This is a genomic window from Bradyrhizobium sp. Ghvi (assembly GCF_900115265.1).
Taxonomy (GTDB): Bacteria; Pseudomonadota; Alphaproteobacteria; order Rhizobiales; family Xanthobacteraceae; genus Bradyrhizobium.
The window spans coordinates 1-57,193 of record NZ_FOVU01000005.1; the positions used below are offsets into that span (position 1 = coordinate 1).

Sequence of the window (57,193 nt, forward strand, 5' to 3'; positions counted from 1 at the left end):
CGGCGATCGCTATCACTGCCCCGTTCCCGGGTGCCGCTATTGAACCGGTCTCGTCGCTGCACTCGGACCCGCGTGCCCCTTCGGGTCGCTATGCTCACGCTCTCCGGGTGCCATTTTCCGTTGAGGCGATGCGCCCTTGGCGCACGCCTGATCGGGCCTGCGGCCCCAGGTAGATGGCTAGAGGTTGAGAGTAAGAGTGCAGGCTGGGTTTTTCCGTGACGGGTTACAAGCTGCGAGAGAGGCTCGTGGCGCCCGTCGCGGAGACCCGCGATGTCAAACCCTACTGCTTGCGCGCGCGCCGGGCTGGACCGGGCGAACCTCTATACCGAAATCACCGACAGGATCATTGCCGAGCTCGAGGCCGGCCGCGTCCCCTGGGTCCAGCCTTGGGGTACGGCCGCGGCGAAAGCGCCATTGGCCATGCCGAAAAACGCTTCGACCGATCGCTCGTACAGCGGGATCAACATCCTTCTGCTCTGGGGAAGCACGATCGAGCATGGTTACAGCGGTCAAAGCTGGCTCACGTTCCGGCAAGCGCTGTCGCTTGGAGGGCATGTGCGTAAGGGGGAGCGTGGTACCGCGGTGGTCTATGCCGACCGTTTCGTCCCGCGTGATGAGAAGCGGCGTGCCGCCGAGACTGGCGACGAAGCGCAGGCCATTCCATTTCTCAAGCGATTTACCGTCTTCAACACGGACCAATGCGCCGGACTCCCCAATCAGATCGCTACCGCGGCTCCGCTACCGCCGCCAGGGCTGATCGAGCCGACGGTGGCTTTGATCAAGGCCACCGGGGTCACCTTTCGGATTGGTGGCGATCGCGCATTCTACGCACCGGCCCAAGACTTCGTGCAGGTCCCGCCGCCGCAGGCCTATTTCGAACCCATCAACTGGCACCGTACGGCCTTGCATGAACTCGGCCATGCGACCGGGCATCCCTCGCGTCTCAATCGCGACCAGAGCGGATCCTACGGCACCAAGAAATATGCCTTCGAAGAACTGGTCGCAGAGTTGAGTTCCGCGTTCAGCTGCGCATCGCTCGGGATCGTCCCGACCGTGCGTCATGCCGACTATATCGGCTCCTGGCTCGAAGTCCTGCGCGAAGACGTCAGGGCCATCGTGCGTGCTGCCTCGCAGGCGAGCAAGGCCACGGACTATTTGCTGGGCTTCGTTCCCGGGTCCGTTGAGCCCGCATCGCTGGATTTGGCTGTCGCCAATCACGAGGCGGCGTGATGCTTGGCCCCTTGGCCACGCGAGAGTGAGAGGAGGGGAGGCTGTTCGCGACGGGTTGGAAGCCGAGAGAGAGTCTCACGGCCACCCGTCGTGGAGAGCCAAAATGACGAAAGCCATACAAAAGATCACGCTGTCGTCTTCCCGGGACATTCCCTTCAACAAGCTCGTGCTCAGCCAGTCGAACGTTCGCCGCGTCAAGGCCGGTGTCTCGATCGAGCAGCTGGCCGAGAGCATCGCGCAGCGGACGCTTCTGCAAAGCCTGAGTGTCCGGGCCGTTGTTGATGCAGATGGCAACGAGACCGGCATGTTCGAGGTGCCAGCGGGCGGCAGGCGCTATCGCGCTCTCGAGCTCCTGGTGAAACAGAAGCGCATGTCGAAGACGCAGGCGGTGCCGTGCGTCGTTCGCGAACGGGGTATCGCCGAAGACGATTCGGTGGCGGAGAACGATGAGCGGGTCGGCCTGCATCCACTTGATCAGTTTCGGGCCTTCCAGACACTCCGCGATCTCGGCCTGAGCGAGGAAGACATCGCCGCGCGGCACTTCGTGAACCCTGCGATCGTCAAGCAGCGGCTGCGCCTGGCGTCGGTCTCGCCGAAGTTGCACGAGCTCTATGCCGAAGACGGCATGACGCTCGAGCAGCTCATGGCGTTCTCAGTCACTGCCGATCACGCCCGCCAGGAGCAAGTCTGGGAGAACGTCAGCCGTTCCGGCTATGACGAGCCATACCAGATCCGCCGCACGCTGACCGAGAACACCCTGCGGGGTTCCGATCGTCGGGCCCAATTCGTGGGCCTCGATGCCTATCAGCGCGCGGGTGGCGGCGTTCTGCGGGATCTGTTCGAACACGACGACGGCGGCTGGCTTCAGGACGTTGTACTGCTCGACCGCCTCGTGACCGAAAAGCTCAAAGCCGAAGCTGAGGCGATTGCTGCCGAAGGTTGGAAGTGGATCTCAGTCGCCGTGGATTTTCCCTACGGTCACGTTGACGGCCTGCGAGAGATCGAGGGCAAACCTGTCGATCTCTCGCCTGAGGAGCAGGCCACCATTGATGCTCTGAACGCCGAGCAAGCCAAGCTGGAAACCGAATATCAGGATGCCGACGAGCTGCCCGACGAGATCGATCAGCGTCTCGGCGAAATCGAGGCGGCGCTGGCGGCGTTCGAAGACCGGCCAATGCTTTACGATCCGACGGAGATCGTCCGCGCAGGTGTCTTCATCAGCATCGATTCCGAAGGGCGCCTCGCCGTGGACCGGGGGTACGTCCGGCCAGAGGACGAGGTGCAGGCAAGTGATCCTGATGTCGGGCAGGACGCCGACGTGTCGTCGAGCGAAGGTCAAGAGGAGGGCCCTTCCGTCCAGCGCACGGTCGTCGCGGTCGCAGGTAGTGCTCCCGATGCCGAGGATGATGATGAAGACGCGGCCAAGCCTCTGCCGGATCGGCTGATCACCGAGCTGACGGCGCATCGGACGCTGGCATTGCGCGATGCGCTAGCAGAAAATCCCGCGGTCGCGTTCCAGGCGGTGCTGCATAACTTCGTCCTGACGGCCTTTTACCGGTTCGCATCGTCCGGGAGCTGTCTTGAGATCGGCCTTCGCACGCCGAACTTTCCCGCCCAAGCTCCGGGGCTTAGGGAAAGTGTCTCTGCCAAAGCTGTCGAGGCGCGGCACGAGGCCTGGAAGGCGCGGTTGCCGAAGAGCGAGAACGATCTTTGGGATGCGCTGACGGCTCTCGATGGTGGTGCACAGGCATCGCTATTCGCCCACTGTGCGTCATTTGCGGTCAATGCCGTCTATGAGCCGGCTAATCGCTACAATCAAGCTCGCGTCTCAGCACACGGCGTTCGCACGCGTCTCGACCAGGCTGATGTACTGGCGCGCGCGGTCGGGCTCGACATGGTGCAGGCTGGCTGGCGACCGACCGTCGATAACTATCTCGGCCGGGTCACCAAGCCGCGCATTCTGGAAGCGGTGCGGGAAGCCAAGGGCGAGTCGTCAGCACAACTGATCGACCATCTGAAGAAGGCCGACATGGCCAAGGAGGCAGAGCGCCTTCTCGATGGCTCGGGCTGGTTGCCGGAGCCGCTCCGTCTCGCCGATCCCGATACGGCGCCAGTGGAGCAGGAGGGCGAAGCGGGCTCGCTGCCCGAATTCCTCGCCGACGAGGAGGATCAGGAGACCGTCGGCGACGAAGATCCGCAACAGCTCGACGCGGCTGAATGATCATCACAGAGCGGGACGGCTTTGGCCGTCCCGCGGTTGCTTGGGGACCGGTGCGCAGCGCTGGTCCCCATTCTTATTGGGAACGACCGAGAGTGAGAGTCGGGCTGGGAAGGGTTTGAGCCGTCCGGGTCAAAGGAGAGCGCCTGACGGTTCGACCCGTTCCTGCTCTCTTGAGAAATCCTGTCATGACCGAATCTCTCGCAGGCGGCGCTGCCGCCGCGTCGCTCTCGATGCGTGCAGCTGCAAGTTTCACCTCCGCCGCTGTCAGGGCCGCGCGACAGCTCCTAACCGAGCTCGAACGCGGCCGGCGCATCGATGCCGCTGTTCTGCGTAGCGCCATGGAGGCTGCCTTCGGCGCCTCGGACACGGCCGGCGTCTGGAACTGGAAGACCGCCTATGACGTCTGCGAAGCGACAACCGTTCTGTTCCTGCGCAAGTTCGGTCCGGCCATCCGGACCAAGGCCGGTTCGACGGCCGCCATGTTGCCGATGCTCGCGAAGGTCGCGAGCTGTCTGCCGACCCACACGCGGCGTTCCGAGCACAGCCAGGCGCTTCAGCAGTTCTCGACACCGATCCCGCTGGGGCTGGCCGCATGCACCGCAGCCGGTATTACACAGGCCGATCGCGTTCTGGAGCCCTCCGCGGGGACTGGTTTGCTTGCCGTCTTTGCCGAGCTTGACGGCGGCGCCTTGGTGTTGAACGAGTTGGCCGAGACTCGGGCGGGGCTCCTCGATCATCTATTCGCGGGCGTTAAGGTCACGCGGCTCGATGCCGCGCAGATCGATGATCACCTCGATGCGAGTGTCACACCTAGCGTCGTCCTGATGAACCCGCCGTTCTCGGCGCTTGCGAATGTGGATCGACGCATGGCAGATGCGGCTCTCCGCCACATCGCTTCGGCCCTGACGCGTCTCTGCGATGGTGGACGCCTCGTCGCCATCGCTGGTGCAAGCTTCGCGCCGGATAACCCTACATGGCGAGATGCCTTTGTTCGCCTCCAGGAACACGGGCGCGTGGTGTTTTCTGCGGCGATCAGCGGCGCTGTTTACGCGAAGCACGGAACACAAATCGACACACGGCTGCTTGTGATCGACAAGCTGCCCGCTTCCGATCCCTCGGCTTTTCCGGCTTCTCCAGGCATGGCGGCCGACGTCGCTACCTTGCTTGACTGGGTGAGCCGGCATGTGCCTCCAAGGCTGCCCGTCGCGATGCCACCGGAGATCGTCGCTATCGAGCGGCCCGAGATGTCGCGACCGACCAGCGCCGTTGCACCGAGTTCGTCGTCATCTTCGATCTGCGCAGCGCCAGAAGGCGTCGAACTTACGTACGAAACGGTCGAATGGTCGCCGCCGGAAGGCGCGCGGCTCACCGATGCGCTTTACGAGGAGTACGGATTGCAGTCGATCCGTATTCCCGGATCGTGCGCACACCCGACCAAACTGGTGCAATCCACGGCGATGGCTTCCGTTGCGCCACCGAAGCCATTCTATCGTCCGCACCTGCCGGCCAATGTGATGGCCGACGAAGTTCTGTCGGATGCTCAGCTCGAGAGCGTCATCTATGCCGGCGAGGCGCATTCCGAATTCCTGGCAGGCTCCTGGACGGTCGACACGACCTTTGATGTTGTGGCCGCCGCGCGGGACGACGCAGAGAATGCCGTCCGCTTTCGCCGCGGCTGGTTCTTGGGCGATGGCACCGGCGCTGGCAAGGGGCGGCAGGTCGCAGGGATACTGCTCGACAACTGGCTCAAGGGCCGTCGCCGTGCGGTCTGGCTCAGCAAGTCCGACAAGCTGATCGAGGATGCGCAGCGCGACTGGTCCGCGCTGGGCATGGAGCGGCTGCTTGTTACGCCACTCTCGCGCTTCCGCCAGGGCACGCCGATCCGGCTCGCGGAAGGTATCCTATTTACCACCTACGCCACGCTACGGACCGACGAGCGCGGCGAGAAGCTTTCGCGTGTCAGGCAGATCGTCGAATGGTTGGGCTCCGACTTCGACGGAGTGATCGTCTTCGACGAGAGCCACGCCATGCAGAATGCGGTCGGGGGCAAGGGCGAGCGGGGTGACCAGGCGGCCTCTCAGCAGGGGCGCGCTGGCCTGAGGCTCCAGCACGCCTTGCCAAATGCTCGTGTGGTGTATGTGTCGGCGACGGGCGCCACCACGGTCCACAACCTCGCTTATGCCCAACGCCTCGGTCTTTGGGGCGGCTCCGACTTCCCGTTCGCCACCCGCGCCGAGTTCGTCGAAGCGATCGAGGAGGGTGGAGTCGCGGCCATGGAGGTGCTGGCGCGCGACCTCAAGGCGCTCGGACTCTACGCGGCCCGCTCGCTCTCTTACGAGGGCGTCGAGTACGACCTCGTTGAGCACCAGCTGACGCCGGAGCAGGTTCGCATCTACGATGCCTACGCCGGTGCGTTCAGCGTCATCCATAACAACCTCGATGCGGCGATGCGAGCCGTCAACATCACCGGCACAACGGGAACGCTGAACGGGCAAGCCAAGTCTGCGGCACGCTCCGCTTTCGAAAGCGCGAAGCAGCGCTTCTTCGGTCACCTGCTGACCTCGATGAAGACGCCGTCGCTCATCCGATCGATCGAGAACGATCTTGAGGCTGGACACGCCGCGGTCATCCAGATCGTGTCGACGGGCGAAGCGCTGATGGAGCGCCGGCTCGCTGAGATCCCGACTGAAGAGTGGGGCGACGTCCAGGTCGACATCACGCCGCGCGAGTATGTCCTCGACTATCTCGCCCACTCCTTTCCAGTCCAGCTCTACGAGCCCTTCACCGACTCTGAAGGTAACCTCTGCTCCCGGCCTGTCTATCGCGAGGGCCAGCCGGTCGAGAGCCGCGAAGCGGTCGCACGCCGCGACCGCCTTATCGACAAGCTTGCATCACTACCGCCGGTGCCTGGGGCACTGGATCAGGTCATCCAGCGCTTCGGCACCGAACTGGTCGCCGAGGTGACGGGCCGCTCGCGCCGCATCGTTGGCAAGGGCGACCGGCTGGTCGTCGAAAACCGAGCCGGATCGGCCAACCTCGCCGAGACCTCGGCTTTCATGGACGACGTCAAGCGTATCCTCGTGTTCTCCGACGCGGGCGGCACCGGGAGGAGCTACCATGCCGAACTGTCAACTCGGAATCGCCGCCTGCGGGTCCATTACCTGCTCGAGCCCGGCTGGAAGGCCGACGCCGCGATCCAGGGGCTAGGCCGGACCAACCGGACCAACCAGGCACAGCCGCCCGTGTTTCGTCCGATTGCGACCGACGTGAAGGCCGAAAAACGCTTTCTCAGCACCATTGCCCGCCGGCTCGACACGCTGGGAGCCATTACGCGCGGCCAGCGCCAGACGGGAGGGCAGGGCCTGTTCCGGCCCGAGGACAATCTCGAAAGCCAGTATGGGCGCGATGCATTGCGCCAACTCTACATCTTGCTCACGCGAGGCAAGGTCGAGGGATGCTCGCTTGGGAGGTTCGAGGAATCGACCGGCCTGAAGCTCATGGATGCCAATGGGCTCAGGGACGACCTGCCGCCGATCACGACCTTTCTGAACAGGTTATTGGCGCTCACCATCGACCTGCAGAATGTCCTATTCACGGCCTTCGAGCAGCTCTTGACCGCTCGGATCGAGGGCGCGGTCGCGTCGGGTACCTACGACGTCGGCCTGGAAACGCTCCGGGCCGAAAGCTTTGTCGTCGCCGACCGGCGGACGATCTATGTTCATCCCGGTACCGGTGCTGAGACCCGACTGCTCACGATCACTCAGCGTCAGCGCAATCGTCCTGTGAGTCTGGATGACGCGCTTGCTCATCTCTCCGATCGTCATGCCGTCCTGTTGGTCAATGAGCGTTCGGGCCGAGCCGCCGTGCAGGTCCCGACGGCGAGCGTTATGCTCGACGACGGTGAAATTGAGCGGCGCGTCAGCCTGATCCGGCCGTTGGAGCAGCACAAAGTCCCCCTGACCATCATGGCGGAAAGTCATTGGGTCGAGGCGGACCGTGAACGTTTTGCTACGGCCTGGCTGGCGGAGCTTGCCGAGATCCCCGAGTTAATGGAAAGCGCGATCCACGTCGTAGCGGGCTTGCTGCTCCCCATCTGGAAGCGGCTGCCGAACGAATCGACCCGCGTCTATCGGCTCCAGACAGATACGGGCGAACGCATCATCGGCCGCAAGGTTTCGGCCGCGTGGGTCGCAAGCGTCCTTGCGACGGACGCGCCTTCACTGACGCCGGGCGCTGCCTTTGCCGCGCTGATGGAGGGACGGACCGTCCTCGAACTTGCGGAGGGGCTCCAGCTTCGCCGCGTCCGGGTGATGGGTGCATATCGCATCGAGCTGTCGGAATTCAACGACACAATGCGCGATCGCCTCCGTGCTTACGGCCTCTTTGGGGAGATCATCTCCTGGAAGCTGCGGATGTTCGTGCCTACGGACGCGAGCGGCGTCGAGGTCCTGTCGAAAGTGCTCGACACGTATCCGGTAGCGCGCATCAGTGAGCGGGAGGCTGCGTGATGTCGCGCGACGCCTCCGAACTGGCACGCCGCCTCGCGCGCGAGGCTGAGGCGGTGTGCAGGCACTATCTCTCCCGCGGCAAACGGGCGGGGCGGTACTGGGTAGTCGGCGACGTCCACAACACGCCGGGCCGCTCGTTGTTCGTGCGGCTGCACGAATCGCCCAAGGGACCCGCTGGGAAATGGACCGACGCCGCGACAGGAGAACATGGCGATCTCCTCGACATCATCCGCGAAAGTCTGGCCTTGCGAAACTTTCGCGAGGTCGCCGAGGAGGCGCGGCGGTTTCTGAAGCTACCTCTTTCTGAGCAGCAGTCGGCGCCGAAATCCGTTCGTTCGCCGGCGCCGCTCGGATCACAAGAGGCGGCTCGTCGGCTCGTTGCGATATCCAGCCCGATTGAAGGGACACTAGCCGAGGCGTACTTGCAGCGTCGCAGAATTACTTGCATCAACCATGGTGGCAGCTTGCGCTTCCATCCTCGTTGCTACTATCGACCAGACGAGCATTCGTCGACCGAAACCTGGCCCGCGATGATAGCTTCCGTCACCGACCTCGATGGACGGATCACCGGCGTGCACCGCACCTGGCTAGATCCACACGGCTTTGATCGCGTGCGGCTCGGCAAGGCCCCGATCGACACGCCACGACGGGCCATGGGCGACCTGCTTGGTAACGCCGTTCGCTTCGGCGTGGTGGACGACGTGCTCGCTGCGGGCGAGGGGATCGAGACCATGCTGTCGCTGCGTTATGTACTGCCGGCGCTGCCCATGGCCGCAGCCCTTTCGGCTAATCACCTCGCAGCCATGTTGCTGCCGTCTGGCCTACGCCGACTCTATATCGCCCGCGATGAAGATGCTGCCGGAGATGCCGCACAGGCTATTCTCACCCAGCGCGCGGAAGCCGCCGGCATTGAAGCGATCGCATTGTCGCCCCGGCTGGGCGATTTCAACGAAGATCTGCACATCTTCGGCCTCGCGGCCCTCCGAGGAGCGTTGCTACTTCAACTCGTACCGGAGGACGTCGTCCGTTTCCTGCATTCGTCGATGGCAACCGCGGAATAGCCCCGGAAATTCGATAGCCGTCGACAGGTCGGTCGCGGTGCGGCCACTGCCGGAAGAGGACGCGACCACGGCCTTCTAGAGGGCGATCGGGCGGCAAGCGGCTCGGGCCGGCAATGGCTGCGTCCGCTATTTTCCGCCGCGCGGCGGCGACGAGAAGACACATGAGCCATCTGGCGAGCGCGCTTTGCATCGCGAAGCAAAATAGCCGGCCTCCGCCATCCTCCGCTGCGCTTCGGCCCTCCGCTCCGCTCCGGGTTCTGGCCCATTCCGCCCGCCGCCTAGGTGATCGCCACGAAGGCCGCGATGGGCGCGGCCGATCCAGCAAAGGGCTTCTTCCATGACCGACAACGACGACATCGAACCGCCGCAGGCCACGTCTCCGACCGACCATGCTCTCACCGAATTGCAGCTCTTCGGGTACCGCCCCTTCGAGGACCAGCCTGACCCACGGCCGCTACCCGAGGGTAAGATGATCGCCGGCGCCACGGCCGATATCTTCGATGCCCTGGTCGCGACGTTGAGCGACACGCGGCTCGAGCCGGACCTCGACGATCTGCTCTGGTCGACCGTCAACCTGTTCCACCGAGCCGTCGATCGCATCGGTCGCCAACTCGACGACAAGGAGCAGGCGCAGCAGAAGAGCCAGCGCGAGCAGAACGGCTCCGAAGTTCGATCGGTCGAGCTCGAGCGCCTGACGACCGAAGGCATCACGTTGATCGAGCGCCGCAACTGCCTGGAGCTCTTCCGTGACCAGGCCATCGAGCGCTTCGAGACACACACCGGCTCACTCTGGCGCCCCCGATCGGGGTCACTGGTGAACCATCGCACGTTGACCGCGGCGATGATCGACTCCCGCGACTTCATCGCCGCCAGGCGTCGCGCCGAGACCGAGGTCATGTTGCCATCAGGACCGAAGATCGCACTTACCGGCGGGCTCGATTTTAACGATCATCACCTCATCTGGGATCGTCTCGACAAGGTTCACGCCAAGCATCCCGACATGGTCCTGCTGCACGGCGGCTCACCGAAGGGGGCCGAATTGATCGCCTCCAAATGGGCGACGACTCGCAAGGTGCCCCAGATCGCTTTCAAGCCCGACTGGACGAAACATGCCAAGGCGGCACCGTTCAAGCGCAACGACGCCATGCTCGAACTCCTGCCGATCGGCGTCATGCACTTCCCAGGCACGGGAATCCAGGACAACCTCGCCGACAAGGCGAAGCGGCTCGGCATCCCGGTCTGGATGTTCGGCGGCGCGTGAGCGCCGTCTTCTCGACTCCAAGCCATCGAGGCGAAATTGCTCACGCCGCAACTCCGCCTCGTTTCGGTTTCATATCCAGAGTTGCGCCGTGGTGGTGGTGGAAGGCGCGACTGGTACATCTATGCACATGGAGCCACCATCATGCTCGCCCTTGGGCTTGTTCTCAACACACTCGGCATTGGCTTGTTTTGCTGGGCGATCTTTGCGCTCGCTGTTTATGCTCTACCGTTTTTTGTCGCGCTGAGTCTCGGGATGACGGCGTTTCATAGCGGCGCCAGTCTCGTTGGCGCGCTTCTTATCGGAATGGCCGGCGGTGCGCTCACCCTTCTTGTCGGTCAGACCGCCGTCGCAGTTACTCGGTCCTTGGCCGCGCGCATCGCGATCGCGACGGCATTCGCTGTTCCCGCTGCCGTCGCCGGCTATCATGTGATGTTCGCCGTGTCCCAGATCGGGGTGCCTTGGCTGGCTTGGCGTGAGGTCTTCGCTTGCCTAGGCGCGGTTTGCATTGGCGTCACGTCATGGACGCGCTTGACCGTTTTGGCAGAGACCCGCCCGTGCGAGCCGGGTGGGGTGGTAGAGCATCCGTCCTAACCAGTTCTTACAGCCGCAAGGCCGGACGGATGACCGTTTACCGCTGTCACCGTCGAACAAGTACGCGTAGATCGGCGCGCTGAACAGGCGATGATCGAGACCTGAGCGCGGGAGAGGCAGTCCTCCTCGGAGTATCAAGCCGCCGGCATTTCGGTCTGGCCCACGCATTGCGGCAGAGCGGTGTTACCTCGATCCGTTCTTGCGAGACGATACCGCCCTTTGCAGCAGATTGTTTCTCTTCTTTCGCTGAATCGTTCCGACCTCTTGTTCAGCAAACCCGAGATAAGCCACGTCTTCTCCGAGATTGCAGTTCAGCACGCGGACGCACGTGGCCTCGTTGGTGGCTTGATCTGGCCGAAGACCGGCTTCGCCTCGATCGTCTGAGCCGCAACGCCGTTGATGCGACTTTCTTCCCCTGGGCTTCGCCCATTCCTCGCGAGACAAGAAACTCGCCACAACGACGTCCTCCGCTGCGCTCCGGCCCGCGTGGGGGTGCGTCGCCGATCGTCCTCGGCCCTAGATCGCCATCGAGGCCGCGGTGGTCGCGGGCTCGAAACACAACAGGAGAAGTGACATGGCTAACATCGGTTCTTTCAAGAAGGTGGGTAACGAATTCCAGGGCGAGATCGTGACCCTGAGCCTGAAGGCCAAGGGCGTCCGCATCGTCGCCGAGACCAACCGATCCAACGACAATGCTCCCAGCCACCGCATCTATGTGGGGCGCGCGGAAATCGGCGCGGCCTGGTCGAAGCGCTCCGAAGAGGGCCGCGACTACCTCTCGCTCAAACTCGATGACCCCTCGTTCAACGCGCCGATCTACGCGAACCTGTTCGACGACGAAGGCGGTGAAGGCTACACCCTGCTCTGGTCGCGGCCGCGCAAGACCGGCGAGTAAGAGCGCTCACAAAGCCCCGTCCGGTCCGCCGGGCGGGGCGCTTCGCGGTCGGCCTGAGGCGGCTCAAGATTTGCTAAGCCGCGCAGCCTTTTTGAGCAGGTCCCCCGGCTCAATCCCCAATGCTTCAGCAATTTGCCCGAGCACAGTGACGCTTGCTGATACATCGCCGCGCTCGATGGCGCCGACGTAACGGGCGCTTAAACCCGCGCGCTCGGCCAGCTCCTCCTGCGTCATTTGTAGATCGTGGCGTTTCCGACGCAGGTTCACAGCCATGATCTCTTTGAGATCCATGGCCGGTATGGGAACTGAGCCGGAACGATCGTTCTAGGAACGATCGTTCCTATTCGTGTCCAAACATGCTATCGACTGTGGCGGCGCTTCGCGACCGAGCTCGGCTGCCGATCTACCGAACGAATATCCAGGATTCCAACGGGCAACGGAGGTCTGGATTGCGACCAAACCATGGCGTAGCTTATAGGCGTTCTAAAAGCGGGTATGATGCAGAAGCCATCCCTAGATCCAGACGTAGCTGACAATGCGCCGAACGAACCGACGTTGACGGCCTACGACGAACAGCATGTTGTCACATACGTTCGCCTTCTGCAGGCCGAAGGTGAGGGTGCTGACTGGCGCGAAGTGGCTCGAGTGGTCTTGCACATGGACCCAGAGCGAGAGCCGGACCGTGCGCGGCGCGCATATCAGAGTCATCTTGCGCGCGCCAAATGGTTGACGGAGCAAGGGCGACTCTTACGTGGTACCGGCTCGAAGTAGAAGAAATTCGCCGGTTGGCGAGTTGCAGGCAGAACTATTTTCTTTTGCTGCCCGGTGGTCATTCTGGTGCACCACGTGGTGCCAAACTAGGGGCTTCCTACAACCGTCTCGTTCATACCTATTGCGGCGCAATCGTTGTTAGCTGTGTGCATGGGGCGGAAGCAATGCCTGAGTTCGACTGGCGGTCGCCGGATTCCTACAAGAGCCTACAAGACGCCGAAATCACCGACATCGCCTGGGAATGTCTCCGCCGCAACGCGGACTATCGGCGTGAGTACGAAGTTATGATTGCCAACAGTCCGAACGAAGTGACTGACGAATTCAGGAGGAGGTGGGGCCTCTGCTTTCGCCCATGACCCGCAGAGGTCTTTCGACGAGCAGACGATCTTTTGGGCGCCTGAGGTTCTAGCGGCGGTCGTTCCGGTCAAGGTTGCCGGGGCTGCCGATCGCAGTTCAGCGTCTCAACCGCTGCTTGACCTTGCAGCTGGCGAGGTGCGGCGCGCTGCCGACGGCTGGCATGCCGTGCTGCGCATCGGTGCGGTTGATCACCGTGTCTGGTCCAAAGAGCGGCCGGTGCTCGGCGCATCATACGCAGCCGAATTGCCGTTTGATGACGATTTCGGCGCGCGTGCGTACGCAGCCCGACGGCTGTGGCGCGCGATGAATGGACGCGCGCCAGGTCCTGCATTTCATCGATTATCTAAGCAGCGGCGCGAACGTCTGAGCGCCGCGATCCGCGCGCTCGATGCGCATAGCGCCGGCGGCAGTTATCGCGTTATCGCCGAAGCGCTGTTCGGCAAAAAGCGCATCCCCGATCGCGCCTGGAAGACGCATGATCTGCGCAATCGAACAGTGCGCTTGGTGCAAGGCGGCCTCGGGTTGATGCGCGGTGGCTACCGCAAACTGCTACGGCCCGGGCGCAGGGACGAGTAGCGCAGCCTCGAGGGGTGCCGAAAATCGCTCGCTCCATATTCGGCATCCCCCTCCGAGATCCTGCTCCTCCATGATGACCGCACACACGCCGGCCTAGCCAAGCGTAGTGCGATGTCCTCCTGGAGTCCTCAAATGCCCGATCCGATGGCCGGTCTACCCCCGCGCTTCCTGCGTACACCTGAGGCCGCGCGTTATCTTGGCCTGTCCGGTCGCACGCTGGAGAAGCACCGCACATACGGTACTGGGCCGACGTATCGGAAGATCGGCGGACGTGTTGTCTACGCCGTCGATGATCTGAAAGCATGGGCCGACCGCGGCGCCAAGACGTCGACCTCCGACCCCGGGAAGGGAACGGTGCTGCCGGCCAAGAAGCATCCGGTGCTGCGCCCGTATGCAGGCCAGGAACGTCGCTGATTGCCGAGTGAGAGCAGTGATCATGCGGCGCAAGCACCGTTCCGAGCGTGATGAGCTCGAGCTCTTCCGGGCGTTGCCCGGCGATCTCGCGCCGCGCGACGCGCAGGATCTGATGGCCTATCCCTTCTTTTCACTCGCCAAGACGAAACGTGTGGTGCCGATCGATTTTCGTGCCGGCGCGATCGCTATTCGTGTCGAAGCCGTGCCGGAACACGGCATGGCGACCATCTGGGATGCAGACGTTCTGATCTGGGCCGCGTCCCAAATCGTCGAAGCCCGTGACGCAGGCTTGAAGACATCGCGCCTGATGGCTGCAACGCCCTACGAGATTCTGACGTTCGTCGGCCGCGGCACCAGCGCACGCGACTACGACCGCCTGAAGGCGGGTCTCGACAGACTTCAGTCGACGACCGTGCTGACGTCGATCCGCCAGCCGGCAGAACGTCGCCGGCATCGTTTCTCCTGGATCAACGAGTGGAAGGAGACGGCCGATGCGAACGGTCGGCCATTTGGAATCGAGCTGATCCTGCCGGATTGGTTCTACGCTGGCGTCATCGATGACGCGCTCGTGCTGACGATCGATCGCGCCTATTTCGAGCTCACGGGCGGGCTTGAGCGGTGGCTCTACCGGCTCGTGCGCAAGCACGGTGGACGCCAGGATGGCGGCTGGAGCTTTGATCTTGTGCACCTCCATGCCAAATCCGGCATCATCTCGCCGCTCAAGCATTTTGCTTACGACGTACGTCAGATCGTCCAGCGCCAGACATTGCCCGGCTATCAGCTCGTGCTCACGCGCGACCCGAACGGTGCCGAGCGGCTGAACTTCGCGCCTACGCCTGCTGATCCCCTAACGGCCCGCTTGCGCCGACGCGGTCTCATTCCAAATTCGGAGGACAACCTGTGAATCAGCTCGTGCTATCGGGGACCGCAACCCTCGTGCTATCGGGGACCCGATCCTCGTGCTATCGGGGACCGGAATCGCTCTTAAGAGCTTGTTTCTCCGAGCTTTCCCGCCGCTCTAACTTTACTAACCGGAAATCCTTCGGATTTCTTCTAACGGAGCAGGCCGAAAACCCCGTTGATGGAGCGCGACAACGGCAGTCCGATAGGCCAGCCTGCCTTTGCAGGCCATACACACTCTCGACTGAGCCCCAAGCTCACGGCCGCCAGCTCCGGCGTCAGGGAGCGGCATCATGAGCGACTTCACCGAAGTGGAAGTGTTGTGGCTCGAGAAGCGCATCGAAAACCGCATTCGGTTCGGTCGTATCGTCAACGAACGCAAGCTTGATCGTCACAGGCGCGTCCTGTCATTCGCGCCCGGCAGTATCTTTGCGTTCGTCCGGTGGACCTCCAACGACTTCGGCACGATCATTTCGCGGATCGACATCTTGCGTGCGGTCGCTCCGGGACAGCGCTGCTCGACCGTCCCTTATGTGACACCCGGCGGAGAGATTTTGCTGCGTCTGTCCGGCTGGCCGAAGGTCGAGCGAGTGCTGCAGATGGTCGATGCCATTGAGGCCCTCGGCATTGATCCGGCCGATGTTGCGCCCGATCATTGGCACCACGTTCATAACCGTCTGTCCGTCAACGAAAACCCGCGCTCTTACACGAAAGCCCGCCACCAGGGCTGGCTTCACCGGCAGAGGGTCATGCGATGACGGGCCGCCCAATGATGCTGGCCTTGATGACTGGGGTCGCTGCCGCGCTCATCGCGACGATCGTCCTGGAGCCGCTTCCGCTTTACATCTGGAACGCATCCGCGAGCGTGCCGATTGGTCTCTACCGCCTCCAACCGGCGTACCAATTCCAAGTCACTGAATTGCTCGCCGTGCAGCCGCCGGAGCCGCTCGCGACCTTCCTCGACCTTAACGGCTACTTGCCCATTGGCGTCCCCATGCTCAAGCGGGTCCTGGCGCTGCCGGGGCAGAGGGTCTGCAGAAGCGGGCTCACGGTTTCGGTCGACGACGTCGCGGTGGGCGAGGCAAAGGATCGCGACGGACGCGGCCGGCCGCTGCCGAAGTGGCAGGGCTGCCGCGTCGTCGGAGACGGGGAGTTCTTTCTTATGAACTGGCAGTCTGACGACTCTCTTGATGGCCGATATTTTGGATTCTTGCCGGCGTCGGCGATGATCGGCCGTGCGCTGCCCGTGTGGACGTGGGAGGAGTGATCGTGCGTGTTCCACGCTCTTACTTCGCCATTCCTCTGTTCGATCGATCGCGGGACCATTCCTCCGTCCCGACCAACGCTTGCAGGGCCGACGCGCGCCGCGGCAGTCCAGGGCGGCCGCATGGCCGGCGCGAAGCGGCTTTACCCTGGACGGGCGCGAGCACGACGGCATGCTTGGCTCGGTCGGGCGTGCGTGTTTGGGCTGTCGTGTCGCTGCTGTTTGTTTTCGCTGCGTCGAACAGTGCTGCTCCAGCCCAGAGTGGTTCAGTGTTAGCTCAAGCGGTTGCTCAGGCAGGCAAGCCGTTTGCAGCTTTCGTCGACGAAGCCTCGAAGCGTTTTGCAATTCCGATAAACTGGATCCGTTCGGTCATTAACATCGAAAGCGCTGGAGACGTGCACGCCAGATCGCCCAAAGGCGCAATGGGCCTGATGCAAATCATGCCGGCGAGTTGGGCGGAACTTCGTGCGCGCTACAATCTCGGGAACGACCCCTACGACCCACACGACAACATTCTGGCCGGCACGGCTTACTTGCACGAACTGCTCGACCGATATGGCTCGCCTGGCGTGTTTGCGGCGTACAATGCGGGACCTGCTCGCTACGAAGAGCATCTCGCGGGCGCCTCTCTGCCAGACGAGACGCGAGCATACGTCGCAAAGCTTGCAAATCTGCTTGCCATCGAACTGCCGCCGAGATGGACGTCCAGCGGACAGTCATCAGCAGCTCCGACGCTATTTGTCTCACGATCCGATCTCATGAAAACGCGCGATCGGTCGCTGGCACTCATGCCTTCGAGCGGTGTCACGACCGCGATCTCGGCGCCCGATGTTTCGCCCATGGTCCCCCGGCCTATTGGCGTGTTCGTCCCTCGATCGGATGCGGGAGCCTCGCAATGACCAGGTGTGGGGGTTCGCGAGCTTTGGTGTGCCTCACCAAGCAGGTGGTACGTGCTGATGGCGTATGGGCGATGCCTTCGGCCCGCGCTCTACTCGTCGCTTCGCTCCTCACCGAGCCACCCTTCGGGTGTCTCGGCCCTTCGGGTAACGATCGCTATCGCAAGCGCTCGGAAGCAGCGGGGGCTTCGCAAACCAGCTGCCAAGTCGCGACGGCTCTTTCGGGAACCGGCGACCGGGAGACCACGACGGCAGGACGGCGAGATAAAAGGGGCTCGCCGGTCGAACCGCAAGCCATTGGCATGGCTTGGGTTCTGGCGTGCCGGTCGGTCGGCGCGCGTGCCGCGCGTTGCATTTTAGCAAATGCAATCAAAGCCGTTTTCGGCACCGTGCGTGCTTTTGATCCCTGGGAGGCCCTTCCGTGAGCATGCGCGACAGCGATCTGCGTATTCGGCCCGGGCGCATCCGCAGTACACGCGCGCCGAAGCAGAAGAGCTTCATCAACCAAGTGCTGCGGGCAGCGAAGAAGGCAGGACACACCTCGGGACAGACCTTGTCCGGCAGGCGTTCGGCGGCCTACGGGCGCTCGACGTTTGGTCGCGGGCGCCTCGCCTTTAGCCGCGCCAGATTGTTCAGCCCAACGCGGCGCGTCGTGGTGAAGGCGCGCGTGGTTCGTCACAAAGGGCGGGCGTTCCGCTCAGCGCCATTGACGGCTCATCTCTCGTATCTGAAGCGCGACGGCGTGACGCGGAGCGGCGAGCGGGCAGAGATGTTTGATGCCGACAACGATCGCGCTGATAGCGCGGCTTTTGCGGAACGGTGCAAGGACGACCGGCATCACTTCAGGTTCATCGTCTCGCCTGAGGACGCCGGCGACATGACCGACCTGAAGGCCTTCACCCGCGACCTTGCCAAGCAGATGGAGACCGATCTAGGCACGCGGCTCGATTGGGTGGCCGTCGATCATTGGAATACCGACAATCCTCACGTCCATCTTCTCGTTCGGGGAGTAGATGGGCAGGGGGCGGATCTCGTGATCTCCCGCGACTACATTAGCCAGGGCCTGCGCTCACGCGCAGAGGAACTGATCGCGATCGAACTGGGTCCAAAGCCGGAGCATGAGATCCGCAATTCGCTTGAGAGGGAAATCACGGCGGAGCGATGGACGCGGCTCGATCGGGAGATCCGGCTGGCGGCAGACGAGACTGGCTATGTCGATCTTCGCCCAGAGAATCCCGGCAAGTCCGATCCTGAGATCCGGCGCCTGATGGTCGGTCGCCTTCAACATCTGGAGAAGATGGGCCTTGCCGCATCCGCCGCGCCTGGGGAATGGATGGTAGGGCTCGAGGCCGAGCGTAGTCTGCGCGATCTCGGCATGCGCGGCGACATCGTCAAGACCATGCACCGCGCCTTTACCGAGCGTGGGGAAGCGCGCGGCGTTGCCGACTACGTTATCGAAGGTGGACAGCCGACGTCCGAGATTATCGGACGGCTGGTCGACCGGGGATTGCATGACGAACTGACTGGCGAGGCCTACGCCCTGATCGACGGAACGGACGGACGTGCTCACCATGTGCGCTTCCGAGGGCTCGAGGCCTTCGAACAGGCGCCACCGGTCGGCGGCATCGTCGAAGTCCGACGCTTCGGTCAAGCCAGCGATCCGCGGCCGACCATGGTGCTCGCAACCCGTTCCGATCTCGATCTTGGTAGCCAGATCACGGCACGAGGGGCAACTTGGCTCGACCATCGGCTGGTTGAACGTGACCCCATGCCGCTTGCCACGGGTGGATTCGGCCGCGAGACCCGCGACGCCATGGAAGCCCGGACCGAGCGTCTGATCCAGGAGGGCTTGGCGCGGCGACAGGGCCAACGCATCATCTTGCAGCGCGACCTCCTGAACACGTTGCGCCGGCGTGAATTGGACGAGGTGGCAGCAAAGGTCTCGGCCGACACTGGCCTACCTCTCGTGAATGCCGCGTCCGGGGAGCATGTGGCGGGAACGTATCGCCAGCGGCTGACGCTCACCTCAGGACGCTTCGCCATGATCGATAATGGTCTCGGCTTCCAGCTCGTGCCCTGGTCGCGCGAACTCGAAAAGAGGCTCGGCCAACACGTCACTGGCGTCGTGAAGGACGGCGGTGGCATCGAATGGGGTTTTGGTCGGAAGCGCGACCTCGGCCTCTAGCAAACTCTTCAATTCAGTTGCGGAAGGACGTCGGGATGTCCGGAACCAAAATCCTCTGGGGTCAGGTGATTGTCGTCGGCCTGATCGTGCTGCTGGCCATCTGGGGGGCAACCGAGTGGACGGCTTGGCGGCTCGCCTGGCAACCAGAGCTTGGCCGCCCCTGGTTCGAACTGTCGGGCTTCAAGGTCTATTACCCGCCAATCTTCTTCTGGTGGTGGTTCGTCTACGACGCCTATGCGCCTCAGGTCTTTGTCGAGGGCGCCTTCATCGCGGCGTCGGGGACCTTCATTTCGATCGCAGTGGCGATCGGCATGTCGGTGTGGCGCGCACGTGAAGCCAAGAATGTCGAGACCTATGGTTCGGCGCGCTGGGCTGATACCGAGGAGGTTCGAGCGGCCGGGCTCCTCGGTCCGGATGGCGTGGTGCTCGGCAAACTCGACCGCGACTACCTCCGGCATGACGGACCAGAGCACGTACTGTGCTTTGCGCCGACCCGGTCCGGCAAAGGTGTCGGCCTCGTCGTTCCTTCGTTGCTGGCTTGGCCCGGCTCGGCCATCGTCCACGACATCAAGGGTGAGAACTGGCAACTGACCGCCGGCTTCCGCGCGCGGCATGGCCGCGTCCTGCTCTTCGACCCCACCAATCCAAAGTCCTCAGCCTACAATCCGCTCCTCGAAGTCCGGCGTGGGGAATGGGAGGTTCGCGACGTCCAGAACGTCGCCGACGTCCTGGTCGACCCCGAAGGCTCCCTCGACAAGCGGAACCATTGGGAGAAGACCAGTCATTCGCTCCTGGTCGGTGCCATCCTCCATGTCCTCTATGCCGAGGCAGACAAGACCTTGGCTGGCGTCGCCGCTTTCCTGTCCGACCCGAAGCGGCCGATCGAGGCGACGCTAAAGGCGATGATGACCACGCCGCACCTTAGCGAACAGGGTGCCCATCCCGTGGTCGCCTCGACCGCGCGCGAACTCCTCAACAAATCCGAGAATGAACGGTCCGGCGTCCTGTCCACCGCGATGTCGTTCCTCGGGCTCTACCGCGATCCCGTGGTGGCCCAGGTGACCTGTCGCTGCGACTGGCGGATTGCCGATCTGATCGCAGATAGCCGCCCGACGACGCTTTACCTCGTGGTGCCACCGTCGGATATTTCTCGGACCAAGCCGCTGATCCGTCTGGTGCTGAATCAGATTGGTCGGCGTCTGACCGAGGACTTGCATGCCCGCGACCGCCGGCATCGAGTCCTGATGATGCTCGACGAGTTCCCAGCACTTGGGCGGCTTGATTTCTTTGAATCCGCGCTCGCCTTCATGGCCGGGTACGGCATCAAAAGTTTCTTGATCGCGCAGTCTCTCAATCAGATCGAGAAGGCCTACGGGCCGAACAACGCCATTCTCGACAACTGTCACGTTCGCGTCAGCTTCGCGACCAACGACGAGCGGACCGCCAAGCGGGTGTCCGACGCGCTGGGCACGGCGACCGAGATGCGGGCGATGAAGAACTATGCCGGCCACAGGTTGAATCCTTGGCTGGGTCACCTCATGGTCTCGCGGCAGGAGACGGCCAGACCGCTCTTGACCCCGGGCGAGATCATGCAGCTTCCGCCGATGGACGAGATCGTCATGGTGGCGGGCACGCCGCCGATCCGGGCGAAGAAAGTTCGCTACTACGAGGATCGGCGGTTCACCGAGCGGGTTCTGCCGCCGCCCGATCCGGCGAGCGCCGGCCGATCATTGCGAGCGGACGGATGGTCAGCGATCGGACCGCTAAAGCCGACGGCAGGTCCAACCGAAAAAGCTGCGGAGGCCGAGGAAGACACGGCGAACAGCGGACTCCGTCGTGAGCCCGAACTCCCCGATCACGTCGCGATCGCCAAGGAGACGACCGAACCGACACCGGCAGAGGAATTTGCCGCCGTTCTTGACGATGACGAGGATGCGGTCCGTCAGTCTCGACTGATGCGTCAACAGATGCGTGGCGTTGCGCGCCAGGTCACCATGGACCCGAATGACGGTATGGAGCTCTGAGGCAACATGCGCGACCGGATGAACGTCTACTTCTCGCCAGAGCTTCTGAAACAGATCTCGGAATTCGCCGATCGCAAGAAGCTCTCTCGGTCCGCGATCGTGGAAGCGGCGGTTGCTTCGTTTCTGTCACCGGATGGAGCGGACAGGCGGGAGGCGGCGTTTACCCGTCGGCTGGATCGACTGTCGCGTCAGATGCAGAGACTGGAGCGCGATGTTGGTTTGACAGCCGAGACCATGGCCCTCTTCATTCGTTTCTGGCTGACGATCACGCCGCCGCTACCCAACGACGCGCAGGCGGCCGCGCAGGCAAAGGGTCGGGAGCGCTTTGAAGGATTTGTCGAGGCGCTCGGGCGCCGTTTGCAGAAGGGGCAAAGCTTTCTGCGCGAGATTCCAGAAGATATCCGCCATCAGGAACCGGCGGAAGAAACCTGACTGAACTATGTAGAAAGACCATTTCGCCGGACCTTCTTTTTCTACGCCGGTCTACGACCGCAGCGATTTAACCGAACTGACAAAAAGCTGGACGCGCTATCGGCTCGAGCGAGCTGAGAGCAAAGGGGGGCAGCATGCAAATCTCAACAGGATGCCGTCGAATCGCGCGCGTCTTTCTCCCTTTTGCAGCTGGGTACTATCTCTCTTATCTGTTTCGAACGATCAACGCTCTGATCGCCAGCCATCTCAGCTCAGATACAGGGGTTGGGGCTGCCGATCTCGGGTTGCTTACGTCAGTCTACTTTCTTGTTTTCGCAGCGGCTCAGATCCCCGTTGGTATTCTATTGGACCGCTTTGGTCCGCGTCGCGTCCAGAGCGTTCTGCTGTTGCTCGCAGCATTCGGCGCCGGACTGTTCTCGGTGTCGACCGGCTTCCTATCCCTTTTGATTGCGCGAGCAATGATCGGGCTTGGGGTGGCGGCGGCGCTGACAGCAGGACTGAAGTCCATTATCCTTTGGTTCCCCAGAGAACGAGTTGCCTTACTGAACGGCTACATGATCATGCTGGGATCGCTAGGAGCGGTGACCGCTACGTCTCCTGTTGAGCACCTGCTCGCCTGGATGGGCTGGCGGCAGCTCTTTGAGATCCTGGCGGCTGCGACCGGAGCGACGGCTCTTCTCATCTACGTCGTGGTGCCTCAACGACGCGATGTCCTGTCAACAGCGCGCGCCACCCTCAGCTCCGTTTTCGGCGATCGGCGCTTTTGGCGCATGGCCCCGTTGTCGGCGACTTGCGTTGGATCGTCCTGGTCCTTGCAGGGATTGTGGGCATCGCCGTGGCTGACAGACGTCGAGGAGCTTGATCGCGCAAGTCTCGTTAGACAGCTGTTCATCATGTCGATCGTCCTGAGCTGCGGTGCCTGGTTGTTTGGTATGACCGTGCATTACGTCAAACGGAGAGGAGCCGGCGCGGAGACAATATTGGCGATGGTTGCGGTGCTGTTTATCGCAGCCGAGATAGCCGTAGTCCTGCGAGCGCCTCTGCCGTCCATCTTGCTGTGGTCCGTTGTCGCAATTGTCGGAACGGCAACCGTGGTTAGCTTCGCGGTAATAGCGGATTACTTTCCGCCGGAGCTTGCCGGTCGTGCCAATGGTGCCTTGAACGTTTTGCACTTCGGTTGGGCATTTCTGGCGCAATACGTGACAGGTCTTATCCTGGAGCAATGGTCCGCAACTGATGGACATAGGCCCGTCCAAGCCTATCAAGCTGCGTTTGGTCTAAACGTGGCACTGCAAATCGCGACGTTGGTCTGGTTCGCGCTGCCCTGGTGCCGATCCATCGCTTCGTGGATGAGTTCAATCCTCGTCTTCAGGCCTGCTGATGTTCCCAATGCTCTTGAGTCAGTTGGCTTGTATGAGAGTTCGGTCATCCTCCTGCCCGCGGATGACGATCTGGAGTGGTGAGCAGCAACTTGCAGCGAACCGATACGATTAAGTTGCCGTCAAACATCAGTTCTCAATCTTTCTTTTTCTACGCCAGCCTACGATCTCCGAAAGCGCTTGTTGCGCCAAGCCCATCAGTGCCTCTTCTAATCATCCCCATCTGAGGGCGCTCTTTCGATGTCCTCATTCGGTGGGGACGAACCGTGGCAATCCATTCCATTGAATCGGAAGCGAGCTCGCGTGGAGCGCGAATGCTGCGCAGCGCGCTCGGCTCTGCGATCGCCGGCTACCTCGAAGACGAAGCGATCATCGAGGTGATGCTCAACCCGGATGGGCGGCTGTGGATCGACCGGTTGTCGAATGGTCTGATGGACACAGGTGAAACCCTGTCCGCAGCCGATGGCGAGCGCATTGTTCGCCTGGTTGCGCATCACGTAGGCGCCGAGGTGCATGCCGGCGCGCCGCGGGTATCGGCAGAGCTGCCTGGAACTGGTGAGCGCTTCGAAGGCCTTTTGCCTCCGGTCGTTGCCGCCCCGGCGTTTGCTATCCGCAAGCCCGCAGTCGCCGTGTTTACGCTCGACGACTACGTCGGCAGGGGGATCATGACCTCCGAGCAGGCCAAGATCTTAAAGAGCGCGGTCGCCGCACGGAAGAACATCCTCGTCGCCGGCGGGACATCGACCGGCAAGACGACATTGACGAATGCACTCCTGGCCGAGGTGGCAAAGACCGCTGATCGGGTCGTTCTGATCGAAGATACCCGCGAACTTCAGTGCAAAGCGCCCAATCTTGTAGCTTTGCGGACCAAGGATGGCGTGGCCACGCTGTCGGACCTGGTTCGCTCCTCGCTGCGACTGCGTCCTGACCGCATTCCGGTCGGTGAGGTTCGCGGTGCCGAAGCGCTCGACCTGCTTAAGGCTTGGGGCACCGGGCATCCCGGTGGCATCGGGACCATTCATGCGGGCACCGCGTTGGGCGCGCTGCGGCGGCTCGAGCAACTCATCCAGGAAGCCGTCATTACGGTTCCGCGCGCCCTGATCGCGGAGACGATCAACCTCGTTGCTGTGCTTGCGGGGCGCGGCGCTGACCGTCGCCTCACTGAACTCGCTATCGTCAAGGGGCTCGGTGCCGTCGGTGACTACAACGTTTCATCAACAGGAGACTGACATGCGTCAGCAATTTCGTTTTCTTCGAGGTGCATCGTTGGCTGCCTTCGGCACGGTGCTTTTGGCAGTTCAGCCGGCATGGGCGGCTGGCTCGAACATGCCGTGGGAGCAACCACTCAATCAGATCTTGCAGTCGGTTGAAGGTCCGGTCGCCAAGATCATCGCCGTTATCATCATCGTCGTGACCGGGCTCACGCTCGCGTTCGGGGATTCGTCCGGTGGTTTCCGCAGGCTGATCCAAATCGTGTTCGGTCTGTCGATCGCGTTTGCGGCTTCGAGCTTCTTCCTGTCGTTCTTCTCCTTCGGCGGCGGCGTGGTGGTTTGATGGATGAACCGGTCACAGGCTTTGTCGTGCCCGTTCACCGCGCGCTCACTGAGCCGATCCTGATGGGCGGCGCGCCGCGGTCGGTCGCGATCGTCAATGGCACGCTTGCGGCAGCCCTTGGGCTCGGATTGCGGCTCTGGATCGCGGGTCTTGTCCTCTGGTTCATCGGCCACATGGCCGCCGTCTGGGCCGCCAAACGCGATCCCGCCTTCGTCGATGTGGTGCGCCGACATCTGCGCATTCCAGGCCATCTCAACACCTGAGTTCTCGGTCATGATGAACCTTGCCGAATATCGTCATTCCAACGCGCGTCTCGCCGACTTCCTGCCCTGGGCAGCCCTCGTCGACGAGGGAATCATCCTGAACAAGGATGGCTCGTTCCAACGGACAGCAAAGTTCCGGGGGCCTGACCTCGATAGCGCGGTACCGGCCGAACTTGTCGGCGTCGCCGGTCGCCTGAATAACGCCCTGCGCCGTCTGGGATCTGGTTGGGCCGTATTTGTTGAGGCGCAACGTCATTTTGCTGGGGCCTATCCTCCGAGTACATTTCCGGATGTCGCGTCCGCGCTGGTCGATGCCGAACGCAGGGCCCAGTTCGAAGAGGCCGGCGCTCACTATGAGTCCAGCTATTTCCTAACCTTCCTCTGTCTGCCGCCGGAGGAGGGAGCCTCCAGGGCGGAGCGCCTGCTCTATGAGGGCCGCGATCGGACTGTTGGCGCAGACGCGCGCGAGGTGCTGCGCGGGTTTATCGATCAAACCAACCGCGTGCTGCAACTCGTCGAAGGGTTCATGCCGGAATGCGGCTGGCTCGATGATCAGGACACGCTGACCTACCTGCACTCGACGGTCTCAACCAAGCGTCACCGCGTTCGAGTACCCGAGATTCCGATGTATATCGATGCGCTCTTGTCCGACCAGCCGTTGACCGGCGGGCTAGAGCCGATGCTGGGTTCAGCGAACGTGCGGGTCTTGACGATTGTCGGCTTTCCGGGCGCGACGACCCCGGGGATCCTGGACGACCTGAATCGCCTGGCATTCTCGTATCGTTGGTCGACGCGCGCAATCATGCTCGACAAGACCGACGCCACCAAGCTGCTGACCAAGATTCGGCGGCAGTGGTTCGCCAAGCGAAAGTCCATCGGCGCCATTCTCAAGGAGGTCATGACGAACGAGGCGTCGACGCTGCTCGATACCGACGCACACAACAAGGCGCTCGATGCCGACGCGGCGTTGCAGGAACTGGGGTCGGATCAGATCGGACAAGCCTTTGTTACGGCGACCATTACCGTCTGGAACGGCGATCCCGGTGCTGCCGATGAAAAGCTGAGGCTGGTCGAGAAGGTCATCCAGGGCCGCGATTTCACCTGCATGATCGAGACGGTGAACGCCGTCGAAGCCTGGCTTGGCAGCCTGCCGGGGCATGTCTATGCGAACGTGCGGCAGCCACCGGTATCGACCCTAAACCTCGCCCATATGATTCCAATGTCGGCCGTGTGGGCCGGCGAGGCGAGGGATCTGCACTTCAAGGGTCCGCCGCTTCTGTTCGGCAAGACCGAGGGATCAACGCCATTTCGATTCTCGCTCCACGTCGGCGACGTCGGTCATACCCTTGTGGTGGGACCGACGGGTGCTGGAAAATCAGTCCTGCTAGCGCTGATGGCGCTACAGTTCAGGCGTTACCCGAACTCTCAGGTCTTTGCGTTCGATTTTGGCGGTTCAATTCGTGCGACCGCGCTCGCCATGGGTGGCGACTGGCATGATCTCGGCGGTGCATTGTCGGACGGAGATGAACAACCCGTCGCCCTGCAGCCGCTGGCCTGGATTGATGATCCTTCCGAGCGCGGATGGGCGACGGAATGGATCGGCGCGATCCTGGCACGGGAAAAAGTCGAGGTCACCCCGGAGGTCAAGGACCATCTGTGGTCGGCGCTGACATCTCTCGCTTCGGCGCCGAGGGAGGAGCGCACCCTGACGGGCCTGTCAGTCCTGCTCCAATCAAATTCTCTGAAACGCGCCTTGCAACCTTATTGCCTCGGCGGACCTTCCGGGCGCTTGCTCGATGCCGAATTCGAGCGCCTTGGCGAGGCCTCTGTCCAGGCGTTTGAGACCGAAGGCTTGATCGGAACGAGTGCGGCGCCGGCCGTGCTGGCGTACCTCTTCCATCGGATTGGTGATCGTCTCGATGGCCGGCCGACACTCCTTATCGTCGATGAAGGTTGGCTTGCCCTCGATGACGAGAATTTTGCGGGACAACTCCGGGAATGGCTGAAGACGCTTCGGAAGAAGAACGCGTCCGTCATCTTCGCCACACAGTCGCTTTCGGACATTGATGGCTCCGCGATTGCGCCGGCTATCATCGAAAGTTGCCCAACACGCTTGTTGCTGCCGAACGAACGAGCGATCGAACCGCAGATCACTGCGATCTACCGCCGCTTTGGCCTCAATGACCGGCAGATCGAACTTTTGAGCCGGGCAACGCCAAAGCGCGACTACTACTGTCAGTCCCGTCGCGGCAACCGGATGTTCGAACTCGGGCTTGGTGAGGTGGCACTCGCCTTCACCGCAGCCTCTTCGAAGACAGGCCAAGCGACCATCACGCAACTCCTGGCCGAGCATGGACCTGACGGCTTCGTGCCGGCCTGGCTTCAGCACCGCGGCGTCGCATGGGCGACGGATCTGATCCCGAATCTGGTCAATCTGGAGAAATCGCTATGAAGCGATTTGGTTTATTGGCGACCGCTGGCACCATCGCCCTGACGTTCGGCGCCGCGGTGCCCGCGCGAGCGCAGTGGATCGTCTTTGATCCGAACAACTACGTTCAGAACGTCCTGACCGCTGCGCGGGAGCTCCAGCAGATCAACAATCAGATCACCTCGTTGCAGAACGAGGCGCAGATGCTGATCAATCAGGCAAAGAATCTGGCAAACCTGCCGTACTCGTCGCTGCAGCAACTGCAATCCTCGATCCAGCGGACCCAGCAATTGCTGGCCCAGGCCCAGCGCATCGCATACGACGTGCAGCAGATCGATCGCGCGTTCTCGACCAGCTACGCGCCAGCCACCAGCAGCCAGTCGAACCAGTTGCTGATCTCTAACGCTCAATCGCGTTGGCAGAATTCCTATGCCGCAACGCAAGACGCGCTTCGCGTCCAGGCCGGCATCGTTGGTAACCTCGACACCAATCGCATCCAGACGTCCGCCCTCGTAAGGTCGAGCCAGAGTGCCAGTGGCGCCCTGCAGGCAACTCAGGCCGGTAACCAGATCCTCGCGCTTCAAGCTCAACAACTCGCCGATCTGACGGCGGCGGCGGCGGCGCAGGGCAGGGCGCAGAGCCTGGAAGCGGCCCAACGCGCCTCGGCCCAGGATCAGGGACGAGAACAGCTTCGGCGGTTCCTGACACCTGGGCAGGGCTATCAATCATCCAACGTGCAGATGTTCCACTGATGACCGAGGTAAGGGCATTCAAGGCATTGTCGCTGCTCACGACAATCGGCGTGCTGGTCGTCGCTGCCTGCACGATTCAGCTTCGTGGCGGAGACGAGTCTCCGGCAGCACCGATGGCGGAGCAGAGGACCGATACATCCAGCTCCGACCTCGCACACTGCCGCGGCGTCACTCCGCAGGAAACGGCCGGTTATCGGCATTGCAAGCAGGTTTGGGACGAAAACCGGCGCCGCTTTCTTGGCAAAAGAACCGGTCCGGCAGACCCTGGCCAGGACGATTCCGCCGCAGGTCTGGCGCCCGCCCCAAAGGATCAGAGCCGGATCCCGCAGGGATATCCGAACCTTGTGGCACCTGAGGCGAGCAGACCATGACTGGCCCGGGGATCATTGACCAGTTTCTGGAAACGTTCACGCGTTATATCGATAACGGCTTCGGGTTGCTGGGGAGTGACGTCGGATATTTGGCGACAACCCTTGCGACGATCGACATTACGCTTGCGGCGTTGTTCTGGAGTTGGGGAACGGACGAGGACATTATCGCGCGCCTCGTCAAGAAGACGCTCTTCGTCGGTGTCTTTGCCTGGCTCATCGGCAACTGGAATAGCCTGGCGCGGATCGTCTTCGAGAGCTTTGCCGGGCTTGGGCTGAAAGCATCCGGCGCAAGCCTCTCCGCGGCAGATTTCCTGCGACCGGGAAAGATCGCTCAGGTTGGACTCGACGCCGGCCGACCGCTGCTCGATTCGATCTCCAACCTGATGGGCTACATCAGTTTCTTCGAGAATTTCGTCCAGATCGTCGTTCTCCTGTTCGCCTGGGTCGTGGTGCTACTCGCCTTCTTCATTCTGGCGATCCAGCTCTTCGTGACCCTGATCGAGTTTAAGCTCACGACGCTCGCTGGCTTCGTGCTCATTCCCTTCGGATTATTTGGCAAGACTGCGTTCGCGGCGGAACGGGTCCTCGGCAACGTCATATCCTCTGGAATCAAGGTTTTGGTCCTGGCCGTCATCGTCGGCATCGGATCAACTCTCTTCTCGCAGTTTACCGCTGGCTTCGGCGGCGCACAGCCGACCATTGAAGACGCGATGACGCTGGTGCTCGCGGCGCTCACCTTACTGGGTCTCGGTATCTTCGGTCCGGGTATCGCAAACGGCCTTGTGTCAGGCGGACCGCAACTCGGCGCCGGCGCCGCGGTTGGAACAGGCCTTGCTGCCGGCGGCATTGTTGCGGCGGGCGCAGGTCTTGCCGCCGGCGGTGCTGGTCTCGCTGGCGGCGCGATTGCGGGCGCCGCGCGTAGTGGCGGAGCTGCGATGAGCGGAGCGTCAGCGGCCTACCGCAGCGGCGGCCTTGCCGGCGTCGCGGAGGCCGGCGCTTCCGCTGCCATGAGCCCGTTGCGTCGTGCAGCGGCTGCGCTCGGTGGCGGTGGGCAAACCAGCGCGCAGTCCGCCAGCACGTCGGCCGACGGGCAGCCCGATTGGGCGCGGCGCATGAAGCGTGCCGAGACTATTCGGCACGGGGCGTCGGCAGCCGGCCACGCGGTCCGCTCAGGCGATCACGGTGGAAGCGGGTCTTCTGTCGATTTGTCTGAAGGAGAGCGCTGACTCGCAGCATCACCTTCCCAATAACTGCGCGGCGTCTCGAACGCGGACACCGCTCGACTCGAAACCGATCACTTGATCCCAGGGGCAACCATCGATGTTCAAACGACCTTCCGTTCACTACGGGCGCATGCCCGAGCCGATCACGCCGTACCAAAAGGCAGCGCAGGTTTGGGACGAACGCATTGGATCTGCCCGCATGCAGGCCAAGAACTGGCGCTTGATGGCCTTCGGCTGCTTAGTGCTATCGGCCGGTCTCGCAGGTGGCTTGGTGTGGCAATCGAGCCAAGGCTCGATCACGCCGTGGGTGGTTGAAGTGGACCATCTCGGCCAGGCACAAAGGGTTGCGCCGGCAAACATCGACTATCAACCCACTGATGCGCAGATCGCCTACCATCTGGCGCGTTTTATCGAGGATGTCAGAGGCCTGCCGGCCGACGGCATCGTTCTGCGCCAGAATTGGCTCCGCGCTTATGATTTTACGACGGATCGTGGCGCGGCTGCGCTGAACGACTATGCGCGCAACAATGACCCCTTTGCGAAGCTGGGCAAGGCTCAAATCTCCGTAGACGTCTCGAGCGTCATTCGCGCGTCTTCGGAGAGCTTTCGCGTCGCGTGGACCCAGCGAGTCTACGACAACGGCTCTCTGAGTTCGACCGAGCGCTGGACTGCAATTCTCTCGATCGTGATCGAGACACCCCGCGATGCCGAACGCCTGCGCAAGAATCCCCTTGGCATCTACGTCCGCGCCATCAACTGGTCAAAGGAGTTGAGTCAGTGACCAAGACGCCGTCTGACGTTCATTCGAGGTACACCGTCCCGCGCAGCAGGATCAGTCCGACTTGGCCCGAATTCTTGACCGCGAAGCGAGCAGTCTTGTTTGCTCTCCTGCTTGGTTCCTCGGCGCTCGGTGGGTGCGCGACCTACATACCGCCGGAGATCAGCTATGACGCTGAAGTGCCTCCGTTACCGGCGACGCCTGTGGTTCTCGACGACAGATCGCGGGCGCTTCACGTTCCACCCCTCTGGAAGCCGGCCCTCGGCGGCAAGTCGGGAGGAAAGGAAGACGTTGAACCCGTGAGCCGGGTTGAAACGGCAAACAGCGCAGCGCGGGTCGAACCGCGCAAGCGGGGGTATTTCAACGCAGCGCAAATCTACGCCTACAGTCCTGGGGCGCTCTATCAGATTTACGCCGCACCGGGGCAGATCACGGACATCGCGCTCGAGGAAGGAGAGCAGTTAACAGGATCAGGGCCCATTGCGGCAGGAGACACCGTACGCTGGGTCGTGGGGGATACCGAGAGCGGGAGCGGCGACACGCGTCGCGTCCATATCCTTGTTAAGCCAACCCGCGCATCGATTGAAACCAATCTCGTCGTCAATACCGACCGGCGCACCTACCTGATCGAGCTCCGCTCCCGCGAGCGGCCCTACATGCCATCTGTTGCCTGGTATTATCCGGAAACAGCGCGCGAACGATCCCGTTCAGTCGCTCTGAAACCCGTTCTTCCGGATCCGGCGCAGCGTATCTCCCGCTACGCCATCGAAGGGGATAGTCCTCCCTGGCGGCCGCTCGCCGCATATGACGATGGACGCAAGGTCTATGTCGAATTCCCTAAAGGTATCGTCCAAGGTGAGATGCCACCCCTCTTTGTCATCGGCCCTGAGGGCAAAGCCGAACTCGTCAACTATCGCGCCTACGGCAACGTGTTGATCGTCGATCGGCTGTTTGCAGCTGCCGAACTCCGGCTTGGCAGTGAGCATCAGCAGAAGGTCAGGATTGTCAGGACCGACGCGAGGCCGTCGTCATGAATACCCCGAGTGAAAGCAATCACGAGCAAGCAATTCCGCCGCAGACACAAGAGGAGCAGTCGAGGAGCTTCCGCCTGAGAGCAGAGCATCCGCGCGTGACACGGTTGTCGCGAAAAGTCCTGGCTGGAGGGAGCGCGGTTGCTCTGTTTGTCATCGGTGGAGCGGTCCTGTGGTCGCTGCAGAACAACCGTTCCCGAAACCAGGCGGCCGATGAGCTTTACAGCACCGAGCATCACAATGTTGCTGACGGCATCACGACGCTGCCGAAGGACTACGCTGGCGTTCCGCGCCAGACAATCCCGCAGCTTGGGCCGCCGCTTCCCGGAGACCTCGGTCGACCGATCCTTGCCGCTCAAGGCCAGTCGCCGACGATCGGCGCTGATCCGGAACAGCAGCGCCGAGATCAAGAGACCGAAGCAGCCCGCATCAGCCATTTGTTCGCGTCGACCAATGGACGAGAAGTGCGTCCGCCCAGCACTGCGGCAGTTGGAAGCGACCGTGTCGTGCCACCGAACATAACGAGCACTGGCGACGATGGGTCTGCGCAGAACGGTCAGGACCGCAAGCTTGCCTTCGTCAACGCAACCGTGGACCGTCGCACAATCAGTCCTGACCGTGTCACCAGGCCAGCTTCACCATATATCGTGCAGGCCGGGACGGTCATTCCGGGAGCCCTGATTACCGGAATCAGATCGGACCTACCAGGCCAGATTACGGCGCAGGTCACCGAGAATGTCTTTGACACACCGACAGGACGCGTTCTGCTTGTGCCTCAGGGAGCGCGTCTGATCGGGATCTACGACAGTCAGGTCACATTCGGCCAGTCCCGGGTCTTGCTGGTCTGGACACGGCTGATAATGCCGAATGGACGTTCCATCGTTCTCGAGCGGCAGCCCGGCGCTGATACAGCAGGCTACGCGGGCCTGGAAGACCAGGTCGACAATCACTGGGGTGAGCTGTTCAAGGCTGCGGCACTATCGACCTTTCTAGCGGTTGGAACCGAACTGGGGGCCGGCTCGGACACCAACAGCAACGACAGCGCCATCATCCAAGCATTGCGACACGGCGCCTCGGATTCACTGAACCAGACAGGACAGCAGGTAGTTCGGCGTAGCCTCAACATCCAGCCCACTCTGACCGTGCGACCCGGCTTCCCGGTTCGCGTTGTCGTCAACCGTGACCTCATACTTGCGCCATACGGAGGATAGGGGATGCCCAAGCTGAGAATAGGATCTCTGCCAGACGACAAGCCGGTCAAGGTCACCATTGAGCTTCCAGCATCAGTGCATCGGGATCTCGTCGCCTATTCAGAGGCCGTCGCACGCGAAAATGGGCAGCGCGTCGATGCGGCGAAGCTAATCGCGCCGATGCTAGCGCGCTTTATGGCCACGGATCGCGGATTTGCAAAGGCGAGACGAACCGATCATTCCACAAAAGCCGGCGGAGGTGAGGGATAGCGTTCTGCCAACAGACTGAGGAAACGCTTCAGGGCCGGATTCCCATTGTCGTCGCGCCAATGCGCATAGAAGTCCACCCGGCTTGGTCCCGCGCCGTCCTGCAACTCCCGGTACACAAGGCCAGCAAAACTTGCACCAATATCGGACTCCATCACCAGGCTGAGCCCCATGCCCATACTCGTCAGACTCTTGATGATGCCACGGCTTACATCATGGCGCTCCACCTTGGGTCGGTCGTCGAGTAGCACGAGTTTGGAGATCAGGAGATCCTCGAATTCTCGTCCAGGATCATACTCGCTTAAGAGGATTTTTTCGTTACGCAAATCGGTCCAATAAATGATCTCGCGAGATGCTAGGCAGTGGTTCTGAGGCAGCGAGATCAGGATCCGTTCGCTCCACAGCAGTAGTGATCTGGTGTCCTTTGACTGCTGACGTCCAGGGCTAACTACAACATCGACGGTACCGTTACGGAGGGCAGTCATCAGGCGAGAGCGAGAGCGTTCCACGGTCACCAACTCGAGTTGCGGGAGCAGCTTCTTGAACTCACCTATCGTCGCGCGCAAGTTGCCGGTGGACATCGACGTGTAGAAGCCAATGACAATATGGCCCGTGTCGCCGCGACCACCGGACCGTCCTGTCGCGACGAGCATGTCGACTTGTTCCAAGATCAACCGCGCAATTCGGAGAACCGCTCGGCCAGCCAGAGTAGGCTTGATTCCCCCGCTCGAGCGCTCAAACAGTGAAGTCCCCAGCAGGTACTCAAGCTGGCCAATAGCGCGGCTGAAGGCGCTGTGCTTGATCGAAAGCGCTTCTGCGGCTCGTCGAAAGCTTCCGTAGTCGCACGCGATAACCGCCAGTCGAAGCTGTTGCAGGTCAATAGCTCGCGCTGCGGTTCGCTGATCGTTCGTGGTGTCAATTGCGGCCATGTTCATAACTCGGTAGGAAACCGCAAGACGCGACTTCCCCGCTCTGCGCGAGGACGTTTGTCTCGATGTCGGCGGGGATGGTTCTAGGCAGCCTCGGAGACTACTGGTGTCCAAAGAACCGGCGTCGAAAAACCGCCGGACTTACGAAGGCTGGCCAGAGTCCCACGCGAAATCTCAAGGTAACCCGCCACAGCCAAGGTGCTGCCGATTGCGGCGGGATTGCCAATGCGCCGCAGGGGCCAACCGGCTCGTCGAAGGATTCGTTCCATTCGGACATCCGTGACCGTAACGATGTCAGTGAGCTGCCGCGAAAGCCCAAACTCGACCATCCCTGCAAAAAGTTCATAAGCGGCACGAGTAATACCGTGATCTCCTTTCGGGGCGTCGGCAGCAACATCGATTGCAAACCTACTACTTTCCCAAACCTCAGGCGCTGACGGCGCAGGTTGGCCTCCAAGGAGCGCGGGAAAGACATCGCGAAGCATGGTCGGGCCGAGGGTGGGGAGAAGACGAACGGCGCCTTGAACTTGGCCGCTGGGGGACATCTGCACCAGGTAGATGGGGCTCAACGAGTCGAAATCATCAAGTTCCATGTCCCCGCTGGTTTGAACGTCCCACGCCATACGAAGCTTGAAAACACGATGCCGCAACTGATGCATCTCGACGAGAGAACTGGAAAACTCCCCATAGAAGGCCGGCGCGATCAACTGAATCATAGTCTTCTCCAAAAGAGGTCACGTCCTCTTTTGAAGCTGGATTGATGCCCTTGCATTACCTATAGTTGTAGGGGATGAAGCGTCCTAATTTTGCTTTTGTTTATTTGCAGCGGCCAGGAGCGTCGCTGCTTGAATGACCGTCCGAACACCTAGCTTTTCCTTTGCATTATTTAAATAGTCGGCGGCTGTATTTCTTGAGATCCGGAGGATTTGCCCTATCTCCCAAGCGCTTTTGCCTTGTGCGGCCCATTTGAGGCACTCAAGCTCTCTCCGAGATAGAGGCACGCGGTCAAAGGTCCCTCCGACTGATAACTTCCGACGAACGTGCGCATGGAAGCACATGGCCATGAGTTGAAGGACCCGCTCGTTGGATTGTATGCAGTGATCAAAAGACGCCCGTTTCTCGTTCGTTGCAAACGTAAGAGCTGCGACGGGTCGCGGCCCAATCTGGATGGGTATGGTAAAGCCGAACCGTATGCCGAAATCGAGTGCTTCGGCGAGCAACTCGCGTGCTTGAGTTGAAATCTCTCGGTCGGCCAAATCTAAGCCCCAGCGGAAAGGCTCGGGATGTCGGGCTGCCTTTTGGATAACGGGGTCAATGTGCTGATATTCGTTGAGCAGATAATGCGAGGTCCAAGTTTCTGGATAGGTAGAGATCAGCCGCGGCTTTCCTTCTGGGGTGTCTGCTAAAGAGAGATATGCGAAGCAAGACAAATCGAACTCGGCGGAAATGATTTTGATCGTCGAGCAGAAGTCTGAGGGACTCTCCGCGGCAAACAGCAAGTCGATGAAATTCTGGAATAGGCGGTGCATTGGTGTGGACACTGGTTACTGGTGAGCCGAGCGGCTGCGATAGCCGCTCATTCGCGCCGGCGAACCCTGCGCGAATGCTTGGCGGTTGTGAGACTCTTAAGGCATCAGGCACTGGTTATCGCCCAGGGAATTCGACGAGCGCTGCCTGCAGGTCACCCAATATAGTCGCGTGCCGCTGTTGGTAGGCGCGACTACGACGCGGCGGTCGGCTCGATTTATTGATTCGAGAGAGCCGTTGAAGAAACGGTACCCCCATCGATGAGCATGGCTCGGATATCCGACCTCGTCCCAAATTGGCGTCGAGTGATCCGGCTGCTACCTCGTGCAAGAGGAGTTTCCAAATATGAGTTCGATACTGCTCGATGAGAACAACATCGCGATCTTTGTGCCTGAGTGCTGCAGCAATCCGAACTAGCGCGATTTGTCTTCGCAGAAGCGCACATCCTTCCCAAAAAGCTCGAGAGCTTTGATTTTGGGGTTAGTCTGCGCTGTGCGGGAACCGTCCGACAAATGAGAACTTTGCAAGCATCGGTGAGCTACATTCACCTGGACGTCGTGGCCTTTCGGATTTCCTCGACTTGCCTAATCATCTCTGAGTTGAACGCCGTGAACCCCCGCGCGCGCGACGAAAGCTTCACGGGCGGGCCGACATGCCTCTTCAGAGCACGCCTGGATCGTCCGGTACCTCGCCGCCTTCAGGATCAGGCTGGAATTTTCCACTGCTGTATGCTGGGGATGGGGCGCTTTGGTCCGCTTTTCAATCTGTTTTGGTGCTGGCGTCCGCCAGCTGGCAGGTCGATCGCTCATGTCCTCTATGACAAGAACGTGCGAATCGAGTCCGGTTGTGACTTGGCCTTTTCGGGACCCCGAAGCGAAGGAAGGCTGTTCTCGCCCAAAGAGCCCGCAACGAAATCGCAATGGTTGCGCTCCCCGATTTGAACCTGCCTCTGGGTCGACGATCACGAGTGCGGGCGAGCAAGGCGAAGCAAACGTTCTCAAGCTTTCGATCGATGTCTGATGGCGTCGTTGTCGGGTCATTGTCTCAACAGCTTTTTGATCGGAGGCGAGCCGCACTTTTCGACGGTAGCTTAAATGGTAGGTTTTCAACGGGGCTTGACTGGCGCTCTCTCCGAGGACTGCCTCTGCGCTGTATCCAGCTGTTCGAAACGACATCAAAGCATGAACATAACGCGACGCGGTTAGTTCCGCGATGTCACCTGTAGTCGCCAGGTTGGAGGATGGAACGCGTTCAGGAACATGGTCCGAAAGCTCGAGTCGCTCGGCGTCAGCCTGGCCGCGGGGATCGCTCCTTCCAGCCTATTTCCGCCTGAAGTTTGGGCTGGCGCCCCTGTGCAGCACGGCCCCGGACGAAATAGGCTCGAATGCAAAAATCTGCATCCTTGGTTGATCGGGTGCCATTCCGATGCCGTCGACCGGCGCGATCGAAGCGCGTCAACGCGCTCTCCATCTTGACGCGTTCAATAAATCAGTCTACTTATGCAAGTGACGATAGGCATTCGGCTCAAAGGTCGGAGCTGTTCGGGAGGAGAGGCTTTCGTGAAAGATATAATCGTCGCGAAAAGAGACGGCATTGCGCGCGTCGCATTGAACCGGCCTTCGGCGAGGAACGCCGTCACGCTGGCGATGTGGCGTGAACTCGCGGACATCTTCTCACACTTCGCGAGCGACCGGGATGTTCGGGCGATCGTGCTGGCGGGCGAGGGAAAGGACTTTTCCGTCGGCGCCGATATCTCCGAGTTCGACAATATTCGGGACGACAAGCGACAGAGCGCCACGTACGAAGTTGCCGTCGATGCCTGTTCCGGCGCGATCGCAGCCTTAGGAAAGCCCGTTATTGCAACCATTTCCGGATATTGTCTTGGAGGCGGGTGCCACCTCGCATTGGCGTGCGACTTTCGCTTCGGTGATCGGACCGCGACAATCGGCATCCCGTCGGCGAAGCTCTCCATCGTCTATGGTGTTCGGAGCGTGCAGCGGTTGTTGGCGCTGACCGGTGTCGCAAACGCCAAGCGGATCCTTTACTCGGCGGACCGCTATCCAGCCGAGCAGGCGATGTCGATGGGATTGATCGACGAGATCCACGACGATGCGTCGCTCGCCACAGAACGCTTCCTGACGCGACTGGCGGACAATGCGCCCCTTTCAATCGCGGGTGCGAAGTACATGCTGAACGGGCTTTCGATGGGTGCCGGCGGCCTCGACTTGGCGGTGGCGCAGCAACTCGTCGACGTTGCGTCCGACAGCAACGACTTTAGGGAAGGGCGTCGCGCGTTTGCGGAGAAGAGAGCTCCGCGGTTTCGTGGCGAATAGCGATGGCAAACACCGAAACAGTCTTGGAGGGCAAATACGATGAAGCCTGCCAAGTTTGAGTATGTGGCGCCGACAACGGTGGACGCCGCGGTCGAAGCTTTGCGCGCGGCCAACGGTGAAGGCAAGGTCCTCGCCGGCGGCCAGAGCTTGATGCCGCTCTTGAATTTTCGGATGACGCGGCCCGCCGTGCTGGTCGATCTCAACGGCATCAAGGAACTGTCGTTCATCGAGCTGAGAGGCGATCACGTCGCAATTGGTGCGCTGACGAGGCATCGCGAGATCGAACAGTCGCGGCTGATTGCATCGAAGCTGCCCGTCATGGCGGCGGCCATGCGTCACGTGGCGCACCTCGCGATCCGCAATCGCGGGACGATTGGCGGCAGCCTGTCTCATTCGGATCCTGCCGCGGAACTGCCGATGCTCTCGCTGTTCTACGGCGCGAAGCTATCGGTTCAGGGACCGTCCGGCCGGCGGACCATCGCTGCCGAGGATTTCTTCGTCGACGCGCTGACGAATTGCCTGGAGCCCGAAGATATCGTGGTGGAGATCGAATTTCCGATCCTTCAACACGACGGATGGGCCTTCGAGGAAGTCGCTCGCCGCTTTGGTGATTTCGCACTTGCCAGTATCGCCGTCTCACTCCGACGCGCTGCTTCCACCGTCGAGGACGCGCGCGTTGCCGTGATGGGCGTGGCCGATACGCCGCTCCGGCTAAAAGAGGTTGAGGACCAACTCCGCGGCATCGCCATAGACGACCAGATGCCGGACCGATTTTCCGAGCTTGTCCTGTCCTGCGTGTCTGCAAATGGCGACCTTCACGCTTCCGCCGAGTACCGCCAGCACTTGCTCGGACAGTTGGCGAAGCGTTCCATGCAGACGGCCCTGGCCGCGAAAGGGTGGTGATCGGCGATGAGTACGACAGTATCGGTGACCGTCAACGGAACGAAGTACGACCTTTCGGATGTTGAGCCGCGGCTCCTGTTGTCCGACTTCCTGCGCGATATGCTCGGACTGACAGGCACTCATGTCGGATGCGAGCATGGAGTTTGTGGCGCGTGCACAGTGCTTGTCAACGGCGATAGCGTCCGCTCGTGCCTTATGCTCGCCGTTCAGGCCAAAGGTGCCGAGATCACGACCGTGGAGGGCCTCGGGACGCCGGAGCAGCTCAACGTCCTGCAGGCTCAGTTTCGCGAGCATCACGGGCTTCAGTGCGGCTTCTGCACGCCCGGCATGCTAATGACTGGCGAAGATCTGCTCCGGAAATATCCGCTGGCGACTGACGACGAGATCAGGGAAGGGCTGTCCGGCAATCTCTGCCGCTGCACCGGATATCAGAACATTGTCGCTGCGATCAGAGCTGCGGCCGCGTTACGTGCGGAGGGAACGTCATGAAGCTGAATTTCCTCTCCGCCGGGCGCCTTCGCATGAAGAAGAGCATCTATGTGACCGGCGCCGATCGCAGCGAGATGATCGATCTTCCTGTCAGTAGCGCCTTGATCCGGCACAAGCAGGGCAATGTGCTGTTCGATACCGGCTGTCACCCTTCGGTGGTGGATGGCGCCGAAGCTCGTTGGGGGACGCTTGCCAAGGTCATGAAGCCGTTGATGAGCGCAAGCGAGACGCTATTGCCGAGCCTTGCCTGCGTCGGGCTGGAGCCGGACGATATCGATGTCGTTGTCAATTCCCATTTTCATCCCGACCATTGCGGCTGCAATCAGTTCTTCCGCAAAGCGACGATTCTTGCCCACGCCAAAGAAATCGAGGCCGCAGGCGCGCAGGGTGCGGAAGCAGCGGGCTATCTCCGCGCGGATTGGGACAACGGCCAGCCCATCGAGCCCTTGCACGGCGAGAAGGATATTTTCGGAGATGCCAGTGTCGTCCTGGTACCCTTGCCAGGCCATACGCCGGGCTCGGTCGGTGCGCTGGTCAGCCTCGATCGCGACGGTCAGTTTCTGCTCGCGTCGGACGCGGTCAGCCTGCGTCAAAACCTCGATACCGATACCGCGCCTCGCAATACCTGGAACGTCGAGGAACAGCTGAAGACGTTCGCAGAAGTGCGGCGGATCGAGAACGCCGGTGCTGCGGTGATCTGTGGCCATGACGACCAACAGTGGCGGGGTCTGCGCAAGGGAACCGATGGCTATGAGTAACGACACGCGCGCTGAGCCATTGGACGTCATGCGACCGCGGAATGTCGGCGCGCCCATCAAGCGTACTGAAGACCCGCGGCTCTTGACCGGGCGCGGCGAATATTCGGCCGACCGAAAGCCGGATCGGTTACTTCATGTCGCATTCCTTCGCAGTGGGCAGCCGCATGCGTTGATCACCAGGATCGACACGGTCACGGCTCAGGCGGCGCCAGGCGTGATTGCGGTGTTGACTGCAGAGGGCATCGCCGGGGATTTCAAGCCGGTCATTCCGTTCTCGCGGATGCCGAACTATTACGCGACACCGATCGTGCCTCTGGCCATCGGCAAAGTCCGCTATGTCGGCGAGGCCGTTGCTGCCGTGATCGCGACCTCGCGATATCTTGCGGAGGATGCGCTCGAATTGATCGAGGTCGACTACGAGCCGCTGGACGCGATCGCGCGCGCAGAGCTCGCGGTCGTCGATGATGCGGTCCTGCTGCACGAAGAGGCCGGAACGAACGTCCTGATCTCGCGCGAATTCAAGAAAGGCGACGTGGTTGCCGATCTCCAGGCCGCGGCGGTCAGGGTCAGCGGCCGGTTTGAGATGACCCGAAAGGCACCGCTTGCAATGGAGCCGCGGAGCTATACGGCCGAGTACGACAAACGGCGAGATGCCGTCACACTTTACACCTCGTCGAATATTCCGGGCATCGTCCGCGACGCGATTTCCGAATCACTTGACCTTCCAGGCCACCGCCTGCGCGTGGTGGCGCCCGATGTCGGTGGCAGTTTCGGATCGAAGGGATCGCTCTATCCTGAAGAGCTCCTGATCTGTATCGCTGCGCGCAAGCTCGGCCGCTCGTTGAAATGGACGGCGGATCGACTGGAGGATGTTAGCAGTTCCAGCCAGGCCTTCGCCGAGGTCGTCAATGCCGAGATGGGCTTCGACGCCAACGGCGTCGCGACCTCACTGCAGGCGGATGTGATCGGCGATGTCGGGGCCTATTCGATCTATCCCTGGACCTGCGGGCTGGAACCGGTCCAGGTCGTCAGCTTCCTTCCGGGACCCTACAAGATCGCGTCGTACCGGGGCGCCGTCCGCGGCGTCGCCACCTGCAAGCCGCCGACCGGCCCTTATCGCGGCGTCGGCCGGCCGATCTCGACGTTTGTCGCCGAGAGCCTGATGGACCTTGGCGCCAGGGCGCTCGGCCTCGATCCGCTGGAAATCAGACGCCGCAACCTGGTGCGGGCCGAGGAATTTCCGTACCGGATCGCGTCCGGAATCATCTGGGACAAGACAGGCTTCGTCGAGTGCCTTGAAGCTGCTGCTGAGGCTGCTGGTTACGAACAGCTTCGCGTCGAGCAAGCGGCTGCGCGCAAACGGGGACGTCTGCTCGGCGTCGGCATCGCTTCCTACGCGGAATTGACCGGCATTGGCTCGCGGATCGCCGTTGCACCGGGCATGCCGATCAACACGGGTTCGGAGACGGCGAAGATCACCATCGACTCGACCGGCGCCATCACGGCGGCCTTTGGTGTCGCCTCTCACGGCCAAGGGCTTGAGACGACGCTGGCCCAGATCGTGGCCGATGATCTCGGCGCTCGCTTCGAGGACATCCGCGTCATCCAAGGCGACAGCGACGAGGTTCCGATGTCGACCGGAACTTATGCGAGCCGCAGCGCGGTGCTCGGCGGCGGTGCAGCCAAGCATGCCTCGCGGATCCTTCAGGACAAGATCAAGCGGGTCGCGTCTCATCTCCTGGAGGCGAACCAGGACGACATCGAGGTTTCCGGTGGCAAGGCTGCGGTTATTGGCACTGACCGCGCGGTGACCCTCAAGCAGGTCGCCAAGGCTGTTTATTCCGACATGAAGACGCTGCCGGTCGAGGCGCGTGAGGAACTGACGGCGACATACACCTTCGACCCGATCAACGGGACGACCGCAGCAGCCACCCATATCGCTGTGGTGGAAGTCGATCCCGCGACCTGCTTCGTCAAGATCCTGAAATACGTGGTCGCGGAAGACTGCGGGAGGATCATCAATCCGATGATCGTCGACGGCCAGGTGCACGGCGGCGTCGCGCAGGGCATCGGTGCGGCGCTGTTTGAGGAGCTCGTCTATGACGATGACGGCCAGCTCCTGAGCGCGAGCCTCGTCGACTATGTGATCCCCTCCGCGGCCGAAGTGCCGGTCATGGACGTCGTCCACATCGAAAGCGAATCGGCTGTGGCGGGCGGATTCCGCGGCATGGGCGAGGGCGGCACGATCGGTGCACCGGCCGCTATTGCCAATGCGATCGCCGACGCGCTGTCGCCGCTCGGGATCGACGTGTCCATTCTTCCGATGACTCCGGAGCGCATCTTCAAGCTCTTGGAGCAGGCCAGACTCAACACGAGAGGAAAAGCAGATGAGTGATCTCAAGGGACGTGTCGCCCTCGTGACCGGCGGCGGACGGGATGTGGGAGCGGCGATCGCCAAGCTGCTGGCGGAACACGGCGCCAGCGTTGCGGTCAACTATCACAGCTCAAAGGGTGAGGCCGAGGCGGTGGTCGCCGACATTGAGAAGGCCGGCGGCAAGGCCAAGGCCTATCAAGCCGATATTTCGGACGCCGACGTCGTTCGGAAGATGATCGCCGGCATCAAGAGCGATTTCGGCGGGCTCGATATCCTTGTCAACAACGCCGGGCTGGTGTTTCGCAAGCGCTTCAGCGAAAGCACGCCCGAGGACTGGAAGAAGCAGATCGACACCTGCCTGTACGGTGCGCTGAATTGCTCGCACAGTGCCGGGCCACTGCTTGAAGCATCCGGCCGCGGCCGCATCATTTCCATCATGGGTGACTCCTCGAGGGTTGGCGAGTCCGGCCTTGCACTCGGTGCGGCTGCGCGCGCCGGCACCATCGCGCTGATGAAGTCGCTGGCCCGCGAGTGGGGCCGTTCCGGCGTGACGGCCAATTCGATCTCGCTGGGCCTCATCGAAACCGCCCACGACAAGACCTGGGTCGATGCCAACCGCGACAAGCTGGTCAAGGCCTATGCGATCCGCCGATTGGGCCTGCCGTCCGACGTTGCACCGTTGGTCGCCCTGCTGGCCTCCGATGCGGGGAGCTGGATCACGGGACAGGTCATCAGCGTCAACGGCGGATACAGTATGGTCTAGGAGATACGACGATGCTGCACGTTGATCTAATCGCACCGATCGCAACGCTCTTTGATCGCCATGCGAAGCAGCGGCCCGACAAGGTCGCGTACTGGGATTCGTCGCGGTCCGTCACCTACGCGGAGCTTGCCAGGCGCACCGCCTCGATCGCGGTGAACCTGACGAAGGCCGGTCTGCGGGAGGGCGACAGGGTTGCGATCTATCTGCCCAATGGCGTCGATTGGATCGAAGCCTGCTTCGCCGCATTGCGTGCCGGGGCGGTCGTGGTGCCCATCAGCTTCGATGCCGCGGAAGGCGAGATCAGCTATCGCCTGACCGATGCCGGCTGCAGCCTGGTCATCACGGCTGCGGCGACGAAGGAGCTGGTCGCAAAGATCTGCAGTGATGCCGGAATTGCGCCGACTGTGATCTTTGCCGGCGCGGAAGCGGCTCGGGCCGGCACCGCGCTGGCGGATCTTTCGGCAGAGAGCAGCGCAATTCCACTCGATCCTGACGATATCGATCGCTCGTCCTTCATCATCTACACGTCCGGCACGACGGGCCGGGCGAAAGGCGTGCTGCTGTCGTTGCGCGGCATGCTGTGGATCGCGGCGGCATGCTGGGCGCCGATCTGCGAGTTGACCGACAAGGACGTCGTTCTGTCACCTCTACCGCTGTTTCACTCCTACGGCCTCAATCTATCGGTGCTCAGCGTGCTCGCGGTCGGCGCGAGCGAGCACATCATGGAGAAGTTTTCGCCGCAGCAGGCGCTCGATCTGTTGCAGACCGGCAAGTATTCGATCCTGCCCGGCGTGCCGACGATGTTTCACTATCTCCTTCACCGCGCGCAGGAAGCCGGGGTCGAACGCCTCGGCTCGGTCCGACTGTGCATTTCGGCCGGCGCCATCATGCCGGCCGTCCTGAACAACTCGTTCGAGAAGCAGTTCAGGACTCGGCTGCTGGACGGATACGGCATCACCGAGACGTCCACGATGGTCACGATGAACTGGCTGCACGGCGCGCGCCCGATGGGATCGTGCGGATTGCCGGTACCGGGCCTTGCCGTGCGCATCGTCGATCCATCCTCGCTTGAGGATGTCCCGATCGGTGAGGAGGGCGAGTTGATCGTGCGCGGGCCGAACCTGATGCAGGGCTATCACAACAAGCCGGCAGAAACGGCCTCCGCCCTGCGAAAGGGCTGGTACCATACGGGCGATCTCGCGAAGTCGGACGCCAGCGGCTATCTGACGATCACCGGCCGGATCAAGGAGCTGATTATCCGCGGCGGCCAGAATATCGCGCCAGCCGAGATCGAGGAGGTCGTCGTGCGGCATCCGCAGGTGACCGATTGTGCCGTGGTCGGCATCAGGCACGCCACGCTCGGTGAAGTGCCGTGCCTCTTTGTCGTGGCCAAGGCCAATGAGCTGGATGTCGCCTCACTGATGGACCACTGCAGGGCCCATCTCTCATCCTACAAAATCCCCGAAGCGACGCATCTCGTCTCGGAGATCCCGCGCACCGGCTCGGGGAAGATCATGCGCTTCAAACTAGTCGAAGCATTGAGCCGCGCCTAGGACAGGCGTGCAGGGCTATGAATCGACGGAACGCGGCCCCAGGGCACCAAACGCCTTGGGATCATAGGTCAGCCTGTAGCGCATGTCGGCGGCGACAATCGGCTGCTTGCAGCAGTCGCAATTCACCGACGCATGGAAATCGTGCCCGCAGGTCCGGTGGGTCAGCAGTAGGGGCGGCTTGCCCTTGGAGAGCCAACGATCGCCCCACCGCAGCATCGTGATAAAGGGCCCGTAGAGGTCCCGCCCCATGTCGGTGAGAAGATACTCATAGCGATCGGGCGAGCTCTGGTATTGCCGGCGGCGCAACACGCCGCTGGCGACAAGACGGTTGAGCCGGTCGGTCAGGATATTCGGTGCGATCTCGAGTTCGGTCAATATTTTGTCGTAGCGACGATTGCCGAAGAAGCCCTCGCGCACGACCATGAAGCTCCATTTGTCGCCGATGATCTCGAGCGCTCGCGACACCGAGCTTGGGCGGCCAAGCTGGAAGCGGTTGCCGTCGGAGGCCCTCCTTGTGTTGCGGCCGGCCTTGGCGGGATGGCGTCCGGCGCCCGGCCCGTCGCGGTATTTGGCATCGCGCGCTGTGACGCTTTCGCCACAATGCGAGCAGGCGACGATCGGGTGACTATCGCAGCCGCAGCTGACGTGGACCAGCGTCAGTGGTGCGGGCTTGCCGCCTGCGAGCCAGCGATCGCCGAACTGCATCAGGGCGATGAAGCTCGGATAGAGATCGAAGCCCATTTTGGTCAGGCGATATTCCTTGCGGAGCGACGATCCGGGCGCGACCTGACGAAAGATCGCGAGCTGCGTGAGTTTCCGCAGACGATCGGTCAGTGTTGCCCTGGGAATGCCGAGCGCCGCCCGGAACGCTTCGAATGTCTGCGTCCCGAAGAACGCCTCGCGGATGATCAGGAAAGCCCAGGCATCGGACACGATATCCAATGTGCGCGCAACAGAACAATTTCGTTCGCGCCTGGCGGCGCCAGCCTGGCTCGTGGCCGTTTTCGCCGTCCGTCGGGCGGAACGTTTCGTGGTCTGGGCATTGACGGCGGCTGGCATGTCTCGGGCAATCCGTATTCGCAGTCACCATTCAAGGGCCGCTTCACAAGCTCGGCCCGTTTAACACATCGGCGCGATTGACTCCCAGGAAAAATCAGTCTAGTTACGCATGTGACAAAAGTCTAGTTATGCATGTAATCGCGCGGATCGCGCCGCGGCTGATTTTCAAGGGAGGAGCGTCATGAAGGCTGGAGTGCAGACAATCTTGATCGCAGCCGCAGCGGCGGTCGCCTTCACAAGCAATGTCGCCGCGCAGACGGCTGCGGTTTCTGACGATGCCGTAAAGATCGGCGTGCTGACCGACATGTCGGGCCAGTTCTCTCACGAATCCGGTGAGGGGTCCGTAACGGCTGTAAAAATGGCGGTTGAGGATTTCGGCAGCAAAGTGCTGGGCAAGCCGATCGAGGTGCTGGTGGCCGATCACCAGAACAAGCCGGACACGGCCTCGGGGCTCGCGCGCAAATGGTTCGACGTCGATCATGTCGACATGGTCGCCAATTTGATCAATTCCTCGATCGCGCTCACCGTCTCCCAGCTTGCGCAGCAGAAGAACCGGATCGCCATCATCAATGGCTCCGGTTCATCGCGCCTCACCAATGATGCCTGCACGCCCAACAGCGTTCACTATGCCTACGACACCTACGCGCTCGCCCGCGGCACCGGCAGCGCGCTGATGAAGGCAGGTCAGAAGAGCTGGTACTTCCTGACGGCGGACTATGCCTTTGGACATGCGCTGGAAGCAGATACGACTTCGGTCGTGAAGAGCCTGGGTGGCGAGGTGGTCGGATCGACCCGATACCCGGTCGAGGCCTTCGATCAATCATCATTTCTGCTCCAGGCGCAGTCGTCAAAAGCCCAGGTCATCGGCCTCGCAGGTTCAGGCAATGTTCTCGTCAACTCGATCAAGTCGGCACAGGAGTTCGGGATCACGAAGGGCGGCCAGACGCTGGCCGGATTGCTAGTATGGATCACCGATATCAAGAGCCTCGGCCTTCGGACCGCACAGGGGCTCGTGCTGACCAACGCCTTCTATTGGGACCGCGACGACGAGACGCGGGCATGGTCGAAACGCTTCTATGAACGCATGAAGCGGATGCCACACATGGGCGATGCCGGCGACTATTCGTCGACCATGCACTATCTCAAGGCGATCGAGGCCGCGGGCACCGACGAAGCCAAGGCCGTGATGAGCAAGATGCGCGAAATGCCGATCAACGACTTCTTCGCCAAGAACGGTCGTATCCGCGAGGACGGGCGCATGGTGCACGACATGTATGTGTACGAAGTGAAGCAGCCGTCGGAGTCCAAGGGCGAATGGGATTTCTACAAGCTGCGCGAAGTGATCCCGGGCGAGCAGGCGTTCCGCCCGCTCAAGGACAGCCTCTGCCCGCTGGTCAAGAAGGGGTGACCTAGATGGATCAGGACGCCGCTATCGATGGTCTCGCCACACTTGCTCGGGAGCCGATCCGCAGCGGCGCCGATTATGTCGCAAGCCTGAGGGGCCGCAAGCTCAAGGTCTATCTGATGGGCGAAGCGGTCGCTGAGCCGGTCGATCATCCGATCATCCGGCCCTCGATCAATGCCGTCGCGGAAACCTACGATCTCGCCAACGACAACCCCGAGCTGGCGTCGGCGACGTCGCCATTGACCGGCAAGCGCATCAACCGCTTTCTGCATATCGCGACCAGCCCCGCAGACCTGGTCATGCAGAACAAGATGCAGCGCAGGCTCGGGCAGTTGACGGGAACTTGCTTTCAGCGCTGCGTCGGCATGGACGCGTTGAACGCGCTGCACTCCGTGACCCATGATCTGGACCGCAAGTACGGCACGGGCTACCACGATCGGTTCAAGGACTTTCTCGCGCGGGTCCAACGCTCCAATCTTGTGATCGGCGGCGCGATGACCGACGTGAAGGGTGATCGCGGCAAATCGCCGTCGCAGCAAGCGGATCCCGATCTCTTCGTCCATGTCACGCGGCGTACGTCGCAGGGCGTCTTTATCAGCGGGGCCAAGGCGCATCAGACAGGTTGCTTGAACTCGCATTGGCTCATCGTCATGCCGACGATGAGGTTGGACCTGGACGACAAGGACTACGCCATCGTCGGCGCGCTCCCTGTTGATGCGAAGGGCATCACCTACATCTATGGCCGGCAATCCTGCGATGCCCGCAGCGCCGAAGAGGGCGACATCGACGCGGGCAATGCGCGGTTCGCCGGCCAGGAAGCCATGATCGTCTTCGAGGATGTGTTCATCCCGGCCGAGCACGTCTTCATGGACGGCGAGGTGGAATTTGCATCTGCGCTGGTCGAACGCTTCACCTGCTATCATCGGCGCAGCTACGTCTGCAAAACCGGCGTCGGAGACGTTCTGATCGGCGCAGCGGCGACGATCGCAGACTATAACGGCGTCGAGCGCGCCTCCCATATCCGCGACAAGCTGGTCGAGATGACCCATCTCAACGAAACCATCTACGGCGCGGGCATCGCCGCGAGCCACCAGGGGATCGCGATGAACTCGGGGGCGTACCTGCCGGACGAGATGCTTGCGAACGTCTGCAAGCACCACGTCACGCGCTTGCCCTACGAGATCGGCCGGCTGGCGCAGGATCTCGCGGGCGGGCTGATGGTGACCTTGCCGTCGGAACGCGAGCTGCGCCATGAGACGATCGGTCCCCTGATCGAAAAATATCTGAAAGGCCGGCCGGAAGTTGCGACGGAGGACAGGATCCGTGTTCTGCGCCTCGTCGAGAACATGACGCTGGGCAGGAACGCGGTCGGATATCTGACGGAATCAATGCATGGGGCGGGTTCGCCGCAGGCGCAACGGATCCAGATCGCGCGGTCGATGCAGATCGACTTCAAAAAGGAGTTGGCCAAGGCGCTTGCCGGCATTTCGTCGACATCGCGGGCGGAGATCGAGGACGATCTATCGACTTACATGGCCCGGGTATTCGCGCCCGTTCGCGATTGAGGCGCGGAGGCTGGTTCAGCTCGAGCTTTTTGGAGACGACAATGGCTATGACAATGACGGGCGAGATCCAGCTCGCCGCACCGAGGGAGGTCGTTTGGGCCAAACTGAACGACCCCGCGGTTCTGAAAGCCTGTATTCCCGGATGCGAGGAACTGGAGGAGATCGACCGTCAAGGATTTCGCGCCGTCGCAAAGATGAGGGTGGGGCCTGTTTCGGCGCGGTTTAGAGGCAAGGTCACTCTCACCGACCTCGACCCGCCGAACAGCTACAATATCGCGGGAGAAGGCGAGGGCGGTGTCGCGGGCTTCGCAAAGGGCGGCGCAAAGGTCAGGCTTCTCGAGCGAGACAATGGCACGCTTTTGACGTATCAGGTCGAGGCGCAAATCGGCGGAAAGCTTGCGCAACTGGGGCAGCGACTTGTCAACGGCACGGCGAAGAAACTGGCAGATGAGTTCTTTACCAATTTCGCGCGGTCACTTTAATTAACGACCGCTCGTCCAATTCGCCTGAGCAACCCTAGTTTACCATCGCTTGCCAGCCGAATGTTCTCTGCGTAGGGGAATCTTGGATACCGACAAAACACGCCCACGCGCAGCGGCATTGTGTAAGGCGCAAGCGGCGAGGGCGCCAACGTCTATCCATCGAGACTGTCAGTTCTCCTACACCTTTGACGCTGCAAGCCGCAAGTCGATACGCGATGGGATCGACGCATCAGTGCAGCAGCAATGTTACCGCGAGCGGCACCAACAACGACGTTACAAGCGCATTCAGGCCCATGGCGATGCCAGAAAAAACGCCGGCCACTTCGTCGACTTGAAACGCGCGTGCGGTGCCGATGCCGTGCGCAGCGATGCCGACCGCGAAACCGCGGGCGCGAAAATCAGTGACGGCGATCCGATTCATAAGCGGAGTGACAATGATGGCGCCCATGATGCCGGTGAGGACGACCGAAACGGCCGTCAGAGATGCGTCGCCATGCAGGGATTCGCTGATACCCATGGCGACACCGGCAGTGACCGATTTCGGCGCCAGCGAGAGGATGACCGCCTGTGGCAGACCAAAGGCCCGGGCGAACAGAACGACGGAGACGATGGCTGTGATAGAGCCGGCGATCAGTGAGATAAGCATCGGCACGATCGCAGCTACGACGCGTTTGCGGTTGTCATAGAGTGGTACCGCGAGTGCCACTGTAGCTGGACCGAGCAGGAAGTGCACAAACTGCGCGCCGGAAAAGTACGTGGTGTAAGAGGTGTTCGTGATGAGCAGGAATCCGCCGATGATCCAGATTGAGTGAAGGACCGGATTTGCCAGCGGATGGCGATGGGTCGCAAGCGAGACGGCATCTGCGATGGCATAGACGGAGAGCGTTACGGTCAGCCAGAGGAGAGGCGACTGCGAGAGATAAACCCAAAGAGAGAATGAGTTTCCGTTCATTGCTTTGCCTGGTTTCTCGCGAGCAGGCGGCTGACTGCGAGGAATGTGGCGACGGTCGCGAGCAAAGTGACGACCACCGACGCAGCCAGCGTCAGCAGGATTCCGACACCATGTTCGACAACCAGGTCGAGCCTCTGCACAACACCGACCCCGGCAGGAATAAATAACAGAGATAGATGGGTGAGCAGGCCGCGGCCCGTGCTCTCGACGGCATCGTTGTGCAAAGGGCCTCGACGGAGCGCAGCGTAGCGATCGCGCGTCAAGAGAAGAAGCAGCAAGAATGACAGGCCGAGCACCGGTCCCGGCATCGGTAGGTTGAGGCCGCGCACGATCGCTTCGCCGGCCAGCTGGCAGAGCAGAATCAAGCTCAGGCTTCCGATCATGAGAAATGTCCGTTGCGTGACAGACGATCCGCGATGGAGTCTGTGCGCTCGCCTTGCGGAGCGATAAATCGTTAGAGGGCGCTCCTACCGAGACGAGCGCAAATGGCCGAAGCGCAACCTGACGCCGCTGGAAGCTACGCTGCCGGAATCTTCAGAGACGACATGAAGTGCTCCATGTTCGCCTCGACGCTTTCTCGGCTGAGCAAACCTGTCTTCTGATCGCGGATCATTGCGTACATCTTCTCGTGCAGCCCAACGGCGCGATAGCGCCCACTGACCTCCAGCGATTTGCGAACCCAAGGAGCGACCATGTTCAGAACAAAGTCAGCGATCACCACGATGAGTTTGTTGCCCGCTGCCGCATAGACCGCGCGATGAAAATCAAGGTCGGCCTCCAGCAGCTTCTCGATTGGCGAGTTGGGATCCTCGGAGAGAGCCTTCAGCCGGTCGATGCTTTCGCGCATAATTGCCAGATCACGATCGGTGCGCCTGATCGAAGCCAACTCTGCGCAGTTTCGATCGAAAATGTACCGGAGCTCCATCAGCATCTCAGGTGAAGAATCCTGAAGATAGAGCTGGAACATCATCAGTGGCATCACGGCAGTGCCTTCGTCCTTGCGGATGTAGTTGCCGTGCCCATGCCGCGTTTCGATCAGTCCTGAGACCGCAAGCGTCTTCATCGCCTCGCGGATAGGGGTGCGGCTGATGCCGAGCTTTTCTGCAAGCTCCTTCTCGTTGGGCAGCTTGTCACCTGGGTTCAAATTTCCCTTGGCAATTTCGCCGGTGATGTAATTCAGCGCAACTTCGACACGCGTGGGTAGCTTCTTGTTCTCCATTTGCTCCATCGGTCGCTCGTAGCTCTCATTTTCCGCCGCCGTCGCATTGCGATCACATAAGCCGCCGCGCGACCAGATCAAACCAACGAACATTCACAAGGTAGGAGGTATGATCTCAGTTGACAACAGGTATAAGGTATGACCTCATATCTCTGGCGCAGACGCCAAGACGTCCGCTGGAGGAAATCAATGCTTTCGTTGCCCGGGGCAGAACCGGAAGCCCGCGATCACGCTGCCATCGGGCTGCACGATCAGCCGCTGCTGGTAGCGGAAGGAATCGCCAAGTCTTTCAACGGAGTTCCGGCGCTGCGTGACGGTCGACTGACCGTCAGACGTGGAACTGTGCACGCCCTCTGCGGTGGCAATGGCGCCGGTAAGTCGACGTTTCTGAACATTGTGATGGGCTTGCTGCACCGCGATGAAGGCAGCATTCGCATCGAGGGAGTCCCCGTCGACTTCAGAAGTGCCGCCGATGCTCTGCGGCATGGCGTGGCGATAATCACACAGGAGCTATCTCCGGTTCCCGAGATGACCGTTGCCGAGAACATCTATCTGGGGCGAGAGCCGAAGATCGGTGGTCTCGTCGTCGACTTCCCGAAGATGCGGCGCGCCGCAAAGCAGCTTCTCGACGACCTCGAGTTCGACGTCCCAGTCGGCGCCTGCATGCGAGACCTGAGCCTGGCCCAGGTTCAGCTCGTCGAAATCGCCAAGGCGCTTAGCTACCGCGCGGACATCGTCATCATGGACGAGCCGACCTCGGCAATCGGCGAGCACGAGGTGCACATCCTGTTCAATGCGCTCAAGCGGATAAAAGCGCGTGGATCTGGAATCGTCTACGTGTCGCACAAGTTGACCGAGATATTCGAGATCGCGGACGAATACACAGTCTTCCGCGATGGGCGCTTCATCGAGAGCGGCCCTATTTCCTCGATCGACCGAAATCATCTTGTTACGCAGATCGTCGGTCACGAAATCAAGACGGTCGAAAGGGGGCAGCCGAACGAGGGCGCTCCGATCCTGCTCGAAGTGCGTTCGTTGTCGCGCGGGTCTCACTTCAAGAATATCTCCGTCAATGTTGCCGCCGGCGAGATTTTGGGCATCTACGGTTTGCTCGGTTCAGGTCGGACGGAGTTTCTGGAAACGGTCTATGGCATCCACGCCCCGTCCGAGGGGGAAGTCTTCCTCGATGGGAAGAGAGTGGATCCAGGCAATCCCAAGAAATGCATCCAGCAGGGCATGGCTATGGTCCCCGAGGATCGGAAGGACGTTGGTCTCGTCCTTTGCGGATCCATCGCACACAACATCGCCTTATCGTCGCTGGCACTCCGCGCCGTGAGCGGCTTCGTTCGCCGTAAGGCGGAGGCAGCGGCGACCGATCGGATGATGCGGTTGAACCGGATCAAGGCGGCTTCCCCACATGTCGCTGTGGAAACGCTTAGTGGCGGAAACCAGCAGAAAGTGGTGTTCGCCCGGTGCCTCCTCACCAACCCGCGCTTGCTGATCTGCGACGAGCCGACACGTGGCATCGATGAGGGGTCCAAGCAGGAGATCTATGCCTTTCTCCGCGAGTTTGCTGCGAAGGGCAATGGGGTGCTCGTCGTCTCATCGGAGGCGCCGGAGATACTCCAGATCAGCGATCGTATTGCCGTCTTTCGGCAAGGGCGGCTCGATCATGTCGTGGACGGGCGCGAGACCTCCCAGCAGATGCTAACCGACCTCGCGAGCTAAGGCAGATCGATTAATTCTCGAAAACTGGCACGTGTGCCGTCGAAGCGAGGAGTGGACATGGTGGCCAACACAATGAGCAACGTCACATCGGATGTCAGATCCAGAAAGATTGCGGCTGTGGGGCCCTACCTGAAATCATTCAGCATCGTCATCGTGTTCGTGGTGATCTCGGCGTTCTTCGCCGTAGCCAACGAATACTTCATGACCTGGCTGAACTGGGTGAATCTGTTACGGCAGTCGTCGATCAACGGCATTCTGGCGATCGGTGTGACGTTCGTCATTCTCACAAAGGGCATAGACCTTTCAGTCGGCTCGGTAATGGCCCTAGCCGGTATGATCGCTGCCAGCCTTGTGACCTCGACCAACCAACATTTGGTGCTGTGGGCGATCCTGGCAGGAGCGGGGACCGGCGCGGCACTTGGCCTGGTGAACGGGGTGATCGTGACAAGCTTCAACGTGCCCCCATTCGTTGCGACCCTTGGCATGCTGAGCATGGCCCGCGGCATGACGCTCATTTTTTCTGACGGGCGACCCGTTCCCAACCTTTCCGAGTCGTTCCGCTGGATCGGTGGCGGCAGCGTGGCGGGCGTTCCCATGCCGGTCTTGATCCTCTTTCTTGTGTTTGCCGTCGGGTGGATCGTCCTCTCTTACACGACCTTCGGACGTTACGTGTACGCGGTTGGAGGAAACGAGAAGGCGGCCAAGACGAGCGGCATCTCCACGCGGACCGTGGTCGCATCCACCTACGTCATCTCGGGCCTCCTCGCCGGACTCGCTGGCCTGGTGCTCACGTCCCGCACAACCGCCGCACTTCCGCAGGCTGGCATCGGTTACGAACTCGACGCAATAGCGGCGGTGGTGATCGGCGGGACCAGCCTCGCGGGCGGCCGAGGCTCGCTAGTCGGGACGCTGTTCGGCGCTCTCATCATCGGAACGATCAACAACGGCATGGATCTGATGGGGGTGTCTTCCTACTACCAGCAGCTTCTCAAGGGCGCGATCATCATCGTCGCCGTCATGCTTGATCAATTTCGCAAGTGATACTGCGAAGACGATTACAGACCGTGGAACGCGGCTGTAACGCCCACACGGGCAATTGTTAGCTGACTACATCTCAATCGGAGGAGACGATGAAGGTTACGCGTAGATCGACGTTGGCGGGTTTTGCCGCTGCTGCAATGATTCTGTCGACCGGTACGGCCTTTGCTCAAAGCAAGATTCGGATCGCCGCCTTGTCGTTCGGAGAATCGGGCGAGTACATGAAGGCCTGGTCCAGCGAGATCCAGAACCATCCTGCGGTCAGGGATGGCTCTGTTGCAGTCACGATTTTCGATGGCAAGTACGATCCGCTCGTCCAAGCGAACCAGATCGATACGGCTATCACGCAAAAATTCAATGCCATCATCATGGCGCCATTCGATCTTCAAGCGTCGGCGCCGGCAATCGACAAGGCGATCGCCGCCGGCATTCCGGTGATCGTATCGGCCCTGAAGACCGCGTCGAAGGGTTATACCGCCTCCATCATTGTCAACGACACCGAGGGAGGGCGTATCATTGGCGAGCAACTTGGCAAGCTGCTGCCCAACGGCGGCAACGTCGTTCTTATGGAGGGGCCGATCGGCCAGTCGGCACAGATCGAACGTAAGGCTGGTGTCGACGCGGGTTTGGCCAAGTTTCCGAAGCTGAAACTGCTCGCCAGTAAGTCTGGAAACTGGAGCAGAGCCGAGGGCCAAGCACTCATGGAGAACTGGTTGCTCGCGCACCCCGGCAAGATCAATGCCGTGCTCGCCGAGAACGACGAGATGGCGCTCGGTGCGATCGAAGCCATGAAGAGCGCCAAGGTCGATTTTAAATCGGTTCCGGTGCTTGCGATCGACGGCATTCCCGATGGCAAGCGCGCGGTGCAGAGAGGCGAGATGACCGTGACACTGTACAAGTACGCTCGCGCGGAAGGCCAGGGCGCGGTCGATCTCGCTCTGCGCGCCATCAAGGGTGACAGCTATAAGCCTCAGTCGGAAATCTGGAACTCGTTGATGGAATGGAAGGGCGGGACCGAGAAGGACTACGTCGTTCCGTGGCTGCTTTTGGATTCGTCGAACGTCGCTAAGTACATGTAGCTTCAATTGGCGCGCATGCGTGACGCCGTCGTGCGCGCCAATCCTCAAATAGGGATTCTCGATATGGTGGCTCTGGAGAAGAGAGTGCTTCCGAACGGCCGCGTGAATTTGACCGCGCTTGGGCTCGGAACATCGCCCCTTGGCGGCTGTGGCGTGCCAGTTAGCTTCGAGACGTTCGAGGCTGTGATCTTGAAGGCTTACGCGCTGGGCGTACGGTACTTCGACGTTGCACCGCTCTACGGCCTCGGGAAGTCCGAGCATTTCCTCGGCCATGTGCTACGCGTTCATGGCCTGCGCTCTGAGGTGGTTGTGAGTACCAAAGCCGGACGGCTCCTGAAGCCGGCCAGCCGCTCCGCCCGTGCGGAGAGCCTGTATGGAATCAATTGGGTCGATCCGCTGCCTTTCGTCGATGAATATGACTACAGCTACGACGGCATTATGCGCTCCTTCGAGGACAGCCAGCAGCGCATGGGGCTCGACCATATCGACATCCTCTTCCTGCACGATGTCAGCGGAGTCTGGCACCGCGAGAGCTATCCGACATACCTGAGGCAGCTCCGCGAAACCGGATACCGCGCGTGCGACGAACTCCGTCGCTCGGGAGCGGTCAAGGCCATCGGTCTCGGCGTGAATGAAACGGCTTCGGTGCTTGAAGTGGCTGCGGAGTTCGATCTCGATTGCTCGCTCGTAGCGGGACGTTACACGCTCCTGAACCATGCACCGTTGACCGACTTCTTCCCGGAAGCCCAGCGTCGCGGCATCGGCATCATCGCCGGCGGCGTCTATAATTCAGGTATCCTGGCGGAAGGTAGCCGGGGAAATGCGCTGACACGGACATACGACTACCAGGCCGCTCCTGAATCCATCGTGCGCCGAGTAAAGGCGCTGGAGGTCATTTGCGAGCGCCACGAAGTGAGGCTGGCCGATGCGGCTTCCCAGTTCGTTTATGCGCATCCGGCCGTGACTTCGGTGGTTCAGGGCGCGCTCACCACAGCGCATGTCGAGCAGAACGTGGCTTCGATATCGGCGCCAATTCCTCAAGCGTTTTGGTTGGACCTCAGGAGCGACGGCCTGATTCCCAGCGAAGCTCCACTGCCGAATGGGGCTTCCTCGGTACTGTCCGACTGACATTCTAAGACAAATAGGAGAAGAGCTATGTTTCCGCTCGAAAGGCGAACTCTAGGCAGCACCAAAGTTTCCGTCACGTCCGCGGGGCTCGGGACGGTGCCTCTTTCCGGGTTCAATGTCGGGGTGTCCTATTCCGAATTTGAGGCTGTCATCAAGGCAGCATTTGATCTAGGCGTGCGCTACTTCGATTGCGCACCGATGTACGGTCTCGGAAAGTCCGAGCATTTCCTCGGCCGCGCTCTCCGCGACCTCGGCATCCGCGATCAGATTGTCGTGAGCACGAAGTGCGGCCGGGTACTCAAGCCAGCCAGCCGAACACCGAAGCTCGACACGGTTTATGGCATCGAATGGGTTGATCCGTTCCCGTTCAGGGACACGTACGACTATACGTACAACGGCGTGATGCGCTCGTTCGAGGACAGTCAGCATCGTTTGGGTCTCGATTATATCGATGTACTTCTGGTCCACGACGTGGGACGCGCATGGCACGGCGATCAGGCAGAATTCTACTGGAACCAACTCCGTGAGAGTGGGTACCGTGCGCTCGACGAGCTGAAGAGTTCGGGTGCTATTGGTGCGGTCGGGGTGGGAGTGAACGAGACCGACTCGGTTGTTGGAGTAGCGCGCGAATTTCCAATTGACTGCGCGTTGATCGCAGGTCGATACACGCTGCTCAACCACGCCCCCCTCGACGGGCACTTCGACGAGCTGCGGTCGCGGAATGTCTCGGTGATTGCGGGCGGCATTTACAATTCAGGCATCTTAGCTGCTGGATCGAAGGCGGCGGCCTCGACGTATGACTACCAGCAGGTCCCGAGCGCCATCCTGGAGCGCGTCCGATCAATCGAGAAAGTGTGCGAACGACACGGCGTCGATTTGCCGACCGTCGCGACCCAGTTCGTGCAAGCGCATCCCGCTGTCGCCACTGTGGTTCAGGGCGCGAAGTCGATAAGCGAGGTTACCCAGAACGTCCACGCTGTCTCGGCGCGGATACCCGCTGCTCTCTGGCAGGACTTGAAGGTATTCAACCTAATCCCATCGAATGCTCCGGTTCCTGAAGGCGGGCGCTCCTCGTGAGCAGCTTTCT

Annotated in this window: 55 protein-coding genes (1 of these 55 cut by a window edge); 47 read left to right on the forward strand and 8 right to left on the reverse strand. The window is 61.4% G+C overall.

What is annotated here, in order from left to right:
* The first annotated feature begins 270 nt into the window (after window positions 1-270).
* The 8 genes from BM374_RS19440 to BM374_RS19470 all read left to right on the forward strand — a co-directional run bounded on the left by BM374_RS19440 (window position 271) and on the right by BM374_RS19470 (window position 11,767).
* Entirely contained in the window at window positions 271-1,230 is a 960-nt protein-coding gene (locus tag BM374_RS19440) for an ArdC family protein (protein ID WP_092295074.1), read from the forward strand.
* Window positions 1,231-1,333: 103 nt separating this feature from the next.
* Window positions 1,334-3,451: a ParB/RepB/Spo0J family partition protein gene (locus tag BM374_RS19445; protein WP_092295076.1), complete on the forward strand. Its 2,118-nt coding sequence runs from the start codon at window positions 1,334-1,336 to the stop codon at window positions 3,449-3,451.
* Window positions 3,452-3,636: 185 nt separating this feature from the next.
* Window positions 3,637-7,959 (forward strand): strawberry notch-like NTP hydrolase domain-containing protein, encoded by a 4,323-nt coding sequence (locus tag BM374_RS19450; RefSeq protein ID WP_092295078.1) that lies wholly within the window; start codon window positions 3,637-3,639, stop codon window positions 7,957-7,959.
* Entirely contained in the window at window positions 7,959-9,020 is a 1,062-nt protein-coding gene (locus BM374_RS19455) for a DUF7146 domain-containing protein (RefSeq protein WP_092295080.1), read from the forward strand. Before BM374_RS19450 ends, BM374_RS19455 begins: the two co-directional genes overlap by 1 nt.
* A gap of 337 nt (window positions 9,021-9,357) precedes the next feature.
* Window positions 9,358-10,281, forward strand: coding sequence for a DUF2493 domain-containing protein (locus BM374_RS19460; RefSeq protein ID WP_092295082.1), 924 nt, complete (start codon window positions 9,358-9,360; stop codon window positions 10,279-10,281).
* A 36-nt stretch (window positions 10,282-10,317) separates the two neighbouring features.
* Window positions 10,318-10,872 (forward strand): hypothetical protein, encoded by a 555-nt coding sequence (locus tag BM374_RS19465; RefSeq protein ID WP_502689449.1) that lies wholly within the window; start codon window positions 10,318-10,320, stop codon window positions 10,870-10,872.
* Between the two features lie 219 nt (window positions 10,873-11,091).
* Window positions 11,092-11,256, forward strand: a complete 165-nt coding sequence (locus BM374_RS38665; RefSeq protein ID WP_177248414.1) for a hypothetical protein — start codon at window positions 11,092-11,094, stop codon at window positions 11,254-11,256.
* A 190-nt stretch (window positions 11,257-11,446) separates the two neighbouring features.
* On the forward strand, window positions 11,447-11,767 hold the full coding sequence (locus BM374_RS19470; RefSeq protein WP_006018714.1) for a DUF736 domain-containing protein: 321 nt from the start codon (window positions 11,447-11,449) through the stop codon (window positions 11,765-11,767).
* Window positions 11,768-11,830: 63 nt separating this feature from the next.
* Here the strand turns inward: BM374_RS19470 and BM374_RS19475 are convergent, their stop codons facing one another.
* Complete coding sequence (locus BM374_RS19475) at window positions 11,831-12,058, reverse strand: helix-turn-helix domain-containing protein (RefSeq protein ID WP_092295086.1); 228 nt, start codon at window positions 12,056-12,058, stop codon at window positions 11,831-11,833.
* A 207-nt stretch (window positions 12,059-12,265) separates the two neighbouring features.
* Here BM374_RS19475 and BM374_RS39440 point away from each other — a divergent pair, with 207 nt between their 5' ends.
* The 23 genes from BM374_RS39440 (at window position 12,266) to BM374_RS19590 (ending at window position 32,825) form a co-directional block, all read left to right on the forward strand.
* Complete coding sequence (locus tag BM374_RS39440; RefSeq protein ID WP_092296841.1) at window positions 12,266-12,538, forward strand: DUF2285 domain-containing protein; 273 nt, start codon at window positions 12,266-12,268, stop codon at window positions 12,536-12,538.
* Window positions 12,539-12,702: 164 nt separating this feature from the next.
* Window positions 12,703-12,894, forward strand: coding sequence for a transcriptional regulator domain-containing protein (locus tag BM374_RS39445; RefSeq protein WP_092295088.1), 192 nt, complete (start codon window positions 12,703-12,705; stop codon window positions 12,892-12,894).
* Window positions 12,895-13,030: 136 nt separating this feature from the next.
* Window positions 13,031-13,471 carry a DUF2285 domain-containing protein gene (locus BM374_RS19490; protein ID WP_349509992.1) on the forward strand — a complete coding sequence of 147 codons (441 nt, stop codon included), beginning with the start codon at window positions 13,031-13,033 and terminating at the stop codon, window positions 13,469-13,471.
* 132 nt (window positions 13,472-13,603) lie between these two features.
* Window positions 13,604-13,885 (forward strand): helix-turn-helix transcriptional regulator, encoded by a 282-nt coding sequence (locus tag BM374_RS19495; protein ID WP_092295092.1) that lies wholly within the window; start codon window positions 13,604-13,606, stop codon window positions 13,883-13,885.
* 22 nt (window positions 13,886-13,907) lie between these two features.
* Window positions 13,908-14,789 carry a replication initiator protein A gene (locus BM374_RS19500; protein WP_092296844.1) on the forward strand — a complete coding sequence of 294 codons (882 nt, stop codon included), beginning with the start codon at window positions 13,908-13,910 and terminating at the stop codon, window positions 14,787-14,789.
* A 289-nt stretch (window positions 14,790-15,078) separates the two neighbouring features.
* Window positions 15,079-15,543, forward strand: a complete 465-nt coding sequence (locus tag BM374_RS19505) for a DUF2840 domain-containing protein (RefSeq protein ID WP_092295094.1) — start codon at window positions 15,079-15,081, stop codon at window positions 15,541-15,543.
* Entirely contained in the window at window positions 15,540-16,052 is a 513-nt protein-coding gene (locus BM374_RS19510) for a S26 family signal peptidase (RefSeq protein WP_092295096.1), read from the forward strand. Before BM374_RS19505 ends, BM374_RS19510 begins: the two co-directional genes overlap by 4 nt.
* 206 nt (window positions 16,053-16,258) lie before the next feature.
* Window positions 16,259-16,948 (forward strand): lytic transglycosylase domain-containing protein, encoded by a 690-nt coding sequence (locus BM374_RS19515; protein WP_210188584.1) that lies wholly within the window; start codon window positions 16,259-16,261, stop codon window positions 16,946-16,948.
* 418 nt (window positions 16,949-17,366) lie between these two features.
* Window positions 17,367-19,130 (forward strand): relaxase/mobilization nuclease domain-containing protein, encoded by a 1,764-nt coding sequence (locus tag BM374_RS19520; protein WP_092295098.1) that lies wholly within the window; start codon window positions 17,367-17,369, stop codon window positions 19,128-19,130.
* A 35-nt stretch (window positions 19,131-19,165) separates the two neighbouring features.
* Window positions 19,166-21,154 carry a conjugal transfer protein TraG gene (locus BM374_RS19525; RefSeq protein ID WP_092295100.1) on the forward strand — a complete coding sequence of 663 codons (1,989 nt, stop codon included), beginning with the start codon at window positions 19,166-19,168 and terminating at the stop codon, window positions 21,152-21,154.
* Between the two features lie 6 nt (window positions 21,155-21,160).
* Window positions 21,161-21,586 (forward strand): CopG family transcriptional regulator, encoded by a 426-nt coding sequence (locus BM374_RS19530; protein WP_092295102.1) that lies wholly within the window; start codon window positions 21,161-21,163, stop codon window positions 21,584-21,586.
* 134 nt (window positions 21,587-21,720) lie between these two features.
* Window positions 21,721-23,049, forward strand: coding sequence for an MFS transporter (locus BM374_RS19535; RefSeq protein ID WP_092295104.1), 1,329 nt, complete (start codon window positions 21,721-21,723; stop codon window positions 23,047-23,049).
* Window positions 23,050-23,279: 230 nt separating this feature from the next.
* Window positions 23,280-24,194, forward strand: a complete 915-nt coding sequence (gene trbB / locus BM374_RS19540; RefSeq protein WP_177248416.1) for a P-type conjugative transfer ATPase TrbB — start codon at window positions 23,280-23,282, stop codon at window positions 24,192-24,194.
* Between the two features lies 1 nt (window position 24,195).
* Window positions 24,196-24,519: a TrbC/VirB2 family type IV secretion system protein gene (locus tag BM374_RS19545; protein ID WP_092295108.1), complete on the forward strand. Its 324-nt coding sequence runs from the start codon at window positions 24,196-24,198 to the stop codon at window positions 24,517-24,519.
* Window positions 24,519-24,782 carry a VirB3 family type IV secretion system protein gene (locus BM374_RS19550; RefSeq protein ID WP_092295110.1) on the forward strand — a complete coding sequence of 88 codons (264 nt, stop codon included), beginning with the start codon at window positions 24,519-24,521 and terminating at the stop codon, window positions 24,780-24,782. Before BM374_RS19545 ends, BM374_RS19550 begins: the two co-directional genes overlap by 1 nt.
* Window positions 24,783-24,792: 10 nt before the next feature.
* A complete protein-coding gene (gene trbE / locus BM374_RS19555; protein ID WP_092295112.1) occupies window positions 24,793-27,234 on the forward strand; it encodes a conjugal transfer protein TrbE in 2,442 nt (813 codons plus the stop codon).
* A complete protein-coding gene (gene trbJ / locus BM374_RS19560) occupies window positions 27,231-27,962 on the forward strand; it encodes a P-type conjugative transfer protein TrbJ (protein WP_092295114.1) in 732 nt (243 codons plus the stop codon). The genes trbE and trbJ overlap by 4 nt, the downstream gene beginning before the upstream one ends.
* Window positions 27,962-28,333 (forward strand): putative entry exclusion protein TrbK-alt, encoded by a 372-nt coding sequence (trbK-alt, locus tag BM374_RS19565; RefSeq protein WP_092295116.1) that lies wholly within the window; start codon window positions 27,962-27,964, stop codon window positions 28,331-28,333. Before trbJ ends, trbK-alt begins: the two co-directional genes overlap by 1 nt.
* A complete protein-coding gene (gene trbL, locus BM374_RS19570) occupies window positions 28,330-29,559 on the forward strand; it encodes a P-type conjugative transfer protein TrbL (RefSeq protein ID WP_092295118.1) in 1,230 nt (409 codons plus the stop codon). Before trbK-alt ends, trbL begins: the two co-directional genes overlap by 4 nt.
* A 94-nt stretch (window positions 29,560-29,653) precedes the next feature.
* Window positions 29,654-30,337 (forward strand): conjugal transfer protein TrbF, encoded by a 684-nt coding sequence (gene trbF, locus BM374_RS19575; protein ID WP_092295120.1) that lies wholly within the window; start codon window positions 29,654-29,656, stop codon window positions 30,335-30,337.
* Window positions 30,334-31,368: a P-type conjugative transfer protein TrbG gene (gene trbG / locus BM374_RS19580; protein ID WP_177248417.1), complete on the forward strand. Its 1,035-nt coding sequence runs from the start codon at window positions 30,334-30,336 to the stop codon at window positions 31,366-31,368. The genes trbF and trbG overlap by 4 nt, the downstream gene beginning before the upstream one ends.
* Window positions 31,365-32,576: a TraB/TrbI/VirB10 family type IV secretion system protein gene (locus BM374_RS19585; RefSeq protein ID WP_092295124.1), complete on the forward strand. Its 1,212-nt coding sequence runs from the start codon at window positions 31,365-31,367 to the stop codon at window positions 32,574-32,576. The genes trbG and BM374_RS19585 overlap by 4 nt, the downstream gene beginning before the upstream one ends.
* Before the next feature lie 3 nt (window positions 32,577-32,579).
* On the forward strand, window positions 32,580-32,825 hold the full coding sequence (locus tag BM374_RS19590; RefSeq protein ID WP_092295126.1) for a DUF2274 domain-containing protein: 246 nt from the start codon (window positions 32,580-32,582) through the stop codon (window positions 32,823-32,825).
* Here BM374_RS19590 and BM374_RS19595 read toward each other — a convergent pair.
* From BM374_RS19595 to BM374_RS19605, 3 genes are all read right to left on the reverse strand, one after another.
* A complete protein-coding gene (locus tag BM374_RS19595; protein ID WP_092296850.1) occupies window positions 32,792-33,751 on the reverse strand; it encodes a LysR family transcriptional regulator in 960 nt (319 codons plus the stop codon). The two genes, BM374_RS19590 and BM374_RS19595, sit on opposite strands and share 34 nt — an antisense overlap.
* 83 nt (window positions 33,752-33,834) lie before the next feature.
* Window positions 33,835-34,467 carry an acyl-homoserine-lactone synthase gene (locus tag BM374_RS19600; RefSeq protein ID WP_092296853.1) on the reverse strand — a complete coding sequence of 211 codons (633 nt, stop codon included), beginning with the start codon at window positions 34,465-34,467 and terminating at the stop codon, window positions 33,835-33,837.
* A gap of 84 nt (window positions 34,468-34,551) precedes the next feature.
* Window positions 34,552-35,292: a LuxR family transcriptional regulator gene (locus BM374_RS19605; protein WP_244552637.1), complete on the reverse strand. Its 741-nt coding sequence runs from the start codon at window positions 35,290-35,292 to the stop codon at window positions 34,552-34,554.
* A 1,545-nt stretch (window positions 35,293-36,837) separates the two neighbouring features.
* On the opposite strand from BM374_RS19605, the gene BM374_RS19610 reads away from it, so the two are divergent.
* Genes BM374_RS19610 through BM374_RS19640 form a run of 7 tightly spaced genes read left to right on the forward strand, consistent with a single transcriptional unit; the run spans window position 36,838 to window position 44,451 of the window.
* Entirely contained in the window at window positions 36,838-37,611 is a 774-nt protein-coding gene (locus BM374_RS19610) for an enoyl-CoA hydratase-related protein (protein ID WP_092083579.1), read from the forward strand.
* A 39-nt stretch (window positions 37,612-37,650) separates the two neighbouring features.
* Entirely contained in the window at window positions 37,651-38,514 is an 864-nt protein-coding gene (locus tag BM374_RS19615; protein ID WP_092295130.1) for an FAD binding domain-containing protein, read from the forward strand.
* A gap of 6 nt (window positions 38,515-38,520) precedes the next feature.
* Complete coding sequence (locus BM374_RS19620) at window positions 38,521-39,003, forward strand: (2Fe-2S)-binding protein (protein ID WP_092295132.1); 483 nt, start codon at window positions 38,521-38,523, stop codon at window positions 39,001-39,003.
* Window positions 39,000-39,761, forward strand: coding sequence for an N-acyl homoserine lactonase family protein (locus tag BM374_RS19625; RefSeq protein WP_092295133.1), 762 nt, complete (start codon window positions 39,000-39,002; stop codon window positions 39,759-39,761). Before BM374_RS19620 ends, BM374_RS19625 begins: the two co-directional genes overlap by 4 nt.
* Window positions 39,754-42,156, forward strand: coding sequence for a xanthine dehydrogenase family protein molybdopterin-binding subunit (locus BM374_RS19630; protein WP_244552638.1), 2,403 nt, complete (start codon window positions 39,754-39,756; stop codon window positions 42,154-42,156). The genes BM374_RS19625 and BM374_RS19630 overlap by 8 nt, the downstream gene beginning before the upstream one ends.
* Entirely contained in the window at window positions 42,149-42,898 is a 750-nt protein-coding gene (locus tag BM374_RS19635; RefSeq protein WP_092295135.1) for an SDR family NAD(P)-dependent oxidoreductase, read from the forward strand. Before BM374_RS19630 ends, BM374_RS19635 begins: the two co-directional genes overlap by 8 nt.
* 11 nt (window positions 42,899-42,909) lie before the next feature.
* Window positions 42,910-44,451, forward strand: coding sequence for a class I adenylate-forming enzyme family protein (locus tag BM374_RS19640; protein WP_092295136.1), 1,542 nt, complete (start codon window positions 42,910-42,912; stop codon window positions 44,449-44,451).
* A 15-nt stretch (window positions 44,452-44,466) separates the two neighbouring features.
* Here the strand turns inward: BM374_RS19640 and BM374_RS19645 are convergent, their stop codons facing one another.
* Complete coding sequence (locus BM374_RS19645; RefSeq protein ID WP_244552639.1) at window positions 44,467-45,384, reverse strand: winged helix-turn-helix transcriptional regulator; 918 nt, start codon at window positions 45,382-45,384, stop codon at window positions 44,467-44,469.
* Between the two features lie 307 nt (window positions 45,385-45,691).
* Between BM374_RS19645 and BM374_RS19650 the strand changes: the two genes are divergently transcribed.
* Genes BM374_RS19650 through BM374_RS19660 form a run of 3 tightly spaced genes read left to right on the forward strand, consistent with a single transcriptional unit; the run spans window position 45,692 to window position 48,962 of the window.
* Complete coding sequence (locus BM374_RS19650; RefSeq protein ID WP_092295138.1) at window positions 45,692-46,918, forward strand: ABC transporter substrate-binding protein; 1,227 nt, start codon at window positions 45,692-45,694, stop codon at window positions 46,916-46,918.
* Window positions 46,919-46,923: 5 nt separating this feature from the next.
* A complete protein-coding gene (locus BM374_RS19655; RefSeq protein WP_092295140.1) occupies window positions 46,924-48,480 on the forward strand; it encodes a 4-hydroxyphenylacetate 3-hydroxylase family protein in 1,557 nt (518 codons plus the stop codon).
* A gap of 41 nt (window positions 48,481-48,521) precedes the next feature.
* Entirely contained in the window at window positions 48,522-48,962 is a 441-nt protein-coding gene (locus tag BM374_RS19660) for an SRPBCC family protein (RefSeq protein WP_092296857.1), read from the forward strand.
* Window positions 48,963-49,191: 229 nt separating this feature from the next.
* Here BM374_RS19660 and BM374_RS19665 read toward each other — a convergent pair whose 3' ends face one another.
* The 3 genes from BM374_RS19665 to BM374_RS19675 form a co-directional block, all read right to left on the reverse strand.
* Window positions 49,192-49,914 carry an LrgB family protein gene (locus tag BM374_RS19665; RefSeq protein ID WP_092295142.1) on the reverse strand — a complete coding sequence of 241 codons (723 nt, stop codon included), beginning with the start codon at window positions 49,912-49,914 and terminating at the stop codon, window positions 49,192-49,194.
* Window positions 49,911-50,297 (reverse strand): CidA/LrgA family protein, encoded by a 387-nt coding sequence (locus tag BM374_RS19670; protein WP_092295144.1) that lies wholly within the window; start codon window positions 50,295-50,297, stop codon window positions 49,911-49,913. Before BM374_RS19670 ends, BM374_RS19665 begins: the two co-directional genes overlap by 4 nt.
* 134 nt (window positions 50,298-50,431) lie before the next feature.
* The gene (locus tag BM374_RS19675; protein WP_244552640.1) at window positions 50,432-51,226 is read right to left on the reverse strand and encodes a FadR/GntR family transcriptional regulator; all 795 of its coding nucleotides are present in this window, start codon (window positions 51,224-51,226) and stop codon (window positions 50,432-50,434) included.
* A gap of 96 nt (window positions 51,227-51,322) precedes the next feature.
* On the opposite strand from BM374_RS19675, the gene BM374_RS19680 reads away from it, so the two are divergent.
* From BM374_RS19680 to BM374_RS37960, 6 genes are all read left to right on the forward strand, one after another.
* A complete protein-coding gene (locus tag BM374_RS19680; RefSeq protein ID WP_092296860.1) occupies window positions 51,323-52,861 on the forward strand; it encodes a sugar ABC transporter ATP-binding protein in 1,539 nt (512 codons plus the stop codon).
* A 57-nt stretch (window positions 52,862-52,918) separates the two neighbouring features.
* On the forward strand, window positions 52,919-53,902 hold the full coding sequence (locus tag BM374_RS19685; protein WP_092296863.1) for an ABC transporter permease: 984 nt from the start codon (window positions 52,919-52,921) through the stop codon (window positions 53,900-53,902).
* Window positions 53,903-53,991: 89 nt separating this feature from the next.
* A complete protein-coding gene (locus tag BM374_RS19690) occupies window positions 53,992-54,978 on the forward strand; it encodes a substrate-binding domain-containing protein (RefSeq protein ID WP_092295146.1) in 987 nt (328 codons plus the stop codon).
* Between the two features lie 15 nt (window positions 54,979-54,993).
* Window positions 54,994-56,106: an aldo/keto reductase gene (locus BM374_RS19695; protein WP_502689450.1), complete on the forward strand. Its 1,113-nt coding sequence runs from the start codon at window positions 54,994-54,996 to the stop codon at window positions 56,104-56,106.
* A 27-nt stretch (window positions 56,107-56,133) separates the two neighbouring features.
* Window positions 56,134-57,183: an aldo/keto reductase gene (locus BM374_RS19700; protein WP_092295150.1), complete on the forward strand. Its 1,050-nt coding sequence runs from the start codon at window positions 56,134-56,136 to the stop codon at window positions 57,181-57,183.
* Window positions 57,180-57,193: the 5' end (the start) of a hypothetical protein gene (locus BM374_RS37960; protein ID WP_143270222.1), read on the forward strand. The gene runs 469 nt beyond the window's last position; 14 of the gene's 483 nt are visible here — the first part of the coding sequence; the start codon lies at window positions 57,180-57,182; its stop codon lies off the right edge, out of view. The genes BM374_RS19700 and BM374_RS37960 overlap by 4 nt, the downstream gene beginning before the upstream one ends.

Excerpts from the sequence above, each read along its gene's own strand:
- BM374_RS19440 (WP_092295074.1), top strand. The coding sequence starts at position 271 with ATGTCAAACCCTACTGCTTGCGCGCGCGCCGGGCTGGACCGGGCGAAC.
- BM374_RS19445 (WP_092295076.1), top strand. The coding sequence starts at position 1,334 with ATGACGAAAGCCATACAAAAGATCACGCTGTCGTCTTCCCGGGACATT.
- BM374_RS19450 (WP_092295078.1), top strand. The coding sequence starts at position 3,637 with ATGACCGAATCTCTCGCAGGCGGCGCTGCCGCCGCGTCGCTCTCGATG.
- BM374_RS19455 (WP_092295080.1), top strand. The coding sequence starts at position 7,959 with ATGTCGCGCGACGCCTCCGAACTGGCACGCCGCCTCGCGCGCGAGGCT.
- BM374_RS19460 (WP_092295082.1), top strand. The coding sequence starts at position 9,358 with ATGACCGACAACGACGACATCGAACCGCCGCAGGCCACGTCTCCGACC.
- BM374_RS19470 (WP_006018714.1), top strand. The coding sequence starts at position 11,447 with ATGGCTAACATCGGTTCTTTCAAGAAGGTGGGTAACGAATTCCAGGGC.
- BM374_RS19475 (WP_092295086.1), bottom strand. The coding sequence starts at position 12,058 with ATGGATCTCAAAGAGATCATGGCTGTGAACCTGCGTCGGAAACGCCAC.
- BM374_RS39440 (WP_092296841.1), top strand. The coding sequence starts at position 12,266 with ATGCAGAAGCCATCCCTAGATCCAGACGTAGCTGACAATGCGCCGAAC.
- BM374_RS39445 (WP_092295088.1), top strand. The coding sequence starts at position 12,703 with ATGCCTGAGTTCGACTGGCGGTCGCCGGATTCCTACAAGAGCCTACAA.
- BM374_RS19495 (WP_092295092.1), top strand. The coding sequence starts at position 13,604 with ATGCCCGATCCGATGGCCGGTCTACCCCCGCGCTTCCTGCGTACACCT.
- BM374_RS19500 (WP_092296844.1), top strand. The coding sequence starts at position 13,908 with ATGCGGCGCAAGCACCGTTCCGAGCGTGATGAGCTCGAGCTCTTCCGG.
- BM374_RS19505 (WP_092295094.1), top strand. The coding sequence starts at position 15,079 with ATGAGCGACTTCACCGAAGTGGAAGTGTTGTGGCTCGAGAAGCGCATC.
- BM374_RS19510 (WP_092295096.1), top strand. The coding sequence starts at position 15,540 with ATGACGGGCCGCCCAATGATGCTGGCCTTGATGACTGGGGTCGCTGCC.
- BM374_RS19525 (WP_092295100.1), top strand. The coding sequence starts at position 19,166 with ATGTCCGGAACCAAAATCCTCTGGGGTCAGGTGATTGTCGTCGGCCTG.
- BM374_RS19530 (WP_092295102.1), top strand. The coding sequence starts at position 21,161 with ATGCGCGACCGGATGAACGTCTACTTCTCGCCAGAGCTTCTGAAACAG.
- BM374_RS19535 (WP_092295104.1), top strand. The coding sequence starts at position 21,721 with ATGCAAATCTCAACAGGATGCCGTCGAATCGCGCGCGTCTTTCTCCCT.
- trbB (WP_177248416.1), top strand. The coding sequence starts at position 23,280 with ATGCTGCGCAGCGCGCTCGGCTCTGCGATCGCCGGCTACCTCGAAGAC.
- BM374_RS19545 (WP_092295108.1), top strand. The coding sequence starts at position 24,196 with ATGCGTCAGCAATTTCGTTTTCTTCGAGGTGCATCGTTGGCTGCCTTC.
- BM374_RS19550 (WP_092295110.1), top strand. The coding sequence starts at position 24,519 with ATGGATGAACCGGTCACAGGCTTTGTCGTGCCCGTTCACCGCGCGCTC.
- trbE (WP_092295112.1), top strand. The coding sequence starts at position 24,793 with ATGATGAACCTTGCCGAATATCGTCATTCCAACGCGCGTCTCGCCGAC.
- trbJ (WP_092295114.1), top strand. The coding sequence starts at position 27,231 with ATGAAGCGATTTGGTTTATTGGCGACCGCTGGCACCATCGCCCTGACG.
- trbK-alt (WP_092295116.1), top strand. The coding sequence starts at position 27,962 with ATGACCGAGGTAAGGGCATTCAAGGCATTGTCGCTGCTCACGACAATC.
- trbL (WP_092295118.1), top strand. The coding sequence starts at position 28,330 with ATGACTGGCCCGGGGATCATTGACCAGTTTCTGGAAACGTTCACGCGT.
- trbF (WP_092295120.1), top strand. The coding sequence starts at position 29,654 with ATGTTCAAACGACCTTCCGTTCACTACGGGCGCATGCCCGAGCCGATC.
- BM374_RS19585 (WP_092295124.1), top strand. The coding sequence starts at position 31,365 with ATGAATACCCCGAGTGAAAGCAATCACGAGCAAGCAATTCCGCCGCAG.
- BM374_RS19590 (WP_092295126.1), top strand. The coding sequence starts at position 32,580 with ATGCCCAAGCTGAGAATAGGATCTCTGCCAGACGACAAGCCGGTCAAG.
- BM374_RS19595 (WP_092296850.1), bottom strand. The coding sequence starts at position 33,751 with ATGGCCGCAATTGACACCACGAACGATCAGCGAACCGCAGCGCGAGCT.
- BM374_RS19600 (WP_092296853.1), bottom strand. The coding sequence starts at position 34,467 with ATGATTCAGTTGATCGCGCCGGCCTTCTATGGGGAGTTTTCCAGTTCT.
- BM374_RS19615 (WP_092295130.1), top strand. The coding sequence starts at position 37,651 with ATGAAGCCTGCCAAGTTTGAGTATGTGGCGCCGACAACGGTGGACGCC.
- BM374_RS19620 (WP_092295132.1), top strand. The coding sequence starts at position 38,521 with ATGAGTACGACAGTATCGGTGACCGTCAACGGAACGAAGTACGACCTT.
- BM374_RS19625 (WP_092295133.1), top strand. The coding sequence starts at position 39,000 with ATGAAGCTGAATTTCCTCTCCGCCGGGCGCCTTCGCATGAAGAAGAGC.
- BM374_RS19630 (WP_244552638.1), top strand. The coding sequence starts at position 39,754 with ATGAGTAACGACACGCGCGCTGAGCCATTGGACGTCATGCGACCGCGG.
- BM374_RS19635 (WP_092295135.1), top strand. The coding sequence starts at position 42,149 with ATGAGTGATCTCAAGGGACGTGTCGCCCTCGTGACCGGCGGCGGACGG.
- BM374_RS19640 (WP_092295136.1), top strand. The coding sequence starts at position 42,910 with ATGCTGCACGTTGATCTAATCGCACCGATCGCAACGCTCTTTGATCGC.
- BM374_RS19650 (WP_092295138.1), top strand. The coding sequence starts at position 45,692 with ATGAAGGCTGGAGTGCAGACAATCTTGATCGCAGCCGCAGCGGCGGTC.
- BM374_RS19655 (WP_092295140.1), top strand. The coding sequence starts at position 46,924 with ATGGATCAGGACGCCGCTATCGATGGTCTCGCCACACTTGCTCGGGAG.
- BM374_RS19660 (WP_092296857.1), top strand. The coding sequence starts at position 48,522 with ATGGCTATGACAATGACGGGCGAGATCCAGCTCGCCGCACCGAGGGAG.
- BM374_RS19665 (WP_092295142.1), bottom strand. The coding sequence starts at position 49,914 with ATGAACGGAAACTCATTCTCTCTTTGGGTTTATCTCTCGCAGTCGCCT.
- BM374_RS19670 (WP_092295144.1), bottom strand. The coding sequence starts at position 50,297 with ATGATCGGAAGCCTGAGCTTGATTCTGCTCTGCCAGCTGGCCGGCGAA.
- BM374_RS19675 (WP_244552640.1), bottom strand. The coding sequence starts at position 51,226 with ATGTTCGTTGGTTTGATCTGGTCGCGCGGCGGCTTATGTGATCGCAAT.
- BM374_RS19680 (WP_092296860.1), top strand. The coding sequence starts at position 51,323 with ATGCTTTCGTTGCCCGGGGCAGAACCGGAAGCCCGCGATCACGCTGCC.
- BM374_RS19685 (WP_092296863.1), top strand. The coding sequence starts at position 52,919 with ATGGTGGCCAACACAATGAGCAACGTCACATCGGATGTCAGATCCAGA.
- BM374_RS19690 (WP_092295146.1), top strand. The coding sequence starts at position 53,992 with ATGAAGGTTACGCGTAGATCGACGTTGGCGGGTTTTGCCGCTGCTGCA.
- BM374_RS19695 (WP_502689450.1), top strand. The coding sequence starts at position 54,994 with ATGCGTGACGCCGTCGTGCGCGCCAATCCTCAAATAGGGATTCTCGAT.
- BM374_RS19700 (WP_092295150.1), top strand. The coding sequence starts at position 56,134 with ATGTTTCCGCTCGAAAGGCGAACTCTAGGCAGCACCAAAGTTTCCGTC.